This is a genomic window from Pseudonocardia wallangbongensis, assembly GCF_054486945.1.
In genome coordinates this window covers 1020214-1077884 of record NZ_JBRERS010000001.1, presented here as the reverse complement: position 1 = coordinate 1077884, position 57671 = coordinate 1020214, and the positions used below count along the sequence as shown (strand labels likewise).

At 72.4% G+C, this 57671-nt stretch carries 53 protein-coding genes (2 of these 53 only partly in view); 35 read left to right on the top strand and 18 right to left on the bottom strand.

From position 1 onward, the window contains the following. From ACU436_RS05060 to ACU436_RS05045, 4 genes are all read left to right on the top strand, one after another. Nucleotides 1–357 carry the 3' portion of a TetR-like C-terminal domain-containing protein gene (locus tag ACU436_RS05060; protein WP_459022093.1) on the top strand. It extends 249 nt beyond the left edge of the window, so 357 of the gene's 606 nt are visible here — the last part of the coding sequence; the start codon falls outside the window, past its left edge; the stop codon is at nt 355–357. Nucleotides 358–448: 91 nt separating this feature from the next. Further along, nucleotides 449–859: a hypothetical protein gene (locus ACU436_RS05055; protein WP_459022092.1), complete on the top strand. Its 411-nt coding sequence runs from the start codon at nt 449–451 to the stop codon at nt 857–859. 126 nt (nt 860–985) lie between these two features. Next, the gene (locus ACU436_RS05050; RefSeq protein ID WP_459022090.1) at nt 986–2617 is read left to right on the top strand and encodes an ABC transporter substrate-binding protein; all 1632 of its coding nucleotides are present in this window, start codon (nt 986–988) and stop codon (nt 2615–2617) included. Between the two features lie 122 nt (nt 2618–2739). Then, nucleotides 2740–4281 (top strand): PstS family phosphate ABC transporter substrate-binding protein, encoded by a 1542-nt coding sequence (locus tag ACU436_RS05045; RefSeq protein WP_459022088.1) that lies wholly within the window; start codon nt 2740–2742, stop codon nt 4279–4281. Here ACU436_RS05045 and ACU436_RS05040 read toward each other — a convergent pair. Further along, nucleotides 4214–5209 carry a LysR family transcriptional regulator gene (locus ACU436_RS05040; protein WP_459022086.1) on the bottom strand — a complete coding sequence of 332 codons (996 nt, stop codon included), beginning with the start codon at nt 5207–5209 and terminating at the stop codon, nt 4214–4216. The genes ACU436_RS05045 and ACU436_RS05040 overlap by 68 nt on opposite strands. 203 nt (nt 5210–5412) lie before the next feature. On the opposite strand from ACU436_RS05040, the gene ACU436_RS05035 reads away from it, so the two are divergent. The 5 genes from ACU436_RS05035 to ACU436_RS05015 are packed head-to-tail and all read left to right on the top strand — an operon-like array spanning nt 5413 to nt 10335. Beyond that, entirely contained in the window at nt 5413–6207 is a 795-nt protein-coding gene (locus ACU436_RS05035; RefSeq protein WP_459022085.1) for an MBL fold metallo-hydrolase, read from the top strand. Beyond that, nucleotides 6204–7508 (top strand): ABC transporter substrate-binding protein, encoded by a 1305-nt coding sequence (locus ACU436_RS05030; RefSeq protein ID WP_459022083.1) that lies wholly within the window; start codon nt 6204–6206, stop codon nt 7506–7508. Before ACU436_RS05035 ends, ACU436_RS05030 begins: the two co-directional genes overlap by 4 nt. Next, entirely contained in the window at nt 7505–8425 is a 921-nt protein-coding gene (locus ACU436_RS05025) for a carbohydrate ABC transporter permease (RefSeq protein ID WP_459022081.1), read from the top strand. The genes ACU436_RS05030 and ACU436_RS05025 overlap by 4 nt, the downstream gene beginning before the upstream one ends. Next, nucleotides 8412–9236 (top strand): carbohydrate ABC transporter permease, encoded by an 825-nt coding sequence (locus ACU436_RS05020; RefSeq protein ID WP_459022079.1) that lies wholly within the window; start codon nt 8412–8414, stop codon nt 9234–9236. The genes ACU436_RS05025 and ACU436_RS05020 overlap by 14 nt, the downstream gene beginning before the upstream one ends. Before the next feature lie 22 nt (nt 9237–9258). Beyond that, entirely contained in the window at nt 9259–10335 is a 1077-nt protein-coding gene (locus ACU436_RS05015) for an ABC transporter ATP-binding protein (protein ID WP_459022077.1), read from the top strand. Between the two features lie 16 nt (nt 10336–10351). Here the strand turns inward: ACU436_RS05015 and ACU436_RS05010 are convergent, their stop codons facing one another. Continuing rightward, nucleotides 10352–11317: an AraC-like ligand-binding domain-containing protein gene (locus tag ACU436_RS05010; RefSeq protein WP_459022075.1), complete on the bottom strand. Its 966-nt coding sequence runs from the start codon at nt 11315–11317 to the stop codon at nt 10352–10354. 178 nt (nt 11318–11495) lie between these two features. Here ACU436_RS05010 and ACU436_RS05005 point away from each other — a divergent pair, with 178 nt between their 5' ends. From ACU436_RS05005 to ACU436_RS04995, 3 genes are read left to right on the top strand one after another with little or no spacing between them, the layout of a single operon-like run. Continuing rightward, nucleotides 11496–12839 carry an MFS transporter gene (locus tag ACU436_RS05005; RefSeq protein WP_459022074.1) on the top strand — a complete coding sequence of 448 codons (1344 nt, stop codon included), beginning with the start codon at nt 11496–11498 and terminating at the stop codon, nt 12837–12839. Further along, nucleotides 12836–13231, top strand: a complete 396-nt coding sequence (locus tag ACU436_RS05000; RefSeq protein WP_459022072.1) for a carboxymuconolactone decarboxylase family protein — start codon at nt 12836–12838, stop codon at nt 13229–13231. Before ACU436_RS05005 ends, ACU436_RS05000 begins: the two co-directional genes overlap by 4 nt. Beyond that, nucleotides 13228–14106: an NAD(P)-dependent oxidoreductase gene (locus ACU436_RS04995; protein ID WP_459022070.1), complete on the top strand. Its 879-nt coding sequence runs from the start codon at nt 13228–13230 to the stop codon at nt 14104–14106. Before ACU436_RS05000 ends, ACU436_RS04995 begins: the two co-directional genes overlap by 4 nt. A gap of 131 nt (nt 14107–14237) precedes the next feature. On the opposite strand, the gene ACU436_RS04990 is transcribed toward ACU436_RS04995, so the two are convergent. From ACU436_RS04990 to ACU436_RS04970, 5 genes are all read right to left on the bottom strand, one after another. Then, nucleotides 14238–14720, bottom strand: a complete 483-nt coding sequence (locus ACU436_RS04990) for a DUF1269 domain-containing protein (protein ID WP_459022068.1) — start codon at nt 14718–14720, stop codon at nt 14238–14240. Nucleotides 14721–14836: 116 nt separating this feature from the next. Next, a complete protein-coding gene (locus tag ACU436_RS04985) occupies nt 14837–16090 on the bottom strand; it encodes an arginine deiminase (protein ID WP_459022066.1) in 1254 nt (417 codons plus the stop codon). Between the two features lie 15 nt (nt 16091–16105). Next, nucleotides 16106–17545, bottom strand: a complete 1440-nt coding sequence (locus tag ACU436_RS04980; protein WP_459022064.1) for a basic amino acid/polyamine antiporter — start codon at nt 17543–17545, stop codon at nt 16106–16108. A gap of 14 nt (nt 17546–17559) precedes the next feature. Then, a complete protein-coding gene (gene nhaC / locus ACU436_RS04975; RefSeq protein WP_459022062.1) occupies nt 17560–19038 on the bottom strand; it encodes a Na+/H+ antiporter NhaC in 1479 nt (492 codons plus the stop codon). 35 nt (nt 19039–19073) lie between these two features. Next, a complete protein-coding gene (locus tag ACU436_RS04970; RefSeq protein WP_459022060.1) occupies nt 19074–20213 on the bottom strand; it encodes an AI-2E family transporter in 1140 nt (379 codons plus the stop codon). Nucleotides 20214–20436: 223 nt separating this feature from the next. Here ACU436_RS04970 and ACU436_RS04965 point away from each other — a divergent pair, with 223 nt between their 5' ends. Continuing rightward, complete coding sequence (locus ACU436_RS04965; protein WP_459022058.1) at nt 20437–20643, top strand: hypothetical protein; 207 nt, start codon at nt 20437–20439, stop codon at nt 20641–20643. Between the two features lie 11 nt (nt 20644–20654). Here the strand turns inward: ACU436_RS04965 and ACU436_RS04960 are convergent, their stop codons facing one another. Then, a complete protein-coding gene (locus tag ACU436_RS04960) occupies nt 20655–23300 on the bottom strand; it encodes a LuxR C-terminal-related transcriptional regulator (protein WP_459022056.1) in 2646 nt (881 codons plus the stop codon). Between the two features lie 143 nt (nt 23301–23443). On the opposite strand from ACU436_RS04960, the gene ACU436_RS04955 reads away from it, so the two are divergent. Then, a complete protein-coding gene (locus ACU436_RS04955; protein ID WP_459022054.1) occupies nt 23444–23626 on the top strand; it encodes a hypothetical protein in 183 nt (60 codons plus the stop codon). 15 nt (nt 23627–23641) lie between these two features. Here the strand turns inward: ACU436_RS04955 and ACU436_RS04950 are convergent, their stop codons facing one another. Further along, complete coding sequence (locus ACU436_RS04950; RefSeq protein ID WP_459022053.1) at nt 23642–25792, bottom strand: DEAD/DEAH box helicase; 2151 nt, start codon at nt 25790–25792, stop codon at nt 23642–23644. A 468-nt stretch (nt 25793–26260) separates the two neighbouring features. Between ACU436_RS04950 and serA the strand changes: the two genes are divergently transcribed. Next, on the top strand, nt 26261–27451 hold the full coding sequence (gene serA / locus ACU436_RS04945) for a phosphoglycerate dehydrogenase (protein WP_459022622.1): 1191 nt from the start codon (nt 26261–26263) through the stop codon (nt 27449–27451). 77 nt (nt 27452–27528) lie between these two features. Continuing rightward, complete coding sequence (locus tag ACU436_RS04940) at nt 27529–27654, top strand: hypothetical protein (protein ID WP_459022051.1); 126 nt, start codon at nt 27529–27531, stop codon at nt 27652–27654. A 15-nt stretch (nt 27655–27669) separates the two neighbouring features. On the opposite strand, the gene ACU436_RS04935 is transcribed toward ACU436_RS04940, so the two are convergent. The 3 genes from ACU436_RS04935 to ACU436_RS04925 all read right to left on the bottom strand — a co-directional run bounded on the left by ACU436_RS04935 (nt 27670) and on the right by ACU436_RS04925 (nt 31285). Beyond that, nucleotides 27670–28365: a GNAT family N-acetyltransferase gene (locus ACU436_RS04935; RefSeq protein ID WP_459022049.1), complete on the bottom strand. Its 696-nt coding sequence runs from the start codon at nt 28363–28365 to the stop codon at nt 27670–27672. Continuing rightward, the gene (locus tag ACU436_RS04930) at nt 28362–29378 is read right to left on the bottom strand and encodes an LLM class flavin-dependent oxidoreductase (RefSeq protein WP_459022047.1); all 1017 of its coding nucleotides are present in this window, start codon (nt 29376–29378) and stop codon (nt 28362–28364) included. Before ACU436_RS04930 ends, ACU436_RS04935 begins: the two co-directional genes overlap by 4 nt. A 104-nt stretch (nt 29379–29482) precedes the next feature. Then, nucleotides 29483–31285 carry an ABC transporter ATP-binding protein gene (locus ACU436_RS04925; protein WP_459022045.1) on the bottom strand — a complete coding sequence of 601 codons (1803 nt, stop codon included), beginning with the start codon at nt 31283–31285 and terminating at the stop codon, nt 29483–29485. Nucleotides 31286–31365: 80 nt separating this feature from the next. On the opposite strand from ACU436_RS04925, the gene ACU436_RS04920 reads away from it, so the two are divergent. After that, the gene (locus tag ACU436_RS04920) at nt 31366–31800 is read left to right on the top strand and encodes a MarR family winged helix-turn-helix transcriptional regulator (RefSeq protein ID WP_459022043.1); all 435 of its coding nucleotides are present in this window, start codon (nt 31366–31368) and stop codon (nt 31798–31800) included. Nucleotides 31801–32383: 583 nt separating this feature from the next. Here the strand turns inward: ACU436_RS04920 and secD are convergent. Next, the gene (secD, locus tag ACU436_RS04915) at nt 32384–34672 is read right to left on the bottom strand and encodes a protein translocase subunit SecD (RefSeq protein WP_459022041.1); all 2289 of its coding nucleotides are present in this window, start codon (nt 34670–34672) and stop codon (nt 32384–32386) included. 85 nt (nt 34673–34757) lie between these two features. Then, entirely contained in the window at nt 34758–35132 is a 375-nt protein-coding gene (locus tag ACU436_RS04910) for a hypothetical protein (protein ID WP_459022039.1), read from the bottom strand. 197 nt (nt 35133–35329) lie between these two features. On the opposite strand from ACU436_RS04910, the gene ACU436_RS04905 reads away from it, so the two are divergent. From ACU436_RS04905 to ACU436_RS04885, 5 genes are read left to right on the top strand one after another with little or no spacing between them, the layout of a single operon-like run. Next, nucleotides 35330–36535, top strand: a complete 1206-nt coding sequence (locus ACU436_RS04905) for a CaiB/BaiF CoA transferase family protein (RefSeq protein WP_459022037.1) — start codon at nt 35330–35332, stop codon at nt 36533–36535. A 5-nt stretch (nt 36536–36540) separates the two neighbouring features. Then, on the top strand, nt 36541–37704 hold the full coding sequence (locus tag ACU436_RS04900) for an acyl-CoA dehydrogenase family protein (RefSeq protein ID WP_459022035.1): 1164 nt from the start codon (nt 36541–36543) through the stop codon (nt 37702–37704). Continuing rightward, the gene (locus ACU436_RS04895; RefSeq protein WP_459022033.1) at nt 37704–38762 is read left to right on the top strand and encodes a TRAP transporter substrate-binding protein; all 1059 of its coding nucleotides are present in this window, start codon (nt 37704–37706) and stop codon (nt 38760–38762) included. The genes ACU436_RS04900 and ACU436_RS04895 overlap by 1 nt, the downstream gene beginning before the upstream one ends. Further along, entirely contained in the window at nt 38759–39283 is a 525-nt protein-coding gene (locus ACU436_RS04890; RefSeq protein ID WP_459022031.1) for a TRAP transporter small permease, read from the top strand. The genes ACU436_RS04895 and ACU436_RS04890 overlap by 4 nt, the downstream gene beginning before the upstream one ends. Then, nucleotides 39283–40572: a TRAP transporter large permease gene (locus ACU436_RS04885; RefSeq protein ID WP_459022029.1), complete on the top strand. Its 1290-nt coding sequence runs from the start codon at nt 39283–39285 to the stop codon at nt 40570–40572. The genes ACU436_RS04890 and ACU436_RS04885 overlap by 1 nt, the downstream gene beginning before the upstream one ends. Before the next feature lie 14 nt (nt 40573–40586). On the opposite strand, the gene ACU436_RS04880 is transcribed toward ACU436_RS04885, so the two are convergent. After that, entirely contained in the window at nt 40587–41273 is a 687-nt protein-coding gene (locus ACU436_RS04880) for a TetR/AcrR family transcriptional regulator (protein ID WP_459022027.1), read from the bottom strand. 89 nt (nt 41274–41362) lie between these two features. Here ACU436_RS04880 and ACU436_RS04875 point away from each other — a divergent pair, with 89 nt between their 5' ends. The 3 genes from ACU436_RS04875 to ACU436_RS04865 all read left to right on the top strand — a co-directional run bounded on the left by ACU436_RS04875 (nt 41363) and on the right by ACU436_RS04865 (nt 44361). Beyond that, nucleotides 41363–42421 carry a LacI family DNA-binding transcriptional regulator gene (locus tag ACU436_RS04875; RefSeq protein ID WP_459022025.1) on the top strand — a complete coding sequence of 353 codons (1059 nt, stop codon included), beginning with the start codon at nt 41363–41365 and terminating at the stop codon, nt 42419–42421. Between the two features lie 152 nt (nt 42422–42573). Continuing rightward, nucleotides 42574–43947, top strand: a complete 1374-nt coding sequence (locus ACU436_RS04870) for an LLM class flavin-dependent oxidoreductase (RefSeq protein ID WP_459022024.1) — start codon at nt 42574–42576, stop codon at nt 43945–43947. Between the two features lie 48 nt (nt 43948–43995). Continuing rightward, nucleotides 43996–44361 carry an arsenate reductase family protein gene (locus ACU436_RS04865; protein ID WP_459022022.1) on the top strand — a complete coding sequence of 122 codons (366 nt, stop codon included), beginning with the start codon at nt 43996–43998 and terminating at the stop codon, nt 44359–44361. 8 nt (nt 44362–44369) lie between these two features. On the opposite strand, the gene ACU436_RS04860 is transcribed toward ACU436_RS04865, so the two are convergent. Further along, a complete protein-coding gene (locus tag ACU436_RS04860) occupies nt 44370–46004 on the bottom strand; it encodes an amidohydrolase (RefSeq protein ID WP_459022020.1) in 1635 nt (544 codons plus the stop codon). A 7-nt stretch (nt 46005–46011) separates the two neighbouring features. After that, a complete protein-coding gene (locus ACU436_RS04855) occupies nt 46012–46248 on the bottom strand; it encodes a hypothetical protein (protein ID WP_459022018.1) in 237 nt (78 codons plus the stop codon). A 458-nt stretch (nt 46249–46706) separates the two neighbouring features. Between ACU436_RS04855 and ACU436_RS04850 the strand changes: the two genes are divergently transcribed. The 10 genes from ACU436_RS04850 to ACU436_RS04805 are packed head-to-tail and all read left to right on the top strand — an operon-like array spanning nt 46707 to nt 57459. Continuing rightward, nucleotides 46707–48275 (top strand): ABC transporter substrate-binding protein, encoded by a 1569-nt coding sequence (locus ACU436_RS04850; RefSeq protein WP_459022016.1) that lies wholly within the window; start codon nt 46707–46709, stop codon nt 48273–48275. A gap of 3 nt (nt 48276–48278) precedes the next feature. Next, on the top strand, nt 48279–49247 hold the full coding sequence (locus ACU436_RS04845; RefSeq protein ID WP_459022014.1) for an ABC transporter permease: 969 nt from the start codon (nt 48279–48281) through the stop codon (nt 49245–49247). After that, entirely contained in the window at nt 49240–50913 is a 1674-nt protein-coding gene (locus ACU436_RS04840) for a dipeptide/oligopeptide/nickel ABC transporter permease/ATP-binding protein (protein ID WP_459022012.1), read from the top strand. Before ACU436_RS04845 ends, ACU436_RS04840 begins: the two co-directional genes overlap by 8 nt. After that, complete coding sequence (locus ACU436_RS04835) at nt 50910–51680, top strand: ABC transporter ATP-binding protein (protein WP_459022010.1); 771 nt, start codon at nt 50910–50912, stop codon at nt 51678–51680. The genes ACU436_RS04840 and ACU436_RS04835 overlap by 4 nt, the downstream gene beginning before the upstream one ends. After that, nucleotides 51673–52788: a CaiB/BaiF CoA transferase family protein gene (locus ACU436_RS04830; RefSeq protein WP_459022008.1), complete on the top strand. Its 1116-nt coding sequence runs from the start codon at nt 51673–51675 to the stop codon at nt 52786–52788. The genes ACU436_RS04835 and ACU436_RS04830 overlap by 8 nt, the downstream gene beginning before the upstream one ends. Next, the gene (locus tag ACU436_RS04825; protein WP_459022006.1) at nt 52785–53537 is read left to right on the top strand and encodes an IclR family transcriptional regulator; all 753 of its coding nucleotides are present in this window, start codon (nt 52785–52787) and stop codon (nt 53535–53537) included. The genes ACU436_RS04830 and ACU436_RS04825 overlap by 4 nt, the downstream gene beginning before the upstream one ends. A gap of 8 nt (nt 53538–53545) precedes the next feature. Beyond that, the gene (gene solA, locus ACU436_RS04820; protein WP_459022004.1) at nt 53546–54673 is read left to right on the top strand and encodes an N-methyl-L-tryptophan oxidase; all 1128 of its coding nucleotides are present in this window, start codon (nt 53546–53548) and stop codon (nt 54671–54673) included. Continuing rightward, nucleotides 54670–55632, top strand: coding sequence for a dipeptidase (locus ACU436_RS04815; protein WP_459022002.1), 963 nt, complete (start codon nt 54670–54672; stop codon nt 55630–55632). The genes solA and ACU436_RS04815 overlap by 4 nt, the downstream gene beginning before the upstream one ends. A gap of 5 nt (nt 55633–55637) precedes the next feature. Then, nucleotides 55638–57104, top strand: coding sequence for an amidohydrolase (locus ACU436_RS04810; RefSeq protein ID WP_459022000.1), 1467 nt, complete (start codon nt 55638–55640; stop codon nt 57102–57104). A gap of 1 nt (nt 57105) precedes the next feature. Continuing rightward, on the top strand, nt 57106–57459 hold the full coding sequence (locus tag ACU436_RS04805) for a cupin domain-containing protein (RefSeq protein ID WP_459021998.1): 354 nt from the start codon (nt 57106–57108) through the stop codon (nt 57457–57459). Here ACU436_RS04805 and ACU436_RS04800 read toward each other — a convergent pair. After that, nucleotides 57452–57671 carry the 3' end of an ArsR/SmtB family transcription factor gene (locus ACU436_RS04800; RefSeq protein WP_459021997.1) on the bottom strand. It continues 782 nt past the right edge of the window, so 220 of the gene's 1002 nt are visible here — the last part of the coding sequence; its start codon lies off the right edge, out of view — the gene reads right to left on this strand; the stop codon is at nt 57452–57454. The genes ACU436_RS04805 and ACU436_RS04800 overlap by 8 nt on opposite strands.

Here is a 57671-nt window from a genome sequence, read left to right as displayed (position 1 = left end):
GGTGACGTGCGGGCCGACCTGATCACCCAGCTGGCCGCGTTCGTCCGGTGGCTGAAGGTGGAGGGCGCGGAGAAGCCGGTGTCCGAGATCGTCGGCGCGGCGCAGATGGACCCGAGCCTCGCGGTTGCGTGGTCGGAGCGCTACGCGCTGCCCCGCCGCGAGCTCGCCCGGGAACGCCTGCGCGTGGCCCAGCGGGAGGGCCAGCTGCGCGAGGACGCCGACCTCGACATCGTCGTGGACCACCTGTGGGGTGCGTGCTACCACCGCCTGCTCGTCCTCAAGGTGCCCTTCGACGAGTCGATCGCCGAGCGGCTGGTCGACCAGGCCCTGTACGGCGTCGCGCCGCGAGGAGCGTGACCCCGCGCGTGGTCACGGCAACGGTGCCGTCGGCGACTGCGGTGGGGACCGGGACGTGAGCGACACCGCCGTCGCGACCCCACTGACGGCCGTGAGGCCGACTGCGGCGAGCAGCGCGCGGCGCCCGACCGGATGCGGGCTGTTCGGCGCCGAGGTCGGGACGCCCGATCCGGGCAGCGGGGCGGGCCACGACGGTGTCGGCGGCGGCCCGGAGCACCGCGATGTCGGGAGCCGGCGGGAGCAGTGCGGCGAGCGGCGCGGGCAGCCACCCCGCATCCGGCGAGCCGAGGCGCGGCTCGAGCGACGCACCGAGCTCCGCGGCGGTGGGCCGGTCGGCCGCCCGCTTGGCCAGGCAGGCGGCGACCACCTCGCCCAGCGGTCCGTCCACCCCGTGCAGGTCGGGTGGATCGTCGACGATGCGGCGCAGCAGCACCATGCCCGGGCCAGGTCATCGACGAGACATTCGGCGTATTGCGCAGCTGCCGCGCTGCTGATGCAGTGAGCCGTTGATCTGCAACGGACAATCGGTTCCGGCCCGGCTTCCCACCAGCAATGCCGACGAATGCACACCTGAGGCCTCCGCGACCGGCATGTGACTCGCAGCCACTGACAAAGGAGTTGGTGCGAAATGAGTGGGACGTCTGCGCGGGGTCGGTCGAGGACGTTCGCCGTCGCCGCGGCCGGGCTCGCCGCCCTGCTGGTGGCCGGGTGCGGAGCGGCGCCCGGCATGGACCAGGCGCCCGGCGGCGAGAGCGTCATCCGCACCACCAACCCGTACGGCGGGGATCCGGCCTCCGAAGGCACGCCGAAGAGCGGCGGGGTGCTCGTCATGGGCACCGACCGGGAGGCCGCCGGATTCGACACGACCGTCCAGAACACCAACCAGGCGGCGACGGCGGTCTACGACTCGCTGCTCAAGCTCGACGACGGCAAGCCCGAGCCCTACATGGCCGAGTCGATGGAGTCGCCCGACGGGGGACGGACCTGGCTCCTCGGCCTGCGCGCCGGCGTGCGCTTCTCCGACGGCACGCCGCTGGACGCCCAGGCCGTCATCGTCAACGTGCAGCGGCACATCGACAAGGCCTCCTCGCCCGGACACCGGTTCACCGAGCCGATCGAGGCGATGCGCGCGGTCGACCCGCTGACCGTCGAGTTCCGGCTGAACCAGCCGTTCGGGCAGTTCCCGGCGGCGTTCGCCGCGAACTTCACCGGCGGCTCGCTCGGCATGATCATCTCCCCGGCCGCGCTGGAGCAGTGGGGTGACGACATCGCGATGCACCCCGTGGGCGCGGGCCCGTTCATGCTGACCGACTGGGTGCGGGACTCCCGGATGCAGCTCACGCGCAACCCGGACTACTGGCAGTCCGGCCTGCCTCGGCTGGACGGGCTCGAGTTCCGCCCGCTGCCCGACACCGAGACCCGGTACGCGTCCCTGGAGAACGGCGACGTCGACCTGATCTTCGGCGGGTACCACACCGAGCTGCTCCGCGGGGCCGAGAACCCCAACCTGCGCGTCTACTACGGATCCGGTCACGGTGCGGAGTGGAGCTTCTTCAACTTCCAGCGGCCGCCGTTCGACGACCGCCGGATGCGCGAGGCATTCATCCGCGCGATCGACCGCGACGCGCTCGGGGCCACGCAGTACCGCGGCCAGTGGGAGCCGGCGAACGGCTACTTCGGGAACGACAGCGAGTACAACACGCCGGAGGCGACCGCGGCGTGGCCGACCTACGACCCGGACCGGGCTCGCCAGCTCGTGCAGGAGTACGTGGCCGACGGCGGGAGCGCCACGGTCGAGTACAAGACGACGAACGCGCCCAACCGCGTGGCGTTCGCGGAGTTCCTGCAGGCACAGATGGCGGCGGTCGGGATCACGCTCAAGCCGTTGTTCTACGACCTGGCGCAGTACTCCTCGCAGGTCGTGCTGAGCGGTGACTTCCAGGTCGGGGGCAACGTCGGCGGCCCGGTCGACGCGCCGTACCCGGCCGCGTCGAACGTGTTCCACACCGGCGGCAGCCAGAACTACGGCGACTACTCCAACCCCGAGGTGGACGCCGCGCTCGACCAGGCGGCCGCGAGCCTGGACGAGGCCGAGCGCACCCGGCTCTACCAGCGGGTGCAGTTGCTGACCAACCAGGACCTCGTGGAGAGCTACTACAGCCGCGGGTACCTCTCGACGGTGGCGAAGCCGGAGGTCAAGGGCGTGGTCCGGTACCTGACCCGCGACATGTTCTTCGCCACGACCTGGCTCGACCGCTGACCGGTAAACATCGGACGAATCTTCGGCGAATGCACGTCGACGGAGCACGCCGCCGCCGGAGAATGACAGGACGGACTGCTTAGCTGTTCGGTCCCCACCTGTCCCGCGAACCGTAGGCGGTCATGTCCAACTTCCCTTGGGAAATCGTTCTCGCCGTCATCGGTGTCGTGGTCACGGCCAGCGCGTTCCTCTGGGAGTTCGTATTCGTCGGCCGCAAACGTCTCGGCTATCGCGTGCAGATGGACACGACCCCCACCGACGTGAGCTCACTCCATGCCGGGGCGTGGCGGCGGCTGGAGCGGGAGGACAACACGCCGCTGGTCGACCCGTCGTTCGTCCTGCTGCGCATCGAGAACATCGGCGCGACGAAGATCGACGAGACCGACTACGCGGTTCCCGCGGGCGACGCCGCCGGCATCCGCGTCAGGTTCCCCGGGCGCAAGGTGGCCGGGATCGTCCCGACCGAGCTGAGCGACCCCAACATGGCGACGTTCTTCGACCCGCACCAGAACGCCGCCGGGTTCGGCGTGGGGCAGGACGACGCCGACCCGAGCATCGGCGTCATCAAGCTCCCCAGGGTGAAGCTGAACCGGTCCGCCCACTACAAGGTCCTCGTCGTGCTGGAGCGCGCCGACGGGAACGGGGCCGACAGCTTCGGGGATCCGCAGGTGCGCGCCACGATCACGGGTGGCGTGCGGGATGGGCGGATCAAGAGGACCGAAGGCCGCACCGGGCTGCCGCGCTGGGTCACCGTGCTCGTGGGCGGCCTCGTGTTCGTCGTGCTCACCGAGCCGTTCGTGCTCGGCCTCGTCGATCGGGACGTCCCGCTGGACTGCGCCGGCGGGAAGCTCACCCTCGTGGGTTCCACGGCTTTCGCGCCCGTCCTGAGGGAGTCCGCCGCGTCGTACGAGAGCACGTGCCCGGGCGCGGACTTCGCCTTCGACTTCACCGGCAGCATCGAAGGCCTGCGGGTCCTGGACGAGGCGGCGAGCCCGGAGATGCTCTCGTTCTCCGACGGGGCCAAGGGGGACGGGCACCCGCTGCTGTTGCCCCGGCCGATCGCCTTTCCGCTCTTCACGATCGTGGTCAACCCCGAGGCGGGGGTCCAGGACCTCTCGCTGGAGCAGATCCGGCAGATCTACGACGGGCGCATCACGAACTGGGCCGATGTGAACGGCAACGACCTCCCGGTGCGGCTCGTCGGCCGGCCCGGCGACTCCGGCACCCGCCGGACGCTCGAGAACCGGGTCCTGGGTGGTCGGTGGGAGCCGGCCCGCAACTCCGACGACTGCAAGAGCGTGGGCGGCGGTGCCCCGGCGGGCGTGATCCGCTGCGAGCGACCCACCACCGACGACGTGCTGAGTGCGGTCGCGGAGACCCCCGGCGCCCTCGGGTACGGCGAGCTGCAGGCGGCATCCGGGCACGACGGCCTGCTACTGCTGCGCATCGACGGCCATGCGGCCACGGTCGAGGCGGCCGATCACGGGGCCTACCCCTTCTGGGAGACGGAGTACGCCTACACCCACGGGGAGCCCGCTGCCCACTCGCTGGCCGCCAGCTTCCTCCGGTACCTCACCAACGAGGTCGGCCGGGACATCATCCGCGCCCACGGGCAGCGTCCCTGCATCGAGCTGGAGAACCCGGTGTTGTGCCACCCGTCGTGACGGGCCCGTCGGCCTCTCCGCTCATGTCCGGCCCTTGCCATCGGTGCGGACCGGCCTTGTCCAGGCTCGCGAGGAACGCGTCCACCACGTGGGTGTCGGTGGCGGGCCGCCATGCGGCGTACATGGCGAGCGTGGGGACCGGGTCGACGATGGGGACCCCGACGAGCCCGTTGGGCATCGCCGACCGTGCGCGCGCGGCCGAGGTGAACACGATCACCTGCTGGGTCCGGGCGACGATCCCCATCGCGCTCGGGTCGTCGATCTCGTCGACCACGCACAGGTCGACGCCGATCCGGGCGGCCACGGAGACCACGGCGTCGTACACGGCCGGGCTCCGGTCGCGCCGGGGCAGCACGCACGGCACCTCGGCGAGCTCCGCGAACCGGGCCTGCCCCCGCGCGGCCCACGGGTGCCCGTCGGGCGCCGCGGCCACCAGCGGCAGGTCGAGGATGTGCCGGGAGCGGAACCGGGGCGCGGGTGGGCGGCCGTACAGCAGCGAGACGTCCAGCTCGCCGGCGGCGAGCGACTCGAGCTGCGCGCCGGTCAGCCGCTCCCACAGGTGGACGACCAGGTTCGGGTAGTCCTCGTGCAGCCGGAGCAGGGTGGCGGGGAGCACCCATTGCCCGGCGACCTGGTTGTAGCCGATGTCGATGGTGCCGTGCCGGCCCGCGGCGACGTCGCGGGCGACCTCCGCAGCGCGCGCGGCCTGCTCGACCAGCCGGTCGGCCTCGGCGCGGAAGGCGCGGCCCGCGGCGGTCAACCGCACGTCGTGGGACGTGCGGGCGACGAGCTGCACCCCGATCTCGCGCTCCAACCGCTGGAGCTGCTGGCTGACCGAGGACTGGGCCAGGTGCAGCCGCGCCGCCGCGCGGCCGAAGTGCAGCTCCTCGGCGATCGCGAGGAACGTCGTCAGCTGCCGGAACTCCACCCGTCGACGTTGGCGGGTGCCGGGGTACGGCGGACGAACGGCCGGTGAGGCGCCGGTGTGGCCCGGGGGAACGATCGGCTCGGCCGATCGCGCGGTCGCGGATCGTGCGTTGCCGATGATCGGGTGCGTTCCTAGCGTTTCCGCCGTCACCTGCGGAAACGGGAGTGGACGTGGAACTGGAAGTGCTCGGATGCCGAGCCGGGATGCCCGCCGACGGACAGGCGAGCTCGGGCTATCTGGTGACGACGGCGGCGTCGCGCCTCCTGCTGGACTGCGGTCCGGGGGTGGCCACCGCGTTGAGCGCGGCGGGCGGTGCGCAGGCGCTGGACGGGATCGTCATCAGCCACCTGCACCTCGACCACTGCTACGACCTGTTGCCGATCGGCAAGACGCTGCTCGGCGCGCACGTGCCGTACCCGGACGGGAGCGACCTCCCGGCGGCCGTTCGCGACGGTGTGACGCCGGTGCCGCTGCACGTGCCGGCCGGTGCCCGCGCGGTGCTGGACGACCTCGCGGCACTCTTCCCCGTGCGCAGCATGCCGCTGCTCGACAAGGCGTTCGAGGTCGCCTTCGACGTCCGCGAGTACGAGCCGGGCAGCGGCCCGCGGATCGGCGACTGCCGGGTCGACCTGTACGCGCTCCGCCACGCGGTGCCCAACTGCGGGATCCGGCTGGACGCGCCGAGCGGGTCGCTGGCGTACACCGGTGACACCGGTGCGACGGACGCGTTGCTCGAGTTGGCCGGCGGGGTGGACCTGCTGTTGGCCGAGGCATCGCTCGAACACACCGACCCCGGCCCGCACGGGCACCTGAGCGGCGCGGACGCCGGTCGGGTCGCGGCCGGCGCCGGCGTGGGCCGGCTCGTGCTCACCCACTTCGCCTCGACCGATCCGGCGTGGACGCAGGCGCGCCGGGCCGACGCCGCGCGCCACTACTCCGGGCCGATCGACATCGCGGCCCCCGGACGGCGCTTCCCGGTGCGCCCGGACGCCCGGTGAGCACGGGACTGCGGCGGCGCGTCCTGTCCGCCACCCTGATCGCGACGCTGCTGGGGGTGGCGAGCGGGTGCGGCGGGGACGGCGGTGCGGGCCGGCCCGGGCAGGTCACGATCGACTTCCTGTCCTACAACTACGGAACGCCGGACCTCGGCGGGCAGGGCACCCAGGAACTGCTCGACGCGTTCCACGCCGCGCACCCGGAGATCACGGTGCGACCGATCGGCGTGGCCACCAAGGACGTGCTCACGAAGCTGCGCACCGACGCGGCGGCCGGGGACGTCCCGGACGTGGCCCAGATCGGCTGGAGCAAGATGGCCGAGGCGTACTCGAGCCTCCCCGTCGTGCCGGTGCAGGACGTGGCCGGCGCGGAGTGGGCCGCCCACGTCGCGGGGATGGCGCCGGGCATCATGAAGGCGGTCGCCGACGGCGGCACGGTGAAGGCGATGCCGTACACCATGTCCATCCCGATCATGTACATCAACGCCACGCTCTTCACGAGGGCCGGGTTGGACCCGCAGCACCCGCCGACGACCATGGCGGAGGTCGAGCGGGCCGCGCTGCGGATCAAGGAGGCGGGCGCCGAGGGCGTCTACGTCGATGCCGCCAACTCCGGCAAGTCCGACTTCCTCACCCAGTCGCTGATCGCCGGCAACGGCGGGGCGCTGGTCGGGCCGGACGGGGCGGTCACCCTCGACCGGCCGGCCGCCGTCGAGGCGCTCGCCGCGCTCCAGGACCTCACCGCTTCGGGCGCGCAGCCCGCGGTCCGGAGCGAGGACGGGATCGCGGCGTTCAAGGCGGGCAAGGTGGGCATGCTGGTCACCAGCACCGCGCTGCTGGCGTCCCTGGAGTCCGCGGCAGAGGGCGTGTTCGACCTGCGTACCGCCGGCTTCCCGGCGTTCGGCGACAAGCCTGCGCGACCGACCTACTCGGGGGCCGGGCTCGCCGTACTCGCGAAGGACGAGGCGCACCGGCGCGCTGCCTGGACGTTGATCGAGTTCCTCACCAGCGAGGCGGGCTTCACGATCATCACCGAGAAGATCGGCTACCTGCCGTTGCGCGACTCGATCGTCGGCGACCCGAGGTACCTCGCCGACTACTTCGCCGCCGACGGGCGCATGCTGCCGTCGTTGGGGCAGCTCGCCACTGTGACGCCGTACACCTCGTTCGCGGGCAGGCGGGCCAATGAGGCGGTCGTCGTCCTGCAGGACGAGGCGGTCGAGCCGATCATGCTGCGCGGTGCGGACCCCGCGACGACCCTCGCCGACGTGGCCGCGAAGATCCGCACCCTGGCGAACGCATGACCTCGGTCGTCGAGCCCGCGCCGGCGGTCGTGCGGGTCGCCGCCGAGCGGCACCGGCCCCGCTCCTGGCCCTACCTGGCACCGCTGCTGTTCGGCCTGGCGGTGTGGGTCTACGGCCCGCTGCTGTTCACCGGCGTGCTCAGCGTGCTGGACTGGGACCTGGTCGCGACCGGTCCCGGCTTCGCCGGCACCGCCAACTACGCCCGGCTGGTCACCGAACCGGAGTTCCCGGCCGCCGCGGCCCGAACCGGCCTGTACGTCGCGGGCATGCTGCCGTTCGCCACGGTCGTGCCGATGCTCCTGGCGATCACGCTGTGGAAGCGTCCCGGGCGCGTCAGCGAGGTCTACCGCGCGCTGCTGGTGCTGCCCATCATGCTGGCGCCGGTCGCCACGGCCGTGGCCTGGCAGTTCATCCTCAACCCGCTGCAGGGGGTCGCCAACGTCGTCCTGGGTGGGCTCGCGCTGCCGCAGCCGAACTGGCTCGGCGATCCCGCCACCGCCCTGCCCGTCGTCGTGCTGGTCACCGCGGCCAAGGTCGTCTCGCTCAACACGCTGCTCTTCGGCGCCGCACTGGCCGGCCTTGACCGGCGTGGTGTGGAGGCCGCTCGCATCGACGGAGCCACCGAGTGGGAGGTCACGCGGTTCGTGCTCCTGCCGCAGCTGCGGCCGACCGTCGCGCTGCTCGGCGGGCTGTGCGTCGTGCTGGCCGGCCAGTGGGTCTTCACGAACGTCGCGGTGCTGACCCAGGGCGGGCCGGACGGGGCGACCGACAACGTCTACTACCGGCTCTACACGTACGGCTTCGCGTTCTTCGACGTCGGGACCGCCTCCGCGGGTGCGGTGGTGGTCGTCGCCGCGCTCGGCCTGGTCCTCGCCGGCCGGGCCGCGCTCGGGGGGCGGCGCGATGCCGCCGGGTGAGACCCTCGCTCGCCGGCTGGGCCGGCACGCGGTGCTCGCGCTGACCGTGCTCGCCATGACGTTCCCGCTGTTGTGGGCGCTTCTCGGCTCGTTCAAGCCGGCCAACCGGATCTACTCCGGCGCGCCCCTGTTCTGGCCGCCCAGCCTCGACAACTACCGGGTTGCGCTGGTCGACTTCCCGATCACGGGGCTGCTGCTCAACACCCTGGTCATGGCCGCCGGCGTGACCGCGATGCAGCTCGCCGTCGCCGTGCTCGCGGGGTACGCGCTGGTGCGCTTCCGGGTCCGGTTCACCGGGCTGGTCGTGGCGGCGCTCACCGGTGCGCTGGTGATCCCGGCCCAGTCACTGATGATCCCGCACTTCCTGATGATCGCCGAGCTCGGATGGCGCAACACGTTCCCGGGACTGATCGTGCCGCAGCTGTCCGGCTGCGCGTTGGCCGTGCTCCTGCTGCGCCAGCACATCCGGGCGATCCCACCGAGCCTGCTCTCCGCGGCCGCCCTGGACGGCGCGACGCCGTGGGAGGCACTGCGCTTCGTGGTCCTGCCGCTGCTGCGCCCCGCCCTCGGCGCGGTGGCCATCCTCGTGTTCATCAGCACCTGGAACGAGTACCTGTGGCCGTTGCTGGCCGCACCGGCCGCCGACCGGACGACGATCCAGGTGGGCCTGCAGCTGTTCCAGAACACCGAAGGCGCCAACCCCGGCCCGCTCCTGGCCGCGGCGGTGCTGTCGACCGCCCCCATCGCCGCGATCTACCTCGTCATGTCGCGACGCATCGTCGACGCGTTCCTCCAGTCCGGATTGCGGTGACACCATGATCAGCCTCGACGGCGTGACCAAGCGATACGGCGACCACCTCGCCCTCGACGTGCCGTCGCTGGTGATCCCACCGGGCTCGTTCACGGTCGTGGTCGGCCCGTCCGGCTGCGGCAAGTCCACCGCGCTGCGGGTCATCAGCGGGCTGGAGCGGCCGACCGGCGGACGGGTGCTCATCGGCGGCGTCGATGCGACCGCCCGGCCGCCCGGCGAGCGGGATCTGGCCATGGTGTTCCAGGACTTCGCGCTCTACCCGCACATGACGGTAGCCGGGAACATCGGGTTCGGTCTCGAGTTGCAGGCGCGCCACGAACGCCGCGGTGGCCCGTCGCGGCAGGAGATCACCCACCGGGTGCGGGAGATCGCAGCGCTGCTGCGCATCGAGGAGCTGCTCGGGCGGCGACCGGCCCAGCTCTCCGGCGGCGAGCGCCAGCGGGTCGCGATCGCCCGCGCCCTCGTCCGGCGCCCGGCGGTGCTGCTGCTGGACGAGCCGCTGTCCAGCCTGGACGCCCAACTGCGGCACCACGCCCGCGCCGAGCTGATCCGGTTGCACCGCGAGCTGGACACCACGGTGGTGCTGGTGACCCACGACCAGGGCGAGGCGCTGTCCATGGCGTCGCACCTGGTGGTGCTGGCCGCCGGGACGGTGGCCCAGGCCGGTCCGCCCGGCGAGGTCTACGACCGGCCGCGCACCGTCGGGGTCGCCACGTTCCTGGGCAGCCCGGCCATGAACCTGCACGACGTGGAACTGACCGCCGACGACGCCGGCAGCCTGCTGCACGGGCCGGGGCTGCGCGGCCGGCTGCCGATACCGCCGCCGGGCAACCGCGTGCGGCTGGGCTGGCGCCCCGCCGACGCCACCGTCGACGGTGGGGACCCGCCGGGAGAGGGCGTTGCCGTGGACGGGCTCCTGGACCTGGTCGAGTTCACCGGCGACGGCCACCTGCTCACCTGCGCCGGCCCGCACGGCGCCTGGACGGCCGCGCTGCCCGGTCGGGAACGGCCGCCGTCCGTCGGCTCGCGGGTCCGCGCCCACCTGCCCCCGGCGCGGGTGCACCTCTTCGACGCCGGCACCGGCGAACGGCTCGCCTGATGCGATCCGACCGGCGTCACGCCGGGTGCTGTGCGGCCGTCCGGTGGACGATGCGGTACTCCCGCGGGCTGGTGCCGTAGGCGGCCTTGAAGGCCTTGGAGAACGTCCCGGCGTCGATGAGGCCCCAGCGCGCCCCGACCGCGCCGACCGGGACACGGGCGTCGGAGCGTTCGAGGTCGCGGCGGCAGCGCTCGAGTCGTTGCTCGCGGATCCAGCCGGCGACCGACGTCGCGTGCGCCGCGAACTCGCGCTGCAGGAGCCGCAGCGAGACGTGCTGGGAGCGCGCCACCGCGGCCGGCGTGAGCTGCGGGTCGGCGAGGTGCGTGGCGATGAACTCGGTCGCCCGGGAGAACAGGGTCTCCGGCGCGGCCAGCGCCGCGATCTCCTCCGCGCAGTGGGCGCCGACGTAGCCGGACAGCAGCCCCACCACGGTGCGGGCGACCTCCCGCTGCGCCTGCTGTCCACGCGGTTCCGCCGCGTGGTGCACGACGTCCCACAGCGTCTTCGCGACGAGCGGGCCCGCGCCCTGCCGCCCGGAGAACCGGGTGGCGGTGAAGTGGGCCATCGTGTCCGGCCCGAACGAGAACCACGACTTCGGGAACATCACGGTGAGCATCCGGAAGCTCTCCCGGAACACGAGCTCGTACGGCCGGGTCGCATCGCAGAAGGCCAGGTCGCCCGGGGTCAGCGCGGCCTCCCGGCCGTCCTGGCAGAACAGGCTGTAGCCGTCGAGCTGGACCCCGAACTTGTAGCAGGCGTCGTCGGCCACCACCTGCGCGGTCTGCGCGACGACGTGCGGTCGCGCCTCGAACTCGCGCACCACGAGGCCGTCGAACCGGCGGGCCGTGAGGGTCCCCGAGAACGCTCCGCCGCCCGGCACGTCGACCACGACCGGCAGGTGGTCGGCGTGCACGGCGCCGCGCCACTCCTCGAGGTTGCCGGCGACGACGGTGGTCCGCAGCTCCCGGAGGTCGTCCTGCACCGTCCACTCCTCTCGCGGGTCGTCCCGGGCATCGTCGCATCCCGAGCGTGCCGCGCCGGGGGCTCCGCGCACCGTGAGGCGCGGATCGACCGGTGCCCGTCGCGCACGGCCAAGCCCGCGGCCGTGGCGGCTCCTACCGTCGGGGCGTCGCAGGATGGTTCTCTTTCAAGGGAGAAGGATGGCCAGTCACACCGGCGCGCCGGCCGATCCGGCGCCGAGCCCCGGCATGTACCGCAAGGTCGCGCTCGCGAGCGCGGTCGGCACGAGCATCGAGTGGTACGACTACCACGTCTACAGCGTGGCGTCGGCGCTCGTGATCGGGCGCCTGTTCTTCAGCGAGATGGATCCGTTCACCGCCACGCTGGCGGCGTTCGGGACCTTCGCCATCGGGTTCGTCGCCCGCCCCGTCGGCGGTATCCTCGCGGGCCACCTCGGCGACCGGGTCGGCCGCAAACAGGTCATGGTCCTCACGCTGACCATGATGGGCGCGGCCACGACCCTGATCGGCCTCCTGCCGACCTACGCGCAGATCGGCGTGTGGGCGCCCGTCCTGCTCGTCGCGCTCCGGCTGCTGCAAGGCCTGTCCGCCGGGGGTGAGTGGGGTGGCGCCGCGCTGATGGCCGTGGAGCACGCTCCCCCCGGCCGGCGGGGGGTGTTCGGCAACTTCGTGCAGCTCGGCACCCCGACCGGGATGTTCCTCGCCAACTCGGTGATCCTGGTGCTGGTCGCGGTCATGCCGCAGGACGCGTTCGAGAGCTGGGGCTGGCGGGTCCCGTTCCTGCTGAGCGTGGTCATGGTCGTCATCGGGTTCCTGATCCGCCGGGCAGTCGAGGAGAGCCCGTCGTTCCGCGCAGTGCGCGCCGCCGACCGCACGTCCCGGCTGCCGGTGGTCGAGGTCCTGCGCCGGTACCCAGGCCGGGTCGCCCTGGCGATCGCGTCGTTCGTGGGCAACAACGCCGTCGGCTACCTGTTCCTCGCCTACCTGCCCTCCTACGGCACCGGCACGCTGGGGTTCTCGCGCGGGTTCATGCTCGCGGTGCTGCTCGCCGGCTGCGTCTCGTGGTTCGTGTCCATGATCGCGTTCGCCGCGTGGTCCGACCGGATCGGCCGGCACGCGGTCTACCTGCTCGGCTACGGGTTCATCGCCGTCTGGGCCTTCCCGTTCTTCGCCCTGATGCAGACCGGGGAACCCGTGCTCGTGGTCGTCGCAGTCGTGGTACTCACCCTTGGCCTCGCCGCGACGTACGGGCCGCAGGCGGCCCTGTTCGCCGAACTCTTCCCCGCCGAGGTGCGCACCAGTGGCGCCTCCCTGTCCTACGCCCTCGGCGCGGCGTTGTCCGGCGGCATCGCGCCGCTCGTCGCCACGGCGCTGCAGGGCTGGACGGGAACCGTCTACTCGGTGAGCGTTTTCATGATCGGCTTCGCGGCAATCTCCTGTGCCGCGATCCTGGCCCTGCGGCGCATCCCGTCCAGCTTCGACACCCCTGTGCCCACGAACCCGGAAGGAGCCACCCCTCGATGATCCACGACGAGCAGTACGACCTCGGCCTGGAGCTGCGCCGCGACATGTTCGGTCCCGCCGGGGCCGACGAGCAGGTCGGTTCGACCGACGAGTGGGACGACAAGCTGCAGGAGCTCGTCACCCGGCACGTCTTCGGCGACATCTGGCAGCGTCCGGGGCTGGACCGCAGGACCCGCAGCCTGGTGACCCTCGCGATGCTGGTGGCCACGAACCGGGCGCACGAGGTCGGCATCCACCTGCGGGGAGCGCTGTCGAACGGCGTGTCGTCCGACGAGCTGCGGGAGCTCATGCTGCACGCATCGGTCTACTGCGGCATCCCGGCCGCGGTGGACGGGATCCGGGCCGCGCGGGCCGCGGTGCAGGAGCGGACGACGGTGGGAGGGCAGGCATGAGCGGAGAGATCGGCTTCATCGGGCTCGGCCGGATGGGCGCCCCGATGGCGCGCAACGTCGCCGCCGCCGGGTTCGGGCTCGTGTTAAGGGACGAGTCGGTCGAGGTGGGGGAGCGGGTGGCGGCCGACACCGGCGGCCGGATCGCGCGCTCGCCCGCGGACCTGGCCGGGTGCGGTGTGGTCGTGACGATGCTCCCGACGTCCGCGATCGTCGCGAAGGCCCTGCTGGAATGGGAGGGCGGGGTGCCGCAGCACCTCCCCGCGGGCGCGGTCGTCGTCGACATGAGCTCGTCGATGCCCCACGACACGGTCGCCTTGGGTGCCCGGCTGGCCGAGCACGGCGTGGCGCTCGTCGACGCACCGGTGTCCGGCGGTGTGCCCGGGGCGATCGCCGGCAGCCTGTCGATCATGATGGGGGCCGACGACCCGGCCGCGGCCGAGCGGGCACAGCCGGTCGTCGACGCGATGAGCGCCCGCACCCACCGCACCGGCGGCCTCGGCACCGGACACGCCGTGAAGGCGCTCAACAACTTCGTCGCGGCATCCACGTTCGTGGCCTGCGGGGAGGCCCTCGTCGCGGCGGAACGGTTCGGGCTGGACCCGGCCACGCTCGTCGAGGTGCTCAACACCTCGACCGGCCGCAGCTTCGTGAGCAGCGAGGTGCTGGGCGAGCACGTCGTCGGGGGCCGGTACGCGTCCGGGTTCTCGCTGCCGCTCATGACGAAGGACGTGGGGATCGCGGTGGACCTGCTGCGGGAGACCGCGACGGCCGCGGGTGCCGGTGAGCGGGTGCACGCCGCGCTGCACGAGGCCCTCGAGCACCTGGGCGACGTCGACCACACGCGCGCCGTGCAGTACTGGTCGTCACTCCACTGACCGGCGTCGAACCTGCGGGTCCAGATCGCGGGCGTGCTCCGAGGCGAACGCGATCATCGCGGCGGCACGGTCCGTCGCGATCCATTCCATCAGCATCGGGACGACCGGCTACCCGGTGAAGGTTCGCGACACTAGGCGAACGCCTCGCGGAGGAGGTCCTCCTGCTCCTTGGACAGGTTGGTGAACAGCAGCTCCGCGCGCTGGTCCGCGAAGGCCTCCTGGATCCGGTCGAGGACGGCGTCGGTGGTGAGGACGAACAGGGCTGAGGTTCCGGGGGTGATCTCGTCGCGGGTGCGTTTGATGAACCCGTCGTCGATGCCGATGTCGGAGAACTTGCCGACCAGCGCGTCGGCTGCGGCGCCGATCGCGGCGCCGAGCAGCGGTACCAGGAACAGCAGGCCGAACAGCATGCCCCAGAAGGCGCCGCCGAGCGCACTCGCGCCGGCCAGGTCGTGCAGCTGGCGGGTCTTGGGCTTCTTCGCGCCGGCGGGCCAGGACACGGTTGCCGCGTCGTGGATGGTGACCAGCTTCTGCGTCGCGAGGCCTTTCAGCGTGCTGACGGTGCGCTCGGCGCCGTCCGGATCGTCGAAACGCCACACACTCAAGGTCGACATCGCTCACCTCCGGCTAAGCGGCCGCGGATGGCGCGGCCGCGGTGGGGGATGGTGGGGCCGCCGGCGCACCGGGACCTCCCCCGGAGGGGATGAGGCCTCGGGAGCGGCCCGGCGGGTCAGAAGTCGATCGCGTCGCGGATCAGCGGGCACGTCATGCAGTGCCCGCCGCCGCGTCCCCGGCCGAGCTCGGCGCCGACGATGGTGATGACCTCGACGCCGGCCTTCCGCAGCTGCGAGTTGGTGTGGGTGTTGCGGTCGTAGGCGACCACCACCCCCGGTTCGACGGCGACCAGGTTGTTGCCGCTGTCCCACTGGGCGCGCTCGGCGGCGTAGGCGTCGCCGCCGGTCTCGACGATGCGCAGCGAGGACAGGTTGAGCGCCTCGGCGACGACGTCGACGAAGGAGTGCTTCTCCTCGGTGACGTCGGGGCCGGTGTCGCCCGGTCGCAACGAGATGGTGTGGATGCCGTCGACGATGTTCGGGAACACGGTGATGCAGTCGCGGTCGGCGAAGGTGAGGACGGTGTCCAGGTGCATGGCCGCGCGCAGCTTCGGCATCCCGGCGACGATGACGCGCTCGGCGGCGGCGCGGTCGAACAGCGATGCCGCGAGCTGGGAGATCGCCTGGCGCGAGGAGCGTTCGCTCATCCCGACCAGCACGACCCCGTTGCCGACGGGCATCACGTCGCCGCCCTCGAGGGTGGCCAGGCCCCACTCCTGTTCCGGATCGCCCCACCAGACGGTCGAGCCGACGAAGTCGGGGTGGAACTCGTAGATGGCCTTCATCAGCAGCGTCTCGTCGTGCCGCGCGGGCCAGTACAGCGGGTTGAGCGTCAGGCCACCGTAGAGCCAGCAGGTGGTGTCGCGGGTGTACAGCGTGTTGGGCAGGGGCGGCATCAGGTACTCGGGGATGCCGGTCGACTCGCGGGCGAGCGCGAGGTAGCCGGAGCGGAAGTCGTCGGGGAGGTCGACCGTGGACAACCCCCCGAGCAGGTACTCGGCCAGCGCGCGGGGGTCGAGGCCGTCCAGGAACGAGCGGGTGTCCGCGACGAGGCCGAGCCCGACCTCGTTCGCCACGATCTTGCGGTCGAGCAGCCAGGTCTTCGCCTCGGGGATCGCCATGATCTCGGCGAGCAGGTTGTGCAGCTCGACGACCTCGACGCCACGATCGCGCAGCTTGGCCATGAAGTCGAAGTGGTCGCGGCGGGCGTTCTGCACCCACATCACGTCGTCGAACAGGAGGGAGTCGCAGTTCGTCGGGGTCAGCCGGGTGTGGGCGAGCCCCGGCGCGCAGACGAGCACCTTCCGCAACGACCCGACCTCGGAGTGCACGCCGTACGCCGCGGACGGGCGCGGAGTCGTGGTGGTCATGACTGTCTCCTCCTCCTAGATGGTGATCAGACCGGTGGCGAGGCCGACGATGCCGAGGATTGCCAGGACGATGGACAGGACGAACAGGAGCAGCTCGGGCGGGGAGAACACCCGCCGGTTCTGCTCGCGGCGCGACATGATGAACAAGATCGTTCCGGGGGCGTAGATGATGAACGACAGCAGCAGGAACTCCAGGCCGGCCGCCAAGATCAGGAACGCGGTGTAGACGGTCGCGAGCACCGCGAACGTCACTTCCTTGCCGCGGCCGCGCGAGGCCTCCTCGTAGGTCTCGCCGCGCACGCCGATCTTCAGTGCGTATCCGGCGGCCAGCAGGTAAGGGATCAGCGACAGCGAGCTGCAGAGCTTGAGCGTGAACGTGAACGCGTCGTCGGAGAACAGCGTGACCAGCAGGACGGCGGTGATGAGCACGCTGGTCATCACGAGCGCGGCGACCGGTACGCCGTGGGTGTTCTCGCGGCGCAGGAAGCGCGGCATGTCGTCGTCCTTGGCGGCGACGAACAGCACCTCGGCGGCCATCAGCGTCCAGGCCAGGTAGGCCCCGAGCACCGAGACGATCAGCCCGAGGCCGATGAAGACGGCGCCCCACGGCCCCACCACCGAGGCCAGGACGCCCATCATCGACGGCTGGCGCAGCTCGCCCATCTCCGCCCGGGGCAGCGCGCCGTAGGACAGCAGCGTCACCGAGGCGAACAGCGCCAGCACGGACAGGAACCCGAGCACGGTGGCCCGCCCGACGTCGGAACGCTTCTGGGCGTAGCGGGAGTAGACGCTCGCGCCCTCGACGCCGAGGAACACGAACACCGTCAGCAGCATCGTGGCCCGGACCTGCTCGACGAGCGCGGTGAACGACCGGTCCTCGCCGCCCCACAGGTTTGCGGAGAACACGTCCGCGCGCAGGGTGACGGCGAGGATCACGACGAACACGAGGATGGGCACGAGTTTCGCGATCGTCACGATCCGGTTGATCGCGGCCGCTTCCTTGACCCCGCGGGTGATCATGTAGTGGAAGGCCCACACCCCGACCGCGGACACCGCCACCGCCAGCAGGGTGTTGCCCTCGCCGAATCCCGGGATCACCACGCCGAGGGTCGACTTGATCAGCACCCAGTAGGTGACGTTGCCGACGCAGGCGCTGGCCCAGTACCCGAACGCGGAGAAGAAGCCGGGGAACTCGCCGAACCCGGCCTTGGCGTACGCGTAGACGCCGGCGTCGAGCCCCGGTTTGCGTACCGCGAGGGTCTGGAACACGAACGCGAGCATCAGCATGCCGACGCCGGCGATCACCCAGGCGATGATCGCGCCGAACACCCCGGTGGCCTGGGCGAAGTTGCGGGGGAGCGAGAAGACACCCGCGCCGACCATCGACCCGACGACCATGGCCGTCAGGGTCATCAGCGGTAACTTCTGCGGCGCCTTGACATCGGTTGTGGTCATCCTGGAGCCCCCGTTCACATCTCGGCCGGTTCGGTGTCGGTCGGCTCCACCTTCTCGACCTTGAATCCGGTGAACCCGTAGATCACGCTCAGCAGCGGGCTGGCGATGTTGAAGAAGCAGAAGGGCAGGTAGACCAGCGTCGGCACGCCCAGCACCGCACCCATGAACGCGCCGCAGGAGTTCCACGGCACCAGCGGGGAGGTGACCGTGCCGCTGTCGGCGGCCAGCCGGGACAGGTTCGTCGGGGCGAGGCCACGTCTGGCGAACTCGGCGCGGTAGACCTTCGCCGGCAGGACGAGCGCGATGTACTGGTCGCCCGCCACGATGTTGAGCCCGAAGGCGGTGGCGAACACGGTGAGGAACAGCCGCCCGGTGCCCTTGGCCGCCCGGATCATCGGGTCGATCAGCCGGGCGATCAGGCCGAACTCCTCGAGCAGGGTGCCGAACGTGACGGCGCCGATGATCAGCCACAGGGTGAGCAGCATGCTGTCCATCCCGCCGCGGGACAGCAGCCGGTCGATGTCGCCGATGCCGGAGTCCATCGCGAAGCCGGTCGCCATCGCCTGCCACACGGCCTTGATCCCGGCGCGTACCGGGTCGAGACCGGGATCGGCGACGAAGTCGCGCACCACCGGGTACTGGGTGAACACGCCCAGGATCCCCGCGAAGAGCGACGCCGCCATCAGCGCGAGCGAGGCCGGCGTCTTGCGGACCGAGAGCACGACCAGCAGCAGGAGCGGCAGCAGGTTCAGCGGGGTGATCCAGTAGATGTCGCCGAGGGCGTTCAGCTCGCTGCCGGTGTCGCCGGCATCCGTGGCCGCGGGTCCCCAGAACAGTCCGATCAGCCCGAACAGCACGAACCCGATCACGAACGCCGGGATCGACGTCCAGGCCTGGCGCTTGATGTGCTCGTAGACGTCGACCTCGACCAGCTGCGCTGTGAGGACGGTGGTCTCCGAGAGCGGGGAGAGCTTGTCGCCGAGGTAGGCGCCCGAGATCACCGCACCCGCGGTGATGCCCGGAGGGATGCCGAGCATCGCGGCGATGCCGACGAGACCCACACCGATCGTGCCCGCGGTGGTCCACGAGCTGCCGATCGACATCGCGACGATCCCGCAGATCAGCGCGCTCGCCGGGTAGTACCAGGCGGGCGAGAGCACCTGGAGCCCGTAGTAGACCAGCGTCGGGATCGTGCCGGACATGTTCCACGTGCCGATCAGGGCTCCGACCGCGAGCAGGATGAACACCGCGCTCGTGACCGAGGAGACGGCCCGCTGACCGGCGGCCTGGACGTCCTCCCACCGGTGGCCGTTCTTCAGCACGACCAGGGCGGCGACCATCGCGCACAACACCAGCGCGACCTGGATCGGGCCGTCGAGCGCGTCCAGGCCGAACAGCAGGAGCGACCCGCCGATCAGCACCACCAGTGCGACCAGCGGGACGAGCGCGTCGGTCAGCGACGGCTCGCGGACGGCGCGGTCGCCCCCGGTCACGGGCGGGACGGTGCCAGGTGCGCGTCCGGCGGGCCTCATCCGCCGCGGGGGAGATCCGCGCCCGCCGGTTCGTTCCCGGCCCGCACCCCAGCCGCCGAGGTGAGAAGCGCGCTCGCCCAGCCGGCGCGCGGGTCGGTGTCGACCAGCAGCGCCTTCGCCAGGAGGGTCAGCGGCACCGCGAGCACGGCGCCGACCGGCCCGAGCAGCCAACCCCAGAAGACCAGCCCGAGGAAGGTCACGGTGACCGACAGGCCCACCGCGTCGCCGATGAAGTGCGGCTGGACGAGGGAGGTGATCACGAAGTTCAGCACTATGTAGAGGGCGACGACGACCAGCATCAGCTGCCAGCCGCCGCCCAGCAGCGCGAGGATCGCCGGGGGCAGCACACCGATCCAGAACCCGACGTAGGGGATGTAATTGGTGATGAACGCCAGCAGACCCCACAACACGGCGAGCGGGACTCCCAGCAGGATCAGCGCAACGGTGTCGAGGACCGCCAGCACCAGGCCGAACAGGGTGGTGACGACCAGGAAGCGCCGCGTGCCCCATACGAAGTGGGCCAGGGCGTCGGCGACGTGCGGCCGGTCCCGGCCGATCGCCGTCATCCGCGCGCCCGCGCCGACGGACTCGATGCTCAGGAACAGCATGAGCGACAGCAGGAACACGAAGTTGGTGGCCAGGCCGGCCAGCCCGGACAGCAGCCCGCTGATGAGCGCGACCACCTTGCCGAGTTCCAGCGAGCCGGCCGCCGCCCTCAGCTCGCCCGGGCCCACACCCAGATCGCCCAGTGCCCGCGTGAACGTTCCGACGAGGGCGTCGCCGGCCGAGGTGTACTGCGGCAGGGTCGTCGCCAGCCGCGACATCGAGACGAGGAGCACGCCGGCGAGCACGAGGACGACCCCGTAGACGAGCAGCACCAGCACGGACGTCGTCAGCCATCCGGGGAGCCCGACGCCCCGCATCCACCGGTCCACCGGGCTGACGACCATCACGATGACGAGCGCCAGGAACGCGGGACCGATCAGCCATGCGGCCGCGTGCACCCCCGCGGCCACGATCGTGGCGGCCGCCGCCCCGACGAGCAGGACGAACCCCCGTGGCAGCGCCTCCGGCCGCGACCCGAACACCCGCCGCGGCGCGCGCTCCCGGGGCGGGTCAGTAGATCCGAGTGCCATGGATGCGTCTCCTCCCGCGGTGCCCGGGCCCGACCCTCCCGCCGCCCGCCCGTCGACGGCCTCCCCCGCAATGGACGGGGTCACCGGGTATCGGCACGTCACCTCATCCCGTCCGGACGACGCCGGGCGCGGCGGGGCCGGACGAGGATGCGGCGGCTGCGGCTCCGCAGGCGGGCGTCCTACCCGGCGATGCCCGGGATCAGCCGCGGGAGGGAGTGGCGGCGTGCCGAGGCGACGCTACGAGTTCCGGGTGGCCGGGTTGCTGTCCGAGCGGACCCGCGGCGCCTTTCCCGACATGACCGTCGTCGACGTCCCAGCCGAGACGATCATCTGCGGCGAGGTGGAGGACGAGTCCCAGATGCACGGCGTGCTCGCCCTGATCCGGGACCTCGGGTTGCGGGTCGTGTCCGTCCACCAGGTCCAGGAGTGAGGCGGGCCGGATCAGGGCGGGTTCGTCGCGAGGATGCCGTGCTGGTGCGCGCTGGCAACGGCGTCGCGCCGGGAGCTGACGCCGAGCTTGCTGTAGATCGCTCGGACGTGGGTCTTCACCGTGCTGGGCGAGACGGTGAGGTCGACGGCGATCTCCTCGAAGGAACGCTGCGTCGGCAGCATGCTCAGCACCGCGCGTTCCCGCTCCGTGAGCGAGATCGGCGGCGCACCGAGCACCCGCCGCGCCGCGAGTACCCGCGACGCGACCGGCTCCCGGCCGCCGAAACTCCCCATGTGCCGCGTCAACAGGTCGACGACCTCCGGGGGGCCCGACGCCAGCGGGCGCAGGACGTCCATCGCGGCGCACAACGCCAACGCGTGCTCGAGCTCGCGGCGGGCCTGTGGGCGGCGGTCGAGGCGCAGCGCGAGCTGGCACTCCAGCACCCGGGCCTCGACCAGCGCCCAGGACAGCACCACCGGCACCGAGCCGTCCAGGAGGGGGATCAGCGTGTCGCTCGCGGCCCGGTGGCGTCCGAGCGCGGCGCGCTGCCGGGCACGCAGGAGCAGGACCTCGCCGGCCCCGCCGAGGTCGGCTTCGGCCCGGCTCAGCACGGCGCGTGCCAGGTCAGCCCGGCCAAGGAGCGTGGCCGCGCCGTGGGTGAGCACGGCGACGGTCGCGGTGACCTCCGCCGAACCCGCCCGGCTCGCGGCGAGCAGATGTGCCTCGCCGAGCCGGTCCGTACCCTCGCCGCTGCGGCCGACGTCCAACAGCGCGGCCCCGTGCAAGGCCGTGCGCAGCACGAGCAGCTCGTCGGAGACCTGGGCCGGGGGACCCTCCGCATCGGGATCGTCCGCCACAAGTAGCAGACAGCGCTCGGGTTCGGCGCGCAGCAGCGCCCCGTACGCCCGCATCGTCGACGACCAGAGCGCACCGACGGTGGCCTGCCACGCCGGGTTGTCCGGCTCCGCGTCGGCGGCCTCGGCCAGTGCCGCCATCCGACGGTAGTCGCCCTCGCCCCCGGCGATCACCGCGAGCAGGGCGAGCCCGAGCGCGGCGAGGTAGCCGTGGTGCTGCTGGCGGGCCTGCCCCAGCGCGGACTCCACGATGTCGCGGGCCTCGTCCCGGCGCCCCGCCCGGAGCCGGTCGATGGCGATGTGCAGCATCGCCATCGGCGCGAGTCCCAGCTCCTCCGCCGCGCCGGGCACGATCGCGGCCGCCGTGCCGTCCGCGCCGCCCGTGACGATCGCCCGTCGCGACCGGACGAGCCCACGCAGCGCCACCAGGTCCGGTGCCGGGTCGGACGGCCACGCCGCGGCGGCCCGGGCGATGTCGTCGTCGGCCTCGGCGCAGGCGCCGCTCTCCGTCGCGACGAGGGCCGCCACCAGGGCGAGCCAGGGGTCCCCGCGGAACGGAGCGCCCAGCCACTCCAGTGCCGCACGGACCGCATCGTGCTCGCCGTCGGCGACGAGCGTGGTCGCGTGCCGGCGCAGCAGCCGCAGGACGCGGTCCGGGGCTCCGCCCCGGCGGGCGTAGGTGAGGGCGGCGCCCGGCTGCCCGGCGGCATCGAACCAGTCGGCCGCCCGGCTGTGCAGGTGCACCACCAGGTCCGGGCGCCGCCGCTGCAGGTCGGCCCGCAGGTGCGACCGCAGCAACGGATGCACCCGGTACCAGGTGCGGCCCACCCCGACGCTGAGCACGAGCCCCGTCTCCCGCTCGAGGGCGTCGAGCACCTCGCCGGCGTCCGTCCGGGCCGACAGCGCGCCGGCCAGCGGTGCGGAGAGCTGACCGCAGATGCTCACCGCGCCCAGCAGTTCCTGGGTGTCCGCGGGGAGCCGGCTGAGGATCTCCCCGACCAGGTAGTCCGAGATCGCCCGCCCGTTGCCGACCAGATCGGTCAGGAACTGGTCCGCGTCCTCCGCCTCGCGCAGCGACAGCGCCGCCAGCCGCAGGCCGGCGGGCCAGCCCTCGGTCTGCTCCACCAGGAGGCGCACCTGGTCGGGACGGGCGGGGATATCGGCCGCGCCCAGCATCTCGGCGGTCTCGGGCACGGAGAAGCGCAGGACGTCGGCCCGGATCTCGCACAGCTGTCCCGCCAGCCGCATCCGGGGCAACGGCAGCGGGGGATCGGTGCGCCCGGACAGGACGAGGTGCAGCCCCGGCGGGCGGTCCCGCACCAGCGCGGCCAGCCCGTGCAGCGGGTCGGAGGCGGTGAGCTCGTGCACGTCGTCGAGGACCAGCCGGACGGGCCCCGGCACGGCCGCGACCGCGTCCACCACCGCCGCCACGAACTCCGGGTTGCGGCTGGGGCGCGGCGGGACGCCGAGCCGGTGCAGGGCGTTGTCGGCCGGGACCGCCGGGCACGAGCCCAGGCCCGCGAGCAGCGCGGACCAGAACCGGCGGTCGTCGGTGTCGTCGTCGTCGAGGGACACCCACGCCGTCAGCTCCGGGCTGCGGCCCACCCACTCGGAGAGCAACAGGGTCTTGCCGTACCCGGCCGGTGCGCTGAGCAGGGTGACCTGCCCGTCGACGGCCGCGTCCAGGGCGAGCAGCAGCCGGGCCCGCGGCACGTAGTGCCGAGACAGCCGCGGAACGGCCGTCTTCACCAGCGGAACGCCGGGACGAGTGCCGGAGCGTGCACGCCCGGTCTCGACGGTCACTACCACAACGCTACCGGCCCGGGGAGGCCGGACAAGCTCCGTCAGCCCTCCGAGTTGGCCCGAACGGCCCATCGGGTGTGGAAGGACGGCGAAGGGGTACCTCACCTTTGCGCTAGTACCGGCCGGCGACGTGGGAGGTCGTCATGCAGCACGAGCACCTGCCGTTCCCGGTCCCGCAGCTGTGCGAGGAGTGCTTCTACCCGGTGGCGGACGTCATCTGCGGCGGGGTCGTCGCAACCCGGAAGTGGCCCGGCGCCCAGGGGTCCCTCGTGTTCCTGCACGCCGCCTGCTTCAGCCGGGCCCGCGACCGCCTCACCCGACGGTGAGCGGCGCCCTGCCGATCAGCTCCCCACGTGCGCCGGCGCGGCCGACAGCGCGTCGGTCAGCAGCGCGACGAGCGCCTCGTGCTGCACGTCGGCCGACGTACCGGTCTCCTCGTCCGAGCCGTCGAGCGCCTGGGCGGCGAGGCCGGCCTTGCTGTCGATCAGCTCGGCGACCCGGGCGTCGATCGTCTGCGCGGCGATGATGCGCCACGCGGTGACGGGCTGCGTCTGGCCGATGCGGTGGCTGCGGTCGATCGCCTGGGTCTGCTCCGCCGCGGTCCAGGAGAGCTCGGCGAGCACCAGGTCGGAGGCGACCTGGAGGTTGAGGCCCACGCCGGCGGCGGTCAGGGAGCAGACGGCGACGGCCACGTCCGGGTCGTTCGTGAAGGCGTCGATGTTGCGCTGCCGCACGGTGGACGTCTGGTCGCCGCGGATCGAGGAGAAGCGGACCCCCTGCTGGGTGAACGTCTCCTCGGCGGCGTCCATGACGTCGATGTGCTTGGCGAAGAAGACGACCTTGCCCGCGCTGCGCGCCACCTGGATCGCGTAGTCGGCGGCGAGGCCGGCCTTCGCCTGGCCGATGCGCCGCATCATGGTGAAGACGTTGTCGCCGGCCTTCGCCTCGGCCGCGTCCTTCTGCTCCCACCGGGCGACCTGCCGGACGAGGTCGTGGTCGATGCCCTCGACGACGGCGCCCGACCGGCGTGCGGCCAGCGCGTCCTCGTAGCGCGCGACCATCCGGCGCGCGAGCTCGCGTTCGGCCGCCCGGATCGACCGGCCCTCCGGTCCGTCCAGCTCGACGGGGAGGTCGGCGATGCGACGTGCGGGGATGTCGGCCGCCACGTCGACCTTGCGCCGGCGGACGATGCCGAGATCGACGACGCGTTGCCGCGCCGCGGCGTAGAACCCCGGGTCGGCCGGGGTCAGGCCGGTCTCGTCGAGCGCGTTCATCAGCTCGGCGCGCGGCTTGCGCTCGTCGATCCAGCCGAGGAACTGCCAGATGGCCCGGAAGTCGTCGATGTCGTTGATCAGCGGGGTGCCGGTGAGGGCCATCAGCAGCGGGCGGGCGGTGAAGGACCGGATCTGCTCGGAGAGCGCGAGGACGTTGCGCGAGCGCTGGGAGGACTTGTTCTTGATGAAGTGTGCCTCGTCGACGACCATGCCGCGCAGGCCGAAGTCGCCGAGCCAGCCCACGTGGCGGTCGAGCACCTCGTAGTTGACGACGACGATGTCGGCGAACCCGTCGATCGAGTCGCCGTTGCCGTGGATCACGGTGGCCGAGCGGTGGGGGGTCCACATCCGGGCCTCACGCGCCCAGTTCGTCTTGACGACGTTCGGCACGACGACGAGCAGCGGGTAGGCGCCCGCCGCCTCCGCGGCGAGCAGCGCCTGGGCGGTCTTGCCGAGCCCCGGCTCGTCGGCGAGCAGGAACGTGCGGTGGCCGGCTGCGGCCGCGGCGACCATCCGGGCCTGGTGCGGCATCAGCTCCATGCCGCGCGGCGTGTACCGCGACGTGGGCGCGGGGAGGTCCATGCACGCCGCGGCGCCGCTCCCGGCGCGCTCGAACGAGCTGAGCAGCGGGCCGATCAGCTCCCAGGTGGCCAGCCGGGTCGGGCGGGGTGCGTTCGGCCGGACGGCGGAGGCGTCCGGGGCGAGGAAGGGGTTGGCGAGCTGCCGCGAGACGACCGACCGTGGCACCACCCGGTGCTCCGCGGCCGCGTCGGGGGCCTGCACCGGTGGGAGATCGGCGGCGCCCGGCTCGATGCCCGCGGTCCTCATCATGTCCCGCTTGAGCGAGCGGGCCTCGTCCGAGACGACGGCGTCCTCGGCGAGGAGCGCCATCAGCTCGGTGTCCCGCACCGCGCTCGTGGCGAGGATCGTCGCGATCCCGTCGAGGCGCTTGAGCTGCTCGGCCTGGTGCGCGTCGCGGCCGTTCTCCTCCGCCCGGACCCGGGCGCGCTCGTCGCGCAGCAGCAGCGCGACCGCGTGGAACTTCGTGCGCGTCGCGGGGGTGACCCGCCCGTTCCGGATGGCCGCCTCGACCTCCCGGACGGCGCGGGCGAGCACCGAGTTGACGTCCTGTTCGACGTCGTCGCGGCGGCGGCCGCGCCTGCGGTCGTGCGGGGCGGCACGGCGAGCCCTGGTCTGGGGCTGGCCTCGTCGGGCCACTGACTCCTCCTCGTGTGATCGGCACGCTGCCGGGGCAGCCGTGCCGCGTGCTGTGCTGCGGCCGGGCTATGGGGGTCGCGGGGAGGGCCGGAATGGCTCTCCGAGACGCGACCGGACCCACGCATGCGCGGAGTTCGACGCTGTGGGCCGCAAGGCTCGCCCGCATGGTTGCCGAACGAGCGGCGTTCGCCGGTTTGCTTCTCCCATCGATCCTAGCGCCGGGCGGGTGGTGCGAAGACGCGACGCACACCGCGTGACCGGGCAGGTCGACCGGGGAAACGCTCCGCCGACAACGGTACTACACCAGTAGGTCGTGGTGTCGCATGATCGGTGCGGGTGGTGCGTCACAGTCGTTCTGGCGGGTGGTCCGGTGCCGCGCTTCCCCCGGTCGGTCGATCGTCGGCGGCAGGCGGACGAGCCGGGTGTCGGCGCACCACGGGCCGAGCCTAGGTTGGCCTGGTGAAGGCGATGCTGTTGGAGAACATCCACCCGGTCGCGGAGGCGGCGTTCCGGCGTGCGGGCTTCGAGGTCGACGCGCGTCCGCGCTCGCTGAGCGAGGACGAGCTCGTCGCCGAGCTGCCGGGGGTGTCGGTGCTCGGGATCCGGTCCAACACGAACGTCACGCCCGCGGTGCTCGACGCGGGGAAGGACCTGCTGGCGGTGGGGTGCTTCTGCATCGGCACCAACCAGGTGCACCTGGAGAACGCGGCCGAGCGGGGCCTTGCGGTGTTCAACGCGCCGTACTCCAACACCCGCAGCGTCGTCGAGCTGGTGATGGGCGAGATCGTCGCGCTGGCCCGCAGGCTCACGGAGAAGACCCAGCGGATGCACGAGGGGGTGTGGGACAAGTCGGCGAAGGGCAGCCGCGAGGTCCGCCGTCGCACGCTGGGCATCGTCGGCTACGGCAACATCGGCACCCAGCTGTCCAACGTCGCCGAGGCCTTCGGCATGCGGGTGATCTTCTTCGACGCCGCCGACCGGCTGGCACACGGCAACGCCTCGCGGGTCGGGTCGCTGGAGGAGCTGCTGGCCGAGTCGGACGTGGTGAGCATCCACGTCGACGGCAGGCCGGGCAACGCCGGCCTCTTCGGGGCCGAGCGGTTCGCGCTGATGAAGCCGGGGGCGGTGTTCATCAACGCCTCGCGCGGCATGGTGGTCGACGACGCCGCGCTGCGCGACAACATCCTGTCCGGGCACCTGTCCGGTGCCGCCATCGACGTCTTCCCGCTGGAGCCGAAGGCACAGGGCGACCCGTTCGAGTCGCCGTTGCGGGGTCTCGACAACGTCATCCTCACCCCGCACGTCGGTGGCTCGACGCAGGAGGCGCAGGAGGAGATCGGGCATTTCGTCGCGAACAAGCTGGTCGGGTTCGTCGAGGGCGGCAGCACCGCGCTGTCGGTCAACCTGCCGCAGGTGCCCGCGCCCCATCCGCAGGGCGCGTTCCGGATGGGGTACCTGCACGAGAACCTGCCCGGGGTGCTGGCCGAGATCAACCGGCTGCTCGCGGACGCCGGGGTGAACGTGGTCGGCCAGGCGCTGTCCACCCGGGGTGAGCACGGGTACGTCCTCACCGACACCGACGCCGTGCTGTCGGACGCCACCCTGTCGGCCCTGCGGCAGTCGCCGCAGACGGTCTGGTTGCGGTCCTGGCGGCTCTGACGGTCACAGGTTGGCCCGGCGGAGCGAGCGCACGGTGCGCTGCGGGGCGGTCAGCTGCCGGAGAACCCCGCCCAGCGGTGGATGGCGAACCGGGATCGGGCGGCCGGGTGGAGTACGCGCTCACGGCACGGGGGCACTCGCTGCGCGACCAGCTCGCCGGGCTCGGCCGCCGGGCCGCCGGGCAGGGCTCGGCGGGACCCTGATCCCACCTCCCGCGATCAGGCGACGGCCTCGCCCGCGAGCAGGCGGACGCCGGCGAACCGCGTGTGCCTGCGCAGCGTGAAGCCGATCGCCTCGTACAGCCGGATGGCGTTCACGTTCGACGCCGCGGCGTGCAGCAGCGGGGTCTCGCCGCGCTCCCGGATACCGGCGACGACGGCCCGTACCAGGCGCGTGCCCAGCCCGCGCCCGCGGTGGCGCGCGTCGGTGCAGACGGCGCTGATCTCGGTCCAGCCGGGCGGGTGCAGCCGTTCGCCCGCCATCGCGATCAGCTCGCCGTCGTGCCGGATGCCGAGGTAGGTGCCCATCTCGACGGTGCGGGGCAGGAACGGCCCGGGCCGCGTGCGCTCGACGAGCGCGAGCATCTCCGGCACGTCCGCCGGACCGAGTACCACGGCCTCGGGGTCCGGCTCGGCCGCGACGCCCGCGTCGACGAGCTGGACACCCGGGATGTCGAAGAGCACCTCGAATCCCGGCGGCGGCTCGATGCGGGGGGCCGAGACGGCCGCGGTCGCGCCCGGTCCGACCAGTGCGGCGAGGTCCGCCCACGCGCCGGCGTCCGGCTCGTCGGGCAGCGCGATGAACGGGCAGACGTCGGGCGGGTAGCGCAGCACGGAGCCGTGCCGCACCGCGAGGTGCGCGTGCGGGCCGAGGAGCGAGGAGCGGATCGGGTTGTCCAGGACGTGCTCGCTCACGCACGGGCCTCCAGCGCCGGCAGCACCGTCTCGGCGACGGTGTCGATGATCCGCCGGGACACGGCGGGGGCGTGCCCGAACGGCAGGGCGACGACGAGCTCGTCGGCGGCCGCGAGCGCGACGTCGGCGCTCAGCGAGGCGACGATCTGCTCCGGGCTGCCGCTGTGCACGATGCCGAAGTGCAGCCGGGGCGCGCCCGGGGTGCCGTGGGCGGCCTGCCGCTTGCGGTCGCGTTCCAGCAGGAAGGCGTAGTCCTCGCGGTCGGACTCGCGCAGCAGCGGAAGGATCATCCGGCCGACGGAGACCGTGCCGTCCCGCCCGGTGGCCGTGCGGTGCGCGGCGCGGTACTCGGCGATCTGCTTCGCCTGGTACTCCTCGAAGCTCAGGTCGGTGATCTCGGTGGCGAGGGTGGACAGCTGCAGGCCCAGCCCGAGGCCGCCGGTGCGGACGGCGGTGGCGAGGCGCCCGGCGCCGTAGGAGAGGCGTTCGGGCAGGGTCGGGCTCAACGGCTGCGCGGTGAGGGCCGTGCCGGCCGGGGCGACCGGGCTGTCGGTCTCGGTCACCACGAGCGTCTCGCCGCGGACGGCGGCGAGGAAGCGCCGCAGCCGCAGGTCGACCTCGTCGTCGAACGCGCGGTCCGTGCCGCCGAAGACCTGGCCGAACAGGGCCTCGCCGTCGGAGTAGCCCGCGCTCAGCCCCAGGTGCAGGCGTCCGCCCGTGAGCAGGTCGGTGGTGGCCGCCTCCTCGGCCAGCCGGACGGGGTTCTCGTACCGGATGGGCACGACGGAGGTGCCGAACGCGATTCGCTCGGTCTGCTGGGCCAGTGCGGCGAAGAAGGGCAGGGGCGCCGACAGGTACGGCTCCAGGTGCCGGGTGCGCACCCAGCCCGCGTCGTAGCCGAGCCGTTCGGCGCGGCGGAAGAGCCGGATGCCCTCGTCGAGCCCGGCGGAACGGGTGCCGTCGACGCCGGTGTGTTCGACGAATGCGAGGAATCCGGTGCGCAGCGGGCTCATGCCAGACGGCCTTTCGGGATTGACCGGCGGGTCCCTCCCGCCGCGTCGATCCCCATCATCATCACCGGCACCACCCTCACCGCCACCCGGTTGTCGGGCGGCGGTCAGGCGGCCAGGCCGGCGTAGCGGCCGTTCCGGGCGATGAGGTTGTCGTGGGTGCCGGACTCCACGGTCCGGCCGTGGTCGATCACGACGATCCGGTCGGCGGCCCGCACCGTGGAGAGGCGGTGGGCGATGGTGATCGTCGTCCGGCCGCGGCTGAGCTCGTCGAGGGCGCGCTGAACGGCGCGTTCGGTCCCGGTGTCGAGCGCGCTGGTGGCCTCGTCGAGGACCAGCACCCGGGGGTCGCGGAGCAGGGTCCTGGCGATCGCGATGCGCTGCTTCTCCCCGCCGGAGAAGCGGTGGCCGCGGGAGCCGACGACGGTGTCGTAGCCGTCGGGCAGGCCGGCGATCAGGTCGTGGATCTGCGCGGCTCTGGCAGCTTGCTCGATGTCGCCGTCCGTGGCGTCGGGCCGGGCGTAGCGCAGGTTCTCGCGGATGGTGGTGTGCAGCAGGTACGTCTCCTGGCTGACGACGCCGACGATGCGCGCGAGGTCGGCGAGGCGCATGTCCCGCAGGTCGACGCCGTCGATCGTGATGCGCCCGGCGTCGGGGTCGTAGAGGCGCGTGACCAGGGCGGCGAGCGTGCTCTTGCCCGAGCCGGTCTCGCCCACCAGGGCGAGGGTGGAGCCCGCGGGTACGTCCAGGCTGACCCCGGCGACGGCCGCGGTGTCGCTACCCGGGTAGGAGAACGTGACGTCCTCGGCGCGGATGTGCCCCTCGACCCGGGCCGGGTCGACGTCCACGGGCGCGGCCGGGTCGTCGACGTCCACCGGAAGGTCGAGGTACTCGAAGATCCGGGCGAACAGGGCCAGCGAGCTGACCAGCGACACCCCGACGTCGAGCAGGCCGACGATCGGCCGGTAGAGGCCGGCCTGGAGCGCGGTGAAGGCGACGAGCGTGCCGATCGTCATGGCCCCGGCGGCGAACGGCAGGCCTGCGCTCAGGTAGATGATCGCCGGGATCGCGGCGAAGACGATGCTGGTGGCGGCCATCCGCCAGCGCCCGGCGAGCTGGGCGCGCAGCTCGAGGTCGACCAGCCGCTCCGACGAGTCGGTGAACCGGTCCACGAGCGCGGGCCCGGTGCCCATCGTCTTGGCCAGCTGCACGCCGCTGATCGACAGCCCTTCCTCGATGACGACGTTGAGGTCGGCCAGCTCGCGCTGCTGGGCGGCGGTGATGGCGCGGCGCATCCGGGCCACGCGCCGGGTCAGCCAGATCGACGGCGGCAGCACCAGCAGGGAGACCAGGGTGAGCTGCCAGCTCAGGGCGAGCATGGCGACCAGGGTGGCGACGACGGTGGTGAGGTTCGAGGCGAGCGAGGTGGCCGTCGAGGTGACGACGGTCTGCATGCCGCCGATGTCGTTGGTGATCCGCGACTGCACCTCGCCGGTGCGGGTGCGGGTGAAGAAGGCGATCGACTGGCGCTGCAGGTGGGTGAAGACGTCGGTGCGCAGCCGGTGCATGACCCGCTGGCCGACGTTCGTCGAGATCCAGGCCTGGGCCACGCCCAGGGCCGCGGTCACGGCGGCGACCGCGACCATGCCGATGACCAGCCAGACCAGGAGCGGCAGGTTCCGGTGCGGCAGCGCGTCGTCGATGACGGCCCGCAGCAGGAACGGCGAGGCCATCGCGACCACGGACGACGCGACGATGATGGCGGTGACCGTGGCGATGGGCCGGCGGTGCGGGATGAACAGCCGTGCGATCCGGCGCAGTGACACGTCACGTGCCTGCGCCTTGTCGGCGGCGGTGAGGGTGCGCCGGCCGGGCCGGCTGAGCCTGTCGGTCGAGGTGTCGGGTCCCAAGTCGGTACGTCCCTCCGTCGAAGTTTGCTGAGGTTACCTCAACATGAGGGAACAACGGTACCTGTTGCTAGGATATTCCGGTGCCCGAGGAGGAGTCGCTCGCCGAGGTGTTCCGCGGGGTGGCGCGGCAGCTGCGGCACCAGACCCAGCGCACCCTCGCGCCGTGGGACGTCACCCCGGGGCAGGCCCGCGCGCTCGGCGTCCTCACCCGGCACGGGCCCATGCGGCTCGGGGCCCTCTCCGAGCACCTGCGCATCGCCCCGCGCTCCGCCACCGAGGTGGTCGACGCCCTGGAGGAGGCCCGGCTCGTCGAGCGCCGTCCCGACCCCGACGACCGGCGCGCCACCCTCGTCGCACCCACCGGCCGCGGCGAGGAGGTGGCCGCCGGGATCCGCGCCGCGCGGGCCGCCGAGGCGGAGGGGTTCTTCGCCCGGCTCGACGAGGCCGACCGCACGTCGCTAGCCCGGATCCTGAGGACCCTGAGGAACGAGACGAGCGAGTCCAACTTTTCGTGAGTCATCAGGGACGGACGCTCCGGTCGCTTGGCCGGTTGTAGCACTATGGAACCGCAGTGCTGTTTCGGCGGCCTGCAGATCGCGTTATGGCTCCATAACGTGGCTGCGGCGCCACCCGAGGCTGTTCTCACGGACATGATCGATACTTCGGCACGAAACGGGTGAATTCGACCAGTGAATGCGTCGAACCGCCGATCATGAGCCCCGAGGCGGCCTAGAGATCGCCGATCAAGGAGAGATGGTGGCCAAATGATCTCCGAGAGCGACCATTTGCCCTTGATCGGCGCGGCAGCTCCGCTTTCCCGAGGAAGGATCTGGCCTTGCTCACGCGACCTCAGGGCCACGAAGATCCAATAGGGATCAACCGTCTGGACGCACACCGCGGTCTCGCAACGATCATGCTTGGCCGTGTCGTCGTGTGCGTGATCATGTCGACACCTGGGTGTTCGAGCCGTGGTCCGAGACTCGTTGGGGTCGACCTGATCATGAAAGGGTGCGGCTTGGCGCGTCGTCCCCGACGCCCTGCACCTGCCCACGCGCGTACCCGAGGTGAACCCGCGACAGTGCGGCAGAGGGTGGCTCCTCAGACGACGGCGCCGTCGGCGTTCCGGGCCCGCGACGGGTTCCGTCGGCGGGCCTTTCCGGTCGGCTGCCGCGACGCCCCCAGCCGCGGCGGCATCCCGCTCCAGCGCCGCTGCAGCAGGATCGCCACCGGTCCGGCGACGGCGATCGTGGAGATCGTGCCCACCACGATGCCGACGATCAGGGCGAGGGCGAAGTCGGCGAGCGTCGCACCGCCCAGGAACAGCAGCATCGTCAGGATCACGAGCGTCGAGACGCCGGTGTTCACCGTCCTTGGGAGCGTCGACAGCACGGCCGACCCGACGACCCGGTGGAACGGCTCGTTCGCTCGCCGGGCCCAGTGCTCGCGCACCCGGTCGAACACCACCACGGTGTCGTTCACCGAGTAGCCGATGACGGTGAGCAGCGCCGCGAGGAACACCCCGTCCGCGGTCCGGCCGGTCCAGGCGAACAGCCCGATGACGACCACGACGTTGGCGAAGAGCGCGGCGACCGCGCCCGCGCCGAGCGTCCAGCGGAACCGGAACGCCAGGTAGGCGAACTGGGCGGCGAGCGCGACGACGAGGGCGATGATGCCGCCGCGGGCGAGCTCGGCGCCCAGGCTGGGCCCGATCATCTCGTCGCGGAGGAGGTCGGCGCCGCCCCCGGCTCCGGCGAGGGCGTCGCGCAGCGCACCGACCGCCGCGTCGTCCAGCTCGCCGGATCGCAGCGCCACCGCACCGTCGCCGGTGGTCGTGACCTGCAGGTCCGGGTAGCCGGCGGCGGCGACGGCGGCGCGGGCCTGCTCGGCGGTGATCGGGTCCGATGTCGTGAACTCCACCAGGCGGCCGCCGGTGAACTCGACGCCCAGTTCGAGACCGCGTACGAGCAGGCCGCCGATCGCGAGCACGAGGACCACGCCCGCGACGGCGAGGATCCGCCCTGCACCGTGCAGGAAGCCCGGGTCGCGGGACTCGAGCCTCCTGCGCACCGGCCCGATCTCGGCGATGCCGGTGACCCGCGGCCGCTTGCGCACGGCCGGGATCCTGAGCACGGCGAGCGTCAGCAGGCGCGAGAGCACGAGCGCGGAGAACAGCGACACGACCACGCCGATGACGAGCGTGACCCCGAAGCCCCGGACCGGGCCGGACGCGAGGAAGAACAGCAGCACAGCGGCGAGCAGCGAGGTGACCGCGGCGTCGCCGACCGCGGACAGCGAGTTCCGGTAGCCGTTCTCCGACGCGCGTTCCAGGCGGGGTCTGGCCGCGTACTCCTCCCGGGACCGCTCGGCGACCAGCACGTTCGCGTCGACGGCCATGCCGACGGCGAGGACGAATGCGGCCAGGCCGGGCAGGGTGAGGGTTGCGCCGAGCCCGGTCTGCACGGCGTAGGCGATGAGCGCGTACCCGCCGAGCGCGACGAGGGTGACCAGGCCGACGAGGCGGTACACGACGACGAGGAAGGCGCCGGCCAGCACCGAGCCGATGATCGCGGCCAGAGCGCTGGCCTCGATGGCGTCCGCGCCGAGCGTCGGGCCGACCGTCCGCTGCTCGATGATCTCGACCGGCACCGGCAGGGCGCCGCCCTCGATCAGCACGGCCAGCTCGGAGGCCTGTTCGGGGGAGAAGGTGCCGCTGATCTGGGTCTGGCCACCGACCATGCCGATCCCGCACCGGATCGAGGGGTCGACCTGCGGTGAGGAGATGACCTGGTCGTCGAGGACGATCGCGACCCGGCGCTGCGGGTCGCCGGGCGGCGCGCACGCGGCCTGCCCGGTGAGCGCCTGCCAGCGGTCGGGGCCCGCACCGTCGAACCGGACGTCGACGACGTGCCCCACCCCCTGCGGGTCGGGGCCCGAGATGGCCGAGCCGATCAGGTCACCGGTCAGCGCGGGTGGGCCGAGCTGCAACGGCTGCCCGGTCTCGTCGCCGGTCGGGAGGCCACCTCCCGGGTCTCCGACACCCAGTACCGGGTGCATGGTCAGCTGTGCGGTGCGGCCGAGCGTCGCGGCGGCCTCGGCCGGATCGGTCAGTCCGGGCAGCTCGACGATGATCCGGTTCTCGCCGGAACGGGTCAGTGACGGCTCGGCGACCCCGAGGCCGTCGACCCGGCCGCGGAGCACCTCGAGGACGCGGTCGGTGGCCTCGCCGTCGGCGGCCACCTCCTCGGTGTCGCGGGTCTCGAGGACGATCTGGGTGCCACCGCGCAGGTCCAGGCCCAGCGTGGGGGCGGTGCTGAGTGCGACGACGGCGGACACGACGATGACTGCGAGCGCGATCAGCGCGCGCCACAGCACGGGGCGTTGCTGCACGGGTCTCCTCGGGGGAGGGCGTCCCGGATGCGGGACGGGCGGACGGAGGCCGACGGCGGGCACCGGCGCCGTCAGGCACCGGCCCTCAGGCCTCCGGCGGTCCGCGCGGGTCGGCGGGGGAGCGGTGCCCCGGGTCGAGGCCCGCGGTCGCGCTGCGGTCCACCGCCGTGCCGGCCGGGCCGGCGGCGGGGGCCCCGGGCGGCGCGAGGAGCAACGTGTCGAGCACCGGGCCGGGATGCCCGGCCGGTGTGGTCCGGTCATCCAGGACGGGGCCGAGGGGCGCGTGCCGTCCGGGGAGCGCGGACGGCGGCCCGGCCACGGCCGGCACCACGTCGCCGGCGGCCGATGCCGCCGGCGACGCCTCCGCCGTGGGCGGCCCGGCGATCGGGGCGAGGACCGCGACCAGCGACAGCAGCAGCACGGCGACCAGGCGTCGTGCGGGGGTGCGGGTCGCGGTCACGTCCGGTTCCGTCCGGTTCGAGGGGAAACGGTGGTTCGTCCGGGCGACCCTACCGGGCGGGTGACTCGACCGGCATCGATGGGACAGCAGTCCCATCTTGAGCTGGCAATCCTATATAGATATGGTCCTCCCATCTCGGGTGCGACGCGGCGGTCCCGCAGGCTTCCGAGCCACGCCCCGCTCGGAACGGAGTGACCATGCAGGATGCCCATCAGCCCGGAGAGCAGGGCGGGCCCCTGTCGGGCATCACCGTCGTCGACCTGACGTCGACCTTCATGGGTCCGTTCTGCACGCTGCTGCTCGGCCAGTTCGGCGCCCGGGTCATCAAGGTCGAACCGCCGTCGGGCGACATCGTCCGCGGGGTCGGCGACACCGGGGGACACGGGCTGGGCCCCATCTTCCTGAACACGAACGTCGGCAAGGAGAGCGTCGTCCTCGACCTGCGCGACGAGCGGGACTACCGGCGCCTGATGGGGCTCGTCGAAGGGGCCGACGTGGTGGCGCACAACCGTCCTCCCGGCTCCGACGTCCGCCTCGGCATCGACTACGACACCTTGGCCGCCGTCAACCCGGGCGTGGTCGTCTGCGCCATGCACGGCTACGGCGCGGCGGGGCCGTACGGGCCCGAACCGGCCTACGACGACGTGATCCAGGCGGTCTCCGGCGTCGCGGCGAACCAGACCGGCGCCGGGGAGCCGCAGTTCGTCCGCAGCCCGATCGCCGACAAGATCACCGGGATGCTCGCGATGGGCGCGATCTGCGCCGCGCTGGTGGAGCGCGCCGCGTCCGGGCGCGGGCAGGCGATCGAGGTCCCGATGTTCGAGACCATGGTGCAGTTCCTGCTGGTCGAGCAGCAGGGTGGCTACGTGTTCGACCCGCCGCGCGGCGACGCCGGCTACGCCCGGACCAACTCGCCGTTCCGGCGACCCCACCGGACCCGGGACGGGCTGGTCAGCGTGCTGCCCTACACCGACGCGCACTGGACGTCGCTGTTCGCCGAGCTCGGCGCCGACGACCGCGCCCTCGATCCGAGGTTCGCCACCATCGCGGCGCGCAGCAGGCACATCGACGAGCTCTACGAGTGGCTGGACACCGCGCTCGCCACGCTCACCACCGCCGAGGCGATCGAGGTGTTCCGCAGGCTGAAGGTGCCGATCATGCCGGTCAACAGCATTCCCGACCTCTTCGACGACCCGCATCTGAACGCCGTCGGCTTCTTCCGGCGCAACGAGCACCCCCAGCTGGGGACGCTGCGACAGCCCCGGTCGTCGGTGGGGTTCTCCCGCAGCGGGTCCGGCCGGTTCGCGCCGGCCCCGGGGCTGGACAGCCACGGGCAGCAGGTGCGGGCCGAGCTGGACGGCCGCGACCACGCGACGCACGTGCCGCACCCCGAGGAGCGCTGACCCGCATGGACTTCACCGAGGACGACGACCTGCGCCAGATCCGGCGGGCCGTCGCCGAACTGGCAGCCCGCTTCGACCACGACTACTGGGCGCGGCACGACCGGGACCACAGCTTCCCGTGGGACTTCTACAAGGCGTTCGCCGACGCCGGGTGGATGGGCGTCACGGTTCCCGAGGAGTACGGCGGGGGCGGGCTCGGCATCGCGGCCGCGGGAGCCATGGTCGAGACGTTGGCGAGCTCCGGTGGCGCGATGAACGCCTGCACCCCGCTGCACCTCAACATGTTCGGCATGAACGTGGTGGCGAAGCACGGATCGGAGGAGATGCGCAGGAAGACCCTCACCAGGGTCGCCACCGGCGAGCTGCACGCCTGCTTCGGGGTCACGGAACCGGACGCCGGTACCGACACCTCCCGGATCGCCACCACCGCGCGGCGCGACGGCGACGGCTACGTCGTCAACGGCCGGAAGGTCTGGATATCCAAGGCGGGCGAGAGCGAGGTGATCGTCCTGGCCACCCGCACCGCGCCCCGCCAGGACGACGCCCCGATGAAGGGGATGTCGATCCTGCTCGTCGACATGGACACCCCCGGCATCTCGCTGGCTCCGATCCCGAAGATGGGCCGCAACGCCGTCACCTCCTACGAGGTGAGCTTCGACGACGTCCGGGTCCCGGCGGACAGGCTGGTCGGCGTCGAGCACGACGGTTTCCGGGTGCTGCTCGACGGGCTCAACCCGGAGCGGATCCTCATCGCGCACGAGGCGCTGGGCATCGGCCGGGCCGCGGTGGCCGCCGCGGTGCGGTACGCAGGCGAACGCACGGTGTTCGACCGGCCGATCGGGCAGAACCAGGGGATCGCCTTCCCCCTGGCCGAGGCGAACGCCCGGCTGGACGCCGCCGAGCTGGTGTGCCGGAAGGCGGCCTGGCTCTACGACAACGGGCAGTCGTGCGCCCGCGAGGCCAACACGGCGAAGTTCCTCGCAGCGGACGCCGGGTTCTTCGCCGCGGACCGCGCCATGCAGACGTTCGGCGGCATGGGCTACGCCGAGGAGTACGGGATCCCGCGCTACTTCCGCGAGGCCAGGCTCATGAAGATCGCCCCGGTCAGCCAGGAGCTGGCGCTGGCCTACATCGCCCAGAACGTCCTCGGCCTGCCGAAGTCGTACTGATGAGCAGGTTGCTTCGAACGCTCGCCCTCGCCTGCGTGGCCGGGCTCGCCGTGGCGGGCTGCGCGGTCGACCGGGAGGGGCCACCGGGGACGTTCACACTGGTCGTCGGCGACTCCTTCCCGACCACGCACCCGTTCTCCCGGGACGGTGCGCGGTTCTTCATCGACCGGGCGAGCGAGCTGTCCGGTGGCCGGCTGAGCTTCGAGTACTTCCCGTCGGAGCAGCTGGGCGCGGCGCAGGACTTCGTCAACCTCGCGCGGTCCGGGGTCGTCGACGTCGCGATGGTCTCGCCCGGCTACGTCGCGGCCCAGCTGCCGCTGTCCGGCGTGGCCGACCTGCCCGGGATGAGCACCGACCCGTGCCGGGGAGCGCTCGCGCTGGAACCGTTGCTGGCCGAGGGGGGAGCGCTGTACGAGGCCGACTTCGCGCCCGACGGGCTGCACCCGCTCGTGGTGGGCGTCGTGGCCGGGTACGAGGTGATGAGCGGGGGCGGGCGCGTGGTCACGGAGCCCGGCGACGTCGCGGGGTTGCAGCTGCGGTCGTCCGGCGGCGCGATCGACCGGACGGTGACGCGCCTGGGTGCCGCCCCGGTGGCCATGCCGGTCACCGAGATGTACGAGGCGATCTCGCGCGGCACGGTCGACGGCACCGTGCTCGGGCCGATGAGCGCGTTGCCGTACCGGATGGACGAGGCCGCGACCAACTCGACGCTCGGCGCCCAGCTGGGCAGCTTCACGATCACCTACTCGATGGGGCGGCGGATCTGGGACGAGCTCCCGCCGGACCTGCAGGACGTCCTGACCCGTGCCGGGCGGGACACCACGCGGCACCTGTGCCGGGCGGTCGAGGCCTACGACGCCGAGTCGCGGGAGAAGCTCGCCGCGGGTGGGCTGGCGTTCCACGAGCTCACGCCGGACGAGGAGCAGCGCTGGCGGGCGGCCGTCGAGCCGGTGCGCGAGGAGTGGGTGGCCGACATGGAACGGCTGGGCCTCCCCGGCCGGGCCACCCTCGACGCGCTGCTCACCGCCCAGCGCGCACTGCCGGAGGAGCTGCGATGAGGCCCGGCGGGTTCGCGACGGGCCTGAGCCGGGTGGAGGACGCCCTGGCCGCCGTCGCCGCGGCAGCGCTGCTCGCGCTCACCGGGCTGATGGTGCTGGAGGTGGTCCTGCGCTACGTGCTGGCCGAGCCGCTGTCGTGGGCGCTCGCGTTCACCACGGACTACCTGCTCACCGCGATCTTCTTCCTCGGGCTGCCCTACACGTTCCGGGCCGGTGCGCACGTCCGGATCGACGCGTTCTACCGCTCGCTCCCGGAACGCGCGCAACGCTGGTGCACGGTGGTCGGCGGGGTGCTGTCGGTGCTCTTCGTGGCCGTGCTGACCTGGGGTGGGATGACGCTGACCGCCGGTGCCTGGACGGGCGGGGACGTGCCGCCCCCGGGCGGCGCCGAGCTGTCCTGGCCGGTCTGGACCTCGGTGATCATGGTGCCGCTCGGGTCCGCCGTGCTCCTGGTGCGGCTGCTGCACGTGCTCGTGGTCCGCCCGGCGGAGGAGCCCGCGACGGTGGAGGTGAGCCACTGATGCTCGCCCTGACCGTCGTCGTCCTGCTCCTGGTGCTGCTGCTGATCCGGGTCCCGGTCGGGTTCGCGATCGGGGTCGCGGGGATCGCCGGCCTGCTGCTGTACGGGGGGCTGCCCGCGGTTCTGGGGATCATGGAGACCGCGCCCCACACGGCGGCGTCGGCGTACTCGCTCTCGCCGATCCCGCTCTTCATCCTCATGGCGCAGTTCGTGCTGCACAGCGGGGTGGCCGGCAGCCTGTTCGACAGCGCGCGCACCTGGGTCGGGCGCACCCCGGCCGGCCTGGGGGTCGCCACCACGCTGTCCGGCGCCGTCTTCGCGGCCATCTCCGGTTCGAGCACGGCGGCGGCCGCGACGCTCGCCTCGACCGCGGTTCCGGAGATGACCCGCCGCGGCTACGACGCCCGGCTGGCGAACGGCCTGGTCGCGGTCGTGGGGACGCTGGCGGCGATGGTGCCGCCGTCGATCATCCTCGTGTTCTACGCGGTGCTCGCCGAGGAGAGCGTCGGGAAGGTGCTCATCGCCGGCTTCGTGCCGGGGTTGTTCGTCGTCGTCGCGCTGATCGTGACCACGTTGCTGCTGGTCCGGCGGCGCCCCGAGCTGGCGCCGCGCGGGGAGCGGTACGCGGTGGCCACCAAGGTGCGCGCGCTGACCGCGGTCGGTCCGGTCGTGATCCTCTTCGCGCTGGTCACCGGCAGCATCTACCTGAGCATGGCGACGCCCACCGAGGCCGCGGCACTGGGCGCGGCCGGCGCGCTCGCGATCGGGCTGGCCCGGCGCAGCCTCGACCTCGCGCGCATCCGGGCGGCGTTGCTCGAGACGCTGTGCTCCACGGCGATGATCCTGCTGATCATCGTGTCGGCCCACGTGTTCGGCTACGTGCTCACGCTGAGCCGGGTGACCGGCAGCGTGGTCGATGCGGTGTCGGCGATACCGGCCCCGCCGGTGGTGGTGTTCCTCGGTATCGCGGTCGTGTACCTGGTGCTCGGCGCGTTCATGGACCAGATGGCGATCCTCGCGCTGACGGTGCCCATCGTCCTGCCGGTGGTCGAGGAGCTGGGCTACGACCCGGTGTGGTTCGGCGTGATGGTGGTGCTGCTCGCCGAGATCGGTCTGGTCACCCCGCCGCTCGGGTTGAACGTGTTCATCGTGGCCCGTTCGACCGGGTTGCCCAGCGAGCAGGTGTTCCGCGGTGTCGTGCCGTTCCTGGTGGCGCTGCTGGCTCTCGTGCTGGTGTTCACGTTCGCGCCGGGGCTGGTGCTGTGGTTACCGGAGTCGATGGGCAGCTGACGGCCGAGGTGGGGCTACGCGCCGCTGCCGGGCGTCGCGGGCCCGCGCTCCGCCTCCGCGAGCGCACCCGCGAGGAGCATCCGCGCGGCCCAACGGATGATCCTGCTCCGCTCCTGCACGCCGCCGACGTGGCAGGCGTCCTTCAGCGCGATGAACGCCTCGGTCCCGGCGAGCATCCCCAGCGCCGCGACCAGGTCGGCGTACGCGTCCGGGGCCAGCTCGTCGCGGGCCGGTCGCAGTGCGTGCTGCATCCACGCCGGCCGGCGACCCTCGAGCAGCCGGACCTCCTCCCGCTGCCCGGGCGCGAGCCGGGCCTCCTTGTCCAGCGAGAGGCGGATGATCGCCCGGAAGGCGGCCTCGTGCGCGGTGATCCGCGTGTGCATCGTCCGGAGGATCCGGTCGACCCGCTCGGTCGGGTCGTCGGTGTCCGAGACATCCGTTTCCGCCGCCTCGTCGAGCGCGTCGACGACGCCACCGAGCGCCGCCTCGAGGATCAGGCTCTCCTGGGTGGGGAAGTAGCGGTAGGCGGTGGTCCGGCCGACCAGCGCCGCGTCGGCCGCCTCGCCGACCGTGGGGACCCGGCCCTCGTCGAGCAGGACCCGGGTGGCGTCCAGGACGGCCTCGCGCGTCCGCCGCTTCTGGTTGACCCGACCGGATGCGAGGGGGTCGGTGGCACGCGATGACGGGACACCCTTTCCCATGATGGAACCATACTCCAGGTCAGGCATCGCCTGAGACGGATGGTTCAATGGCGATGTAATCGTTTGCACTCCCTCGGAGGGTTGCCAGCATGGGCGGACGGAGGCGGGCGGCGAAGGTCGGTGTCGTCGACCTGGCACGGGATCTGGGCGTGTCCACGGCCACCGTGTCCCGAGCGCTGAACGGAAGCCCCTCGGTGCGCCCGGAGCTCGCGCGGCGGATCCAGGAGCACGCCGAGACGCGGGGTTACGTGGCGAACCGGTTGGCCAGGGCGCTCTCGGCCAACGTGAGCCGTGCCTTCGTCGGGTGCGTCATCCCGTACGTCGACACCCCGGCGTACTCAGCGGTCGTCGCCGAGTGTGCGCGCCTGCTGTCCGCCGCCGGCACACAGATGATCCTCACCATCACCGAGAACGACCCGGAGCGCGAGCTCCAGCAGCTCAAGGACCTGGTGGCGAGCCGCGTCGGAGGGCTGATCATCGCTCCGAGCACCCACATGCTGGAGGGGAGCAAGCAGCTGCTGTCGGCGCTGCCGGTGGTGGAGCTGCACCGTGCGAGCGGGGTCGACGCGCCGGGGGTGTTCAGCGCCGACGAGCACGCGATGGCGGATGCCGTGCTGCACCTCGCCGCGCTCGGGCACACCGAGATCGGCTACCTCGGCACGCCGACCGAGCAGTCGAGCGGGCCCATCAGGTTGCGCGGCCTGCGCCGCGGGATGGAGCTGGCCGGGCTGGACCTGGCCGCGATGCCGATGCGGCTGGTCGAACCGACCAAGAGCAACGGGCAGCTGGGCGTCGCCGAGCTGCTCGCCCTGCCCCGCCCGCCCACGGCCTTGATCATCGGGGGTGGTGCCCTGTCGATCGGCGCCGCGCAGGAGGTGCGCGAGCGCGGGATCCAGGTTCCCGCCGACCTGTCGCTCGTGGTCTACGGCGACCCGAGCTGGTTCGCGCTGAGCGACCCGCCGCTCACCCGGATCACCGTCTCCTACGAGGACCTCGCGCGCCGGGCGGCCCGGCTGCTGGTCGGCCGGCTGGAAGGCCGGCCGCGGGCGGAGGGCGACGGCGCCGACGTGCAGTTCGTCCCCGCGGAGCTGTACCTCGGTGGGTCGACCGCCGCTCCGGGCGCGGTGTCCGGTCGGAACGGTGCCTGAAAAGTGTTCCACGAGGTTGTGCAGAAGATTGCATGATCTGCGGACTTTCCCCGGCCTTGACGTGTGCGCCGAGTGTGGTGTCTCATGGAGAAACGTTGATGTAAGCGTTTACATGCGACCCTGAAAAGTCTTTCCCGGCGGAAGGGGAATTCATGCCGGCGCAGGCCAAGGACCCCGCGACGACCCCGGCGTCGAACCGGCAGCTGACCCTCGTCGGCTTCATGCAGGCCGGGAACGTCACCGTGTACTCCGGCTCGTGGCGCTACCCGTCGGCCGACCTGTCGTTCCTGTCCATGGAGTACTACCAGCGCATCGCCCGCACCCTCGAGGAGGGCAAGTTCGACTGCGTCTTCTTCGACGACCGCCTCGCGATGCCGGGCGTCTACCGGAACTCGGTCGCCGACGCGGTCCGCTACGGCGCCCGCCCGGTGAAGCTCGACCTCACCGCGGTGCTCGGCGGGATCATCGCGGCGACGAGCCGGATCGGCGTCGGCGCCACCTACTCCACCACCTACTACGACCCCTTCCACGTCGCCCGCACGTTCGCCACGCTCGACCACCTCTCCGGCGGCCGGGCGGCCTGGAACGTCGTCACCTCGGTCAACGACTCGGAGGCGCAGAACTTCGGGGTCGAGAACCACCTCGGCCACGACGAGCGCTATGACCGCGCCCAGGAGTTCCTCGAGGCCGTCACCGCGCTGTGGGACTCCTGGGGCGACGACGCGCTGGTCCTGGACCGTGACAGCGGCGAGTTCGCCGACCCCGCCCGGGTCCGCGAAGTGAACCACGCGGGCAAGTGGTTCCGCGTCCGGGGCCCGCTCACCGTCCCCCGGACACCCCAGGGCAGGCCGGCGATCCTGCAGGCGGGCTCCTCGGGACGGGGGCGCGAGTTCGCCTCCGAGTGGGCGGACATGATCTTCACCGCGGATCCCGGGCTCGCGGTCGCCCAGCAGCACTACCGCGACCAGAAGGACCGCATCGCGGCGGCCGGCCGCAACCCGGACGAGGTCAAGGTCCTTCCGATGGCCTACGTCGTGGTCGGGGAGACCGAGGCGATCGCCCGGGAGAAGGAACGCCTGTTCCTCGACGCCTACGTCCACCCCCTCGCCTCGTTGACGCTGCTGTCCGAAGTGCTGAACTACGACTTCTCGCGCCACGAGCTGGACGACCCCGTCACCGACGAGATGATGAGTGCCAGCTCCGGCATCCGGGGCCTGGCCGACGGTGTCCGCCGCCACCTCGACCGCGAGGTGACCGTCCGCGATCTCGCCGCCCACCGGGCCACCCTGCTGCAGGGGCCCCGCTTCGTCGGCACCGCCGCGCAGGTCGCGGACCAGATGCAGGAGTGGTTCACCTCCGGCGGCTGCGACGGGTTCGTCCTCGCGGCCACCCACCTGCCGGGCGCGTTCGAGGAGTTCGTCCGCATGGTCGTGCCGGTCCTGCAGGAGCGCGGCCTGTTCCGGCGCGACTACACGGGTCGCACCCTGCGTGACCACCTCGGCATCCCCCGGCCCGAGCGGTCGTAGCGGCAGGGAAATCCGTTCCCCGACGCGCCGCGGATACCGTGGGGCCGCATGGAGATCTGGATCAACCCGGCCTGTTCCAAGTGCCGTTCCGCCATCACGTTGCTCGACGCCGAGGGGGCCGACTACACCGTCCGCCGCTACCTGGAGGACGTGCCGAGCGAGGACGAGATCCGGGACGTGCTCGGCCGGCTCGGCCTGGAGCCGTGGGACATCACCCGGACCCAGGAGGCCGTCGCGAAGGAGCTCGGGATCAAGGAATGGGCCCGGGACGCGGGGTCGCGGGAGCGGTGGGTGAAGGCGCTGGCCGAGCACCCGAAGCTCATCCAGCGGCCGATCATCACGGCGGACGACGGCACGGCCGTCGTTGCGCGGACCGACGAGGCCCTGCGGGATGCTCTGTCCCGAAAGGGCTGATCCCGTCATCACCCCGCCTCGAACTCGATCCTGCCGCCGACGACGGTGCCGCGGACCTCGATCGCACCGATCTCGTCGGGGGACACGGTGATCGGGTCGGCGGAGAGCACCACGAGATCGGCGAGCATCCCCGCCCGCAGTGCGCCCTTGTCCCGCTCCTGGTGCACCGCGTACGCCGAGCCCCTGGTGTAGGCCTCGACCGCCTGGGCCGGGGTCACCCGCTCGTCGGGGCCGAACGGGTCGCCGCTGCCGGTGCGCCGGTTCACCATGTCGTGGATGCCGAGCAGCGGGGCGCCGTCGGCCACCGGGGCGTCGCTGCTGCCGGGCAGCACCATGCCGGCGTCGAGCAGGCTGCGCATCCGGTAGCAGGTCAGTGCCCGTTCGGGCCCGAGCGCGGCGAGCATCCCGTCGCCGAGTTCGGAGACGAACCGGCCCTGGGGGACCGGCACGATCCCGAGCTCGGCGGCCCGCGCCACCTGCCGGTCGTCGGCCACCGCGAAGTGCTCGATCCGGTGCCTTGCGTCCGGCCGGGGATGGCGGCGCTGGGCCAGCTCGAAGGCGTCCAGCGCGACGTCGATCGCGGCGTCGCCGATCGCGTGCGCCGCCAGCTGCCAGCCGGATGCGTGGGCCGCCACGAGTACCTCGGTCAGCGTCGCGGGGTCCCACTGCAGGAAGCCCGTGTTCTCCGGTTCGCCCGCGTAGCAGCACCGCATCGCCGCGGACCGCCCGATCAGCGAGCCGTCGGAGAGGACCTTGGCGGGTCCGATGCGCAGCCGGTCGTCGCCGAGCCCGGTGCGGATCCCCAGGTCGAGGCCGTACCACTCCTGGTCGGGCATGCCGGCACCGATCGGGTGCAGCAGCGTCAGGTACGGCATGACCGTCATCCGGACGCCCAGGAGCCCGCGGTCGGCGGCGAGCTGGAAGGCGTGCAGGTCGAGGTGGCTGCTGCCGATGTGGTCGATCGCGCCGATACCGGGCTCCGTGACGCTGGTGGTGCCCTCCGCCAGCGCCATCCGCACGCCGGCGGCGATGTCGGCAACGACCTCCTCCACCGGGAACGGGCGGAACGCGGTGCGCACCAGGCGCTGGGCGGTCTCCTGCAACAGCCCGACGGGCAGGCCGCCCTCGCGGACGACGGCGCCGCCGTCGACGTCGGGCACGCCGCGCCGGCCGGGGTGGCCGGCCCGGGCGAAGGCCGCGGTGTTCGCGACGCCCATGTGCCCGGAGACGTGCTCGATCCAGACCGGGTGCCCGTCCGCGGCCCGGTCGAGTGCGTCGGCCGTCGGGTGGGCGCCGATCTTGTTCTGGTCGTAGCCGCCGCCGAAGACCCAGGCGTCGCGCGGCAGGCCCGCCGCCCGCTCGGCGACGGCCCGGTACAGCGCGTCCAGGTCCGGGACACCGGGATGGTGCAGGTCCAGCCAGCGTGCCCGCTGCCCGCGCTTGCTCAGGTGCTGGTGGGCGTCGTGGAAGCCGGGCAGGACCACGGCGCCGCCGAGGTCGTGCACCTCCCGGGCCCGCACGCCGTCCAGCTCCTCGTCGAGCCCGACGACGCGGCCGTGCAGGGTGCCCAGCCGGGTGGCGGTCGGCCGGGCCGGGTCGAGGGTTCGGATGCGGGCGTTCTCGACGATCGTGTCGATCAGCACCGGTGCGTCACGCCGCTTCGACCCCCGCAACCTGGGTGAGGTACAGCCGCCGGTCCAGGAGCTGGTCGATGTCCCGGCGCATGAACTGCTTCCACGTCGGAACGCAGTTCGAATCCGCAGCGATCTGGCGACGCAGCACATCGATGTGGCGGTCGAGCGCGACCAGATCGGGACAGTGGTAGCGGCGGCGCGGCACGACGCTGCACACCACCTCGGCCGGGTCGAGGTTCGGCGGGATGTACACGATCAGCTCCTGGTGGTGTCGCGCGGTCGCCCCGGGACCCGGGGCGTCCCGCGACGGTCGGCCGGCGGTGGCCGGCGAGCCGGATGTCCGGCTCTTCCGAACCGGTCCGGGGCACCACGCGCTGCGCGCGAGGCGCATCTCGGGGAGCTCGTGGTGCTCGCCCGGACCGATCGTCTGACGCATTGACGATACGCAGCTCCTGCCTCGCCCAGCCACGTTGCGTGACCCGGTAGACAGCCCCTGAGCAGCGCCGACCTCTCGCGCAAGCGCCGGGGGCGTGGGTTGCGGACTCGTTGACTTGGTGACGGACCTCTCTTAGTGTGTTCGCAACCATGGAGGTGCGTCCATATATATGGACATACATGGACGCCTGGGCGATCTGCTGCCCGCTCCGATCCCATCCCCGTGAACGACGAGGAGGAGAAGTGAAGCGGCGCGATCGATGCAGGACCCGGACCGTGACGAGGGCCGGGGCGCTCGCCCTCGCGGCCTGCGTGGCCCTCGGGCTGTCCGCGTGCACCACCGGCGGCGCCGGGGGAGGGCCTGCGGGCGGGAGCAGCATCACGACCGCGATCAACGCGGCCCCGACGACGTTGACCCCGTGGAAGGTGCAGAACCGCGACGACTACACGCTGGGCCGCATGCTGTTCACCACGCTCGTGCGGCGGGGCACCGACAACACGATCGTGCCCGCGCTGGCGACCTCGTGGGAGTCGACGCCGACCAGCGCGACGCTCACCCTCCGCGACGGCGCGACCTGCGCGGACGGCACGCCGATCACGCCGGACGTGGTCAAGAACTCCCTCGATGCGATGGTGGCCGCCGAGGTCTCGGTCTTCCGGGAGATCGTCTTCGGGCCGGGGCGGCCCACGGTCACGGCCGACGAGGCGGCGAAGACGGTGACCATCGACCTGGCCCAGCCGTGGCTGGACCTGATGCAGGGCCTCAGCCTCGAGGCCACCGGCATCGTGTGCCCCGCGGGCCTCGCGGACCAGGACGGGCTGGAGACCGGCGCCGTCGAGGGCGCGTTCTCCGGCCCGTACGTGCTCAGCAACAACTCGCCGGGTGTGTCGTACACGCTGACGCTGCGGGAGGGCTTCACGGGCTGGCCGGAGTACGGCGACCCGCCGGTGCCGGGTGAGCCCGCGCAGACCGTCGAGGTGGACGTGGTGGGCAACGACTCCTCGCGGGCGAACGCGCTGCTCACCGGCGGCATGGACGTCGCCGACATCAACACCCAGGACATGACGCGCTTCGACGACCAGGACGGGTACACGACGCACCGGCTGCCCTACCTCGCCCTGTACCTCCTGTTCAACGAACGGCCCGGCAGCGTCTTCGCCGACGAGTCGGCCCGCCGGGCGGTGGTGCAGGCGTTGAGCCGGGACTCGCTCAACAGCGCCGCCTCCGGCGGGCTGGGCGAGCTGGCGGTCACGTTCAGCCACGCCGCGGTCCCGTGTGCCAACACCGACCCCGCGGTGCTCATCCCGCAGGACGTCGAGGCGGCCCGACCGGTGCTGAGCGCCCTGCCCCAACCGATCAAGGTCCTCGGGATGGACGTGATCGGGCCGCAGGGTGCCGGGAACACCTACGTCGCCGAGGCGCTCCGGGAGGCCGGGGCCCAGGTGGAGCTGAACAACGTCGATGTCGCCACGTGGTCGACGACCGGCGCGTCGGAGCCGGGGGAGTGGGACGTCACCGTGTTCCCTGCGATCAACGCGGGCGGGACGATGTACGGCGCGCTCTCGCCCATCGTCGGGCCCGCCACCGAGGACGGCGGGGCGAACTGGGCGGGCGACCGGCACGAGGACGTCCTGGCACTCGTCGACGCGGCGATGCAGGAGCCCGACGAGCAGGCGCGCTGCGGGATCTACCAGACGATCCAGGAGACGCTGATCGGCGCGGCCCACGTGATGCCGCTGTCCTACAGCCCGGAGCAGTCCATCGCGCGCCCCGGCTTCTCGATCAACGCCTACAACAACCAGGTCGACGTCAGCACCATGCGGATCGTCGGCGACAAGGGCTGAGCCGTGGACACCACCGTCCGAGAGCGGCCCTGGCTGCGGTTCGGTCTCCAGCGGCTGGGCGGCCTGCTGCTGTCGTTCGCCGTGCTGGTCACGGTGACCTTCGTGATCGTGCCGCTGATCCCGGGGGACCCGGCGGTCGCGGTCGCCGGCCTGGAGGCCAGCGGAACGGAGATCGCCGCGATCCGGCAGGAGCTCGGGCTGGACCAGCCGCTGTACGCCCAGTTCCTGGACTACGTCGGAGGGCTGCTGACCCTCGACCTGGGGACGTCGTTCTCCAGCGGGCAGGACGTCGCGACGGTGATCCTCGCCCGGCTGCCGTTCACCGCGGAGCTGGCCCTGTTCGCCATCGGGTTGGTGCTGCTGATCTCCGTGCCGGTGGGCATGCTGGTCGCGTTCCTGACCCACGGCGGGCGCAGGTCCTGGCTCGACCACTCGTTCAACCTCGTCACGAGCCTGGTCTACTCGGTGCCCCAGTACGTGATGGCCACCCTGCTCGTCGTGGTCCTCGCGGTGGGTCTCGGCCTGTTCCCCGCGGCGGGGGCCGAGACCCTGTCCTCGCTGGTCCTGCCGACGCTGGCGCTCACCCTGCTACCCACCTGCGTGGTCTCGCGGGTGGTGCGCCGGGAGACCGCGGTCGTGCTGGACCAGGACTACATCCGCACCGCCCGGGGCTGGCGGATCGGCCAACTGCGGATGTTCGGCCGGTACGTGCTGCCGAACGTCATCACCACGACGCTGACGCTGTCCGGGCTCATCCTGGCCGCGCAGCTCGGCGGCGCGGTCGTCATCGAGACGGTGTTCGCATGGCCCGGGCTCGGCCAGGGCATCGTCGAGGCCATCCTGTCGCGCGACTACCCCGTCATCCGGGGCACGATCCTCGTCCTCGGGCTGATGGCGACGCTGATCATCATCGCGGTCGACGTCATCCTGGCGATCATCGATCCCCGCTCGATCGAGGCCGACCATGAGTAGCCCCGGCCGCAGGGGCCTGTGGACGCCGTCCATGACGGCGGGTCTCCTGCTGGGCCTCCTCCTCGTCCTGGTGGCGGTCGTGGCGCCGGTGGTGCTGGCCGCACCGGCCGCGCAGCTGTCCGGTGACGCCGGGCAGGGCCCCAGCGCCGAACACTGGTTGGGCACCGACAACCTCGGGCGCGACAACCTCGCCCGGGCCCTGGTCGCCGCCCGCCTCACCCTGCTCATGACCGCGTGCACCACCGCCGTCGCGGTCCTCGGCGGCATCGTCGTCGGGGTGGGGATCTGGCTGTCCGGGCCGCGGGTCCGCAAGGTCGCGCTGCGGCTGCTGGAGACCGCGGTGGCCTACCCCAGCCTCGTCTTCGCCCTCGTCATCGCGGCCATCCTGCGGCCGGGGGTGGTCTCGAGCGTCGTCGCGATCGGCGTCGCGGGCATCCCGAGCTTCGCGCGGCTGACCGCGAACCTCGCGGCCAAGATCTCCACCAGCGAGTACGTCACCACGGCCCGGCTGCTCGGGGTGCCGGCGTGGGCCGTCGCCGTGCGGCACACGTTGCCGAACATGGCGGAGCCGCTGCTGATCCTGGCCACCACGGTGTTCGCCCTGTCCATGGTGGAGCTGTCGGCCCTGTCGTTCATCGGCCTGGGCGTGCAGTCCCCGAGCTACGACTTCGGTCTGCTGCTGAACGAGAGCCTCACGCAGATCTACACGCAGCCGACGTCCGTGGTGGGGCCGTCCGTCATGATCGTGCTCACCGGGGTGGCCGCCATGCTGCTCGGGGACGCGTTCGCCGCCCGGGCCAACCCGCGCACCAGCCGCCGGGCCGTGCGACGACCGTCCGTGCCCGCCGTGGCGCCGGTGCCGGACGGGGACGCCGCGCTGGTGCGCGTCGAGGACCTGCGGGTCGGCGTTCCGGGTGGTCCCGAGCTCGTGCGGGGGATCTCGCTGGCGATCGAGCCCGGCGAGGTGGTCGCGCTGGTCGGCGAGTCCGGCTCCGGCAAGTCGCTCACCGCCATGTCGGTCGCCGGGCTGGTGTCCGAGGAGCTGGAGGTCCGTGCGGACGTCCTGCGCGTGGGCGACCTGAACATGCTGGGACGGCCGGACCGCAGCCGCCTCGGCCGCGAGGTCTCGGTCGTCTACCAGGACCCCGGGAGCACCTTCAACCCCTCGCTGCGCATGGGTGGCCAGCTCACCGAGGTGCTCCGCACGCACCTGGGCATGGGGCGGGGCCGGGCCCGGAAGCTGATCACCGAGGCGATGGACCAGGTGAACATCAGCGAGCCGGCACTCCGGCTGCGACAGCACCCGCACAAGCTGTCCGGTGGCATGCGGCAGCGTTGCATGATCGCCACGACCCTGGTCACGACCCCGAAGCTGATCGTGGCCGACGAGCCGACCACCGCGCTCGACGTGACCGTGCAGCACGAGGTGCTGCGCCAGTTCCGCAGGATCCACCGCACGCAGGGCACGGCGATGCTGTTCATCTCCCACGACCTCGGCGTCGTCGAGGCGCTGTGCGACCGGATCCTGGTGATGCGCGACGGTGAGATCGTGGAGCGCCTCACCCCGGCCCAGCTGCGGAGCCGCGACGTGCACCACCCCTACACGAAGGCCCTGATGGACGCGGTCCCCGTCGTGGACGTCGCCCCCGCGCAGGAGTCCGCATGACGGGCCCGACGCTCGTGACCAGGGGGCTGCACGTCTCCTTCGGCCGGGCCGCCGTCCTGCGGGACGTGAACCTCACCGTGCCCGCCCACACGAGGGTCGGCCTGGTGGGCGAGTCCGGCTCGGGCAAGTCCACGCTCGGCAAGACCGTCGTGGGCATCCACAAGCCGCGTGCTGGCCACGTGCTCGTCCACGGCGAGGACGTGTTCGCGGCCGGGAGGCGGCGGCGCGCCGCGATGCGGCGGCAGGTCCAGTACATCCCCCAGGACCCGTTCTCCTCGCTGAGCCCACGCCGGACCGTCGGGCAGACGCTCGCCGAGGCGCTCGACCCGGTCCGGGCGCGGCAGTCGGACCACGAGCAGGCGATCGCCGGAGCGCTGGAGCAGGTGCGCCTCGACCCGGGCTCGATGGCGAGGTACCCGCACCAGTTCTCCGGCGGTCAGCGGCAGCGCATCGCGATCGCCCGCGCCCTGATCGTCCAGCCGCGGCTGATGATCGCCGACGAGATCACGTCGGCGCTGGACGTCTCGGTGCAGGCGGAGATCCTGAAGCTGCTGCGGTCGCTGGAGCACACGATCGACACGTCGATGCTCTTCATCTCCCACAACCTGGCCGTCGTGCAGGCGCTGTGCGAGCACGTCGTCGTGATGTACCAGGGCGCCATCGTCGAGCAGGGCAGGGTGGACGACGTGTACCGCAACCCGCAGCACGACTACACCCGCAGGCTGCTCGCGTCCGTACCCGGCTCGGAGGGTTTCAGCCTTGAGTGAGCCCACCGGCCCGCTGGCAGGGGTGCGCGTCCTGGAGTTCGGGACCACGTTCATGGTCCCGTACGCGACGGAGCTGATGGCGCAGATGGGCGCCGAGGTGGTCAAGGTCGAACCCCCGGCCGGCGACATCGTCCGCTGGGTCGGCGACGCGACCGGAAAGGGGGTCGGGCCCGTGTTCATGAACGCCAACCGCGGCAAGCGCAGCGTCGCCCTCGACCTCAAGGAGGCCGCTGACTACGAGTCCTTCCTGCGGCTCGTCGAGGACTGCGACGTCTTCGTGCACAACCGGACCCCGCGCTCGGTCGCCTCCCTCCGCATCGACCACGCCGCCCTGTCCGGGCGCAACCCGGGGCTCGTGTACTGCGCGGTGCGCGGGTACGGGGAGGAGGGGCGCTACCGCGACCGGCCGGCCTACGACGACGTCATCCAGGCCGCGTCCGGCCTCGCGGCGGCACAGACCAACGGTGGGGACCCGGGCTACGTCCGCACCCCGGTCGCCGACAAGACGACCGGCGTCTTCGCCCTCTCGGCGGTGCTCGCCGCGCTCTTCGAGCGCGAGCGGTCCGGGCAGGGCCAGGCCGTCGAGGTGCCGATGTTCGAGTGCATGACGGCCTTCACGCTGTTCGAGCAGCAGGGTGGGTACGCCTACGACCCACCCCGCGGGCCGGCGGGGTACCCCCGGACCGCCGCGGAGCACCGCCGGCCGTACCGCACCGCCGACGGCATCGTCGGTGTCACCGTCTACACCGACGAGCAGTGGCGGCGGTTCTTCGCCCTCGTCGACCGGCCCGACCTCGCGGCGGACCCGAGGTTCACCTCGATCGGTGCCCGGAGCGACAACATCGACGAGCTCTACGCCTTCGTCGACGACGTCCTGCGCACGAGGAGCACCGACGCGTGGCTGTCCGCCCTCGTCCCGGAGGGGATCCCGGTGATGCCGATGAACGAGGTGCGGGACCTGTTCGACGACCCGCACCTCGCCGACGTCGACTTCTTCCGCGTCGCCGAGCAGCCGGGGGTCGGGCGGGTGCGGTACGCCCGGTTCCCGATCCGGTTCTCGAGAACCCCGGCGGAGAGCCGGGGGACGACGAGCGAGCTGGGCAGGTGAACGTGATCGATCCCGGCACGCCGGGTGGCCGGCAGTCCGAGCACCGCACCGTCACCCGCACCGCGCGCATCCTCGAGATGGTGTCGGCGCACCCCGGTGAGCTGCGGCTCGCCGACCTCTCCGAGCGGCTCGGCGCCCCGCGGTCGTCGGTCCACGTCCTCATCCGCGGGCTCGTGTCCGTCGGGTACCTCGTCGACGTCGACGGCCGCTTCTCGATCGGCTACTCGCTCGGCGAGCTCGTCCGGCCGAGCGAGCTGGGGCTGACCGAGATGCTGCTCCCGCACCTGGAGAAGATCCGGGACGCCACCGGCGAGACCGTCACTCTGGGGCTCTTCGCGGGGGAGTACGTCGTCTACACCGCGAGCGCGCAGTCGAGGCATTCGGTCCGGTACGTCCCCGAGCTCAGGACCCGCCGCCCCCTCCTGCCGACGAGCATCGGCAAGCTGCTGCTCGCCACCTGGCCCGAGGGCCGCCTGCGCAAGCACGTCTCGACCCACGGGTCCGGCGATGTCGAGGCCGATCTCTCGACGCTCGCGGTCGTGCGCGCGGAGGGCCGGGCGTTCAACCGGGGCGAGACGTTGAGCTCGGTCACCGCCGTCGCGCGCCCGTGCCGGGTGGACGGCCGCCAGATCGGCGGGATCAGCGTCGGTGGCCCGAGCGAACGCGTCCTGCCGCAGCTCGAGGAGATGGACCGGGTGCTCCGCGAGGTGGTGGGCGAGAGCTTCGACTCCAAGCTCTCGTGGAGATGAGGAGGAGCATGGAGACGTTCGACGTGGCCGTCGTCGGCATGGGTGCCCTCGGCAGCGCCGCCGCGTACCACCTCGCCCGGAAGGGCGTCGCCGTCGTCGCCTTCGAGCAGTTCGAGCTCGGGCACGTGCGGGGTGCCTCGCACGACACCTCGCGCATCATCAGGACGTCGTACGGAAAACCCGCGTACGTGCGCCTCGCGCAGGCGGCGTACCGGGACTGGGCCGACTTCGAGGCGGTCTCGGGCGAGAGGCTGGTGACCGTCACCGGTGGCCTGGTCTTCTGCCCGGTCGAGGGGCCCTACGCCGCGGGCGACTTCGCGTCGAGCCTCGCCTCCGCGGGCGTGCCCTACGAGTTCCTCGCCGCGGCGGACGTGCGGGCCCGCTGGCCGCAGTTCGCCGTCCCCGAGAACGTGGAGACGGTCTACACCCCGGACACCGGGATCGTCCACGCGTCCCGCTCGGTGGCCGCCCTGCAGATGCAGGCCCGGGCGCACGGCGCCGACATCCGGGACCGCACCCCGGTGGAACGGCTGACCCCGGGGGAGTCGGGCGTCGTCGTCCACACCGCGAGCGGGGACGTGCGCGCGCGGAAGGTCGTCCTCGCCACCGACGCCTGGACCAATGCGCTGCTCGAGCCGCTCGACGCCGGCGTCCCGCTGGTCACCATGCAGGAGCAGGTCACGTACTTCCGGCCCGCGGACCCGGACGCGTTCGACCGCGCCCGCTTCCCGGTGTGGATCTGGGAGGACACGTTCTGCTTCTACGGGTTCCCGACCTACGGCGAACCGACGATCAAGGCCGCGCGCGACCGGTCGGACAACCTCATGACGCCGGAAGGGCGCACCTTCGTGCCGTCGGCGGAGCTGCTCGACCAGCTGTCGTCGTTCATGCGCTCGACCATCCCCGGGAGCGGACCCGCCCTGCGCACCGTGACCTGCCAGTACGCGATCACACCCGACCGCCGGTTCGCCATCGGGCCCCTCGAGCAGCACCCGGACGTCATCATCGCTCTGGGCGCGGGCCACGCGTTCAAGTTCACCCCCGCCATCGGGCGGATCCTCGCCGAGCTCGCCGTCGACGGCGGCACCGGCGACGATATCTCCGCCTTCGCGCCACGCCCGGTGGCCACCTCGTGATCACGATCGACGGCTGCAACCCGAGCAACTGGGACTCCCCGGACGTCTTCGCGAACCTGCTCCGGGGCGGCGTGACGGCGGTCAACGCGACGATCGCCATCTGGGAGGGGTTCGAGGAGACCGTCGACGAGACGGCCAGGTGGCACCGCCGGTTCCGGCAGGACGCCGACACGGTGCGGCACATCCGCTCCGTCGAGGACATCCACGCGGCCCACCGGGAGAGCAGGGCCGGGATCATCCTGGGCTGGCAGAACATCTCCCCGATCGGCAACGACATCGAACGCCTCGAAGCGTTCCACGTCCTGGGCGTCCGCATCGTGCAGCTCGCGTACAACGTCCGGAACCTCGTGGCGAACGGCTGCCTGGAGCCGAACGACGACGGCCTGAGCCTCTTCGGCGTCCGGACTGTCCGCAAGCTCAACGAGCTGGGGATCCTCATCGACCTCTCGCACGTGGGCGACCGGAGCAGCCTGCACACCATCGAGGTGTCGGACCGGCCCGTGGCGTTCACGCACACGAACCTCCGCGAGTTCTTCGACAGCCCGCGCAACAAGCCGGCGGACCTGGTCCGGGCCCTCGTCGCGAACGGCGGGGTCGTCGGCGCGAACGCGTTCCCGCAGTTCCTGCCGAGCGGGTTCGACGCCGACATCACCGAGTACCTCGACGGCGTGGAGCGGCTCATCGAGGTCGCCGGCATCGACCACGTGGGCATCGCCTCGGACTTCTGCGAGGGTCGGGACTGGGACTTCTGGCCGTACCTGGGCCGGTTGCACGGCACCACGCCCCACTTCGACATCAAGGTGCCCGCGCCGAACCCGGTCATCGCCGGGCTGCGGGGGAGCGTCGACATGCCGAACGTCGCCGAGGGACTCCGGGGCCGCGGCTACCGCGACGACGACGTCGCCAAGGTCATGGGCGGGAACTGGCTGCGCCTCTACGAGGCGGTGTGGGAAGGATGACAGCGGTGGAGCTGCACAACGCGCGTTTCCTGGGCCGCGGCGAACCCGTCGATGTGCGCATCGACGAGGGCCGGGTCGCGGCGATCTCGCCCGCGGGCGCCAGGCCGCGCGGCACCGCGGAGGCGGTCGACCTCGACGGGCGCATCCTGACGCCCGGCCTCTGGGACGAGCACGTGCACTTCACGCAGTGGACGATCCGGCGCTCGCGCTTCGACCTGTCCGGCACGGCGAGCGTCGAGGACGTCCTGGACCGGGTACGCGCGGCGCTGCGCAGCGGCGAGCGCGCCGACGGCGCGATCCTGACCGGCTACGGCTTCCGCGACGGCACCTGGCCCGCGCCCCCCACCCAGCGCGCCCTCGACGAGGTCACCGGCGCGACACCGGTCGTCCTCATCTCGGGTGACCTGCACTGCGCGTGGCTGAACTCGGCCGCCGCGACCCGGCTGGACGCGAAGCCCGACGAGTCCGGGGTGCTGCGCGAGTACGACTGGTTCACCGTCGGCCCGAGGGTGGCCGCGGCGTCCCCGCCGGCGGCGGAGACCCTCCGCGCGGCGGCGGAGGCGGCCGCCCGGCGCGGCGTCGTCGGCATCGTCGAGTTCGAGCACACCGACAACCTCACCCAGTGGCCCGAGCGCGTGGCGGCCGGCGTCGACAGCCTCCGGGTGGAGGCCTCGGTGTGGCCGGAGCGCCTCGACGACGCGATCGCCCGCGGGCTGCGCACCGGTGACCCCATCGAGCCGCGGGGCCTGGTCACGATGGGCCGCCTCAAGGTCGTCGTCGACGGCTCGCTCAACACCCGCACGGCCTTCTGCTGGGAGCCCTACCCCGGCGTCGACCAGCACGCGCTGCACCCGTGCGGCATCTCCAACGTCTCGCCCGGTGAGCTGCACGAGCTGCTCGTGCGCGCCACCGCCCACGGCATCGGCGGCGCGGTCCACGCGATCGGCGACCGGGCCAACACCGAGGTCATCGACACGTTCGAGGAGCTCGGGATCCCCGGCGTCATCGAGCACGCCCAGCTCGTGCGCTCCGACGATTTCGCCCGCTTCGGGCCCCTGGGGCTGGTCGCGAGCGTGCAGCCCGAGCACGCGATGGACGACCGGGACGTGGCCGACCGCCACTGGGCGGGCCGCACCGACCGCGCCTTCGCCTACGCCTCGCTGCACGAGGCCGGCGCCACGCTGCGGTTCGGCTCGGACGCGCCGGTCGCGGTGCTCGACCCCTGGTTCGCGATCGCCGCGGCCACCAGCCGCAGCCGGGACGACCGCGCCGCGTGGCACCCCGAGCAACGCGTGCCGCTCGACGTCGCGCTCGCCGCGAGCATGCGCGGCCGGACCCGCGTCGCGGTGGGCGACGTCGCGGACCTCGCGATCCTCGACGACGACCCGTACACCGCGTCCCCCGAACGGCTCCGGGACCTGCCGGTGGCGGGCACGCTCGTCGGCGGCCGCTGGACCTGGCGGGGGCTCTGACATGCCACCGACGGTCTTCCCCGGAGGCGCCCGCCGCGGCGCCACGCACAGCCGCGCCTACCTCCCGCCGAACGCCGACGGGTGGTCGGGCGTGGCGCTGATGGAGTGGGAGCTCACCGCGCAGGAATGGGTCGACGAGCACCCGCACGACGAGTTCAACTACGTCCTCGAAGGCACCCTGATGGTCTCCTGCGACGGCGAGACCGTGGAGGTCCCCGCCGGCCAGGTCGTCCGGGTCCCGGCCGGCTCTCAGGGCCGCTACTGGGCCCCGGAGCACGCCCGCATGCTCGCCGTCTACGGCCCCAACCCACGAGGCGAGGCCAGCACCATCGTCGGCCTCCGCGGCCTCACCTGAGGTGTCCGTCGACGAGCCGGGTGAAGCTCATGCCCAGCTCGGTGGTCGTGTAGAGCACGCTGCGCCCCGTTCGCTCCCGCGCCACCAGCCCGCTGTCCCGCAGTACCGCGAGGTGCTGGGAGACCGCACTCGGCGTGACGCCGAAGGCACGGGCGAGCTCGCTCGTCGTCGCCGGCGACCGCAGCGTCTCCAGGATTTCTGCGCGGGCGCGG

Coding starts and splice junctions, on each gene's coding strand:
- ACU436_RS04905 (WP_459022037.1), top strand. CDS start 35,330: ATGCAGGATGCCCATCAGCCCGGAGAGCAGGGCGGGCCCCTGTCGGGC.
- ACU436_RS04885 (WP_459022029.1), top strand. CDS start 39,283: ATGCTCGCCCTGACCGTCGTCGTCCTGCTCCTGGTGCTGCTGCTGATC.
- ACU436_RS05005 (WP_459022074.1), top strand. CDS start 11,496: ATGGCCAGTCACACCGGCGCGCCGGCCGATCCGGCGCCGAGCCCCGGC.
- ACU436_RS05000 (WP_459022072.1), top strand. CDS start 12,836: ATGATCCACGACGAGCAGTACGACCTCGGCCTGGAGCTGCGCCGCGAC.
- ACU436_RS04995 (WP_459022070.1), top strand. CDS start 13,228: ATGAGCGGAGAGATCGGCTTCATCGGGCTCGGCCGGATGGGCGCCCCG.
- ACU436_RS05020 (WP_459022079.1), top strand. CDS start 8,412: ATGCCGCCGGGTGAGACCCTCGCTCGCCGGCTGGGCCGGCACGCGGTG.
- ACU436_RS04895 (WP_459022033.1), top strand. CDS start 37,704: ATGAGCAGGTTGCTTCGAACGCTCGCCCTCGCCTGCGTGGCCGGGCTC.
- ACU436_RS05050 (WP_459022090.1), top strand. CDS start 986: ATGAGTGGGACGTCTGCGCGGGGTCGGTCGAGGACGTTCGCCGTCGCC.
- ACU436_RS04985 (WP_459022066.1), bottom strand. CDS start 16,090: ATGACCACCACGACTCCGCGCCCGTCCGCGGCGTACGGCGTGCACTCC.
- ACU436_RS04835 (WP_459022010.1), top strand. CDS start 50,910: ATGACGGGCCCGACGCTCGTGACCAGGGGGCTGCACGTCTCCTTCGGC.
- ACU436_RS04980 (WP_459022064.1), bottom strand. CDS start 17,545: ATGACCACAACCGATGTCAAGGCGCCGCAGAAGTTACCGCTGATGACC.
- ACU436_RS04805 (WP_459021998.1), top strand. CDS start 57,106: ATGCCACCGACGGTCTTCCCCGGAGGCGCCCGCCGCGGCGCCACGCAC.
- ACU436_RS04955 (WP_459022054.1), top strand. CDS start 23,444: ATGCAGCACGAGCACCTGCCGTTCCCGGTCCCGCAGCTGTGCGAGGAG.
- ACU436_RS04865 (WP_459022022.1), top strand. CDS start 43,996: ATGGAGATCTGGATCAACCCGGCCTGTTCCAAGTGCCGTTCCGCCATC.
- ACU436_RS04970 (WP_459022060.1), bottom strand. CDS start 20,213: ATGGCACTCGGATCTACTGACCCGCCCCGGGAGCGCGCGCCGCGGCGG.
- ACU436_RS04880 (WP_459022027.1), bottom strand. CDS start 41,273: ATGGGAAAGGGTGTCCCGTCATCGCGTGCCACCGACCCCCTCGCATCC.
- ACU436_RS05035 (WP_459022085.1), top strand. CDS start 5,413: ATGCCCGCCGACGGACAGGCGAGCTCGGGCTATCTGGTGACGACGGCG.
- ACU436_RS04875 (WP_459022025.1), top strand. CDS start 41,363: ATGGGCGGACGGAGGCGGGCGGCGAAGGTCGGTGTCGTCGACCTGGCA.
- ACU436_RS04890 (WP_459022031.1), top strand. CDS start 38,759: ATGAGGCCCGGCGGGTTCGCGACGGGCCTGAGCCGGGTGGAGGACGCC.
- ACU436_RS04990 (WP_459022068.1), bottom strand. CDS start 14,720: ATGTCGACCTTGAGTGTGTGGCGTTTCGACGATCCGGACGGCGCCGAG.
- ACU436_RS05025 (WP_459022081.1), top strand. CDS start 7,505: ATGACCTCGGTCGTCGAGCCCGCGCCGGCGGTCGTGCGGGTCGCCGCC.
- ACU436_RS04840 (WP_459022012.1), top strand. CDS start 49,240: ATGAGTAGCCCCGGCCGCAGGGGCCTGTGGACGCCGTCCATGACGGCG.
- ACU436_RS05045 (WP_459022088.1), top strand. CDS start 2,740: ATGTCCAACTTCCCTTGGGAAATCGTTCTCGCCGTCATCGGTGTCGTG.
- ACU436_RS04930 (WP_459022047.1), bottom strand. CDS start 29,378: ATGAGCCCGCTGCGCACCGGATTCCTCGCATTCGTCGAACACACCGGC.
- solA (WP_459022004.1), top strand. CDS start 53,546: ATGGAGACGTTCGACGTGGCCGTCGTCGGCATGGGTGCCCTCGGCAGC.
- ACU436_RS04900 (WP_459022035.1), top strand. CDS start 36,541: ATGGACTTCACCGAGGACGACGACCTGCGCCAGATCCGGCGGGCCGTC.
- ACU436_RS04870 (WP_459022024.1), top strand. CDS start 42,574: ATGCCGGCGCAGGCCAAGGACCCCGCGACGACCCCGGCGTCGAACCGG.
- serA (WP_459022622.1), top strand. CDS start 26,261: ATGCTGTTGGAGAACATCCACCCGGTCGCGGAGGCGGCGTTCCGGCGT.